The sequence below is a fragment of the Falsiroseomonas sp. genome, assembly GCF_051860665.1.
Taxonomy (GTDB): domain Bacteria; phylum Pseudomonadota; class Alphaproteobacteria; order Acetobacterales; family Acetobacteraceae; genus Falsiroseomonas.
In genome coordinates this window covers 1-52,757 of sequence record NZ_JBHYDM010000022.1, presented here as the reverse complement: position 1 = coordinate 52,757, position 52,757 = coordinate 1, and the positions used below count along the sequence as shown (strand labels likewise).

Genomic DNA, 52,757 nt, shown 5'->3' with positions numbered 1-52,757 from the left:
GCGGATGGGCACCTGCCAGCCCTGCCAGGACCGCGCATCCACGCCCACCGTCTGCAGCGCGATGGCCAGCAGCCCGATGGTCACCTGCTCACCGGTCGCCACCACCGTGTCGTATTCCCGCGCATCATGCAGCGGCGACAGTTCCTGGCACCATTTCACCAGCTGGTTGGTGACGCCGGACATGGCGGAGACCACCACGGCGACCTCATGGCCGGCCTCCACCTCGCGCTTCACGCGGCTGGCCACGTTGCGGATACGGTCGAGATCGGCGACGGAGGTGCCGCCGAACTTCATCACGATGCGGGCCATGCTCGGGTCCGGGGGGTGGGTCCAAGGGATCGGGCGAGGCAACCCCTGTTGCGCCTCGCCGGGGCGCGGACAGATAACGGGGGGACGGCCGGCGGGCAACCATGTCCGGGTCCAGGGCGGGGAATTGCAGCCATGAATGGCACGACGCTGGCGGCCGAGCGGGCCAAGTTCGACGCGCTGGCGGACCGCTGGTGGGACCCGGACGGCCCGATGAAGCCGCTGCACCGGATGAACCCGCTGCGCACGGGCTGGATCGCGGACCGCCTGGGCGGGCGCGACCTGACGGGCAAGACCATTCTGGATGTCGGCTGCGGCGCCGGCCTGGCTTCCGAGGCTTTTGCCCGGATGGGCGCCAAGGTGACGGGCCTGGATGCCGCCGGCGCCGCGCTGGCCGCCGCCCGCGCCCATGCCGAGGCCGGGGGGTTGGCCATCGCCTATCGCCAGGGCGGGCCCGAGGACCTGCTGGCCGAGGGCGCCCGCTTCGACGCGGTGGTGGCGCTGGAGGTGATCGAGCATGTCGAGGACCGCGCCCAGTTCCTCGGCGCCCTCGCCGCCCTGGCAAGACCCGGCGCGCCGATCTTCCTCTCCACGCTCAACCGCACGACGAAATCCTTCCTGATGGCCAAGCTCGGCGCCGAATACCTGCTGCGGCTGCTGCCCATCGGCACGCATGACTGGCGGATGTTCATCACGCCCGGCGAGCTGGGCGCCGCCCTGCGCCCGGCCGGCTACCGGATCACGGAGCTGGCGGGGATGGGCATGACCCCCACCGGCCAGTGGCGGGAAACGCGCGACCTCGGCGTCAACTACCTGGCGATGGCGCGGCCGGCGTAGCACCGGCGACCATATCCAGCGCCGCGGCGGGATCGATGCGGATCCCGCCGGTGATGCGCAGCATGGACCCCCGCTCCACCAGGCGCCGCCCGGTCACCGCGAAGCGCGGGCCGAGGCAGGCGCGCAGCGCCGCGGCCGCCGCCTCCACCGCCACATGGTCCGCCCCCTCCAGCACCAGCCGCACGCCCTGCTCGGGCGCCAGGCCGGGCAGGCCCTCCGGCACGGGCTCGGGGGCGGTCAGGGAAAAGGGCGGGGTGCGCGGCTTGCGGGGCATGGCCTCGCGATGCGCGGCAGGGCCGGGGCGGTCAAGTCGCGCTTATCCCCGGATGCGGTGGATGGATCTGTGGACAAGTCGAGGAATGTCCTGTGGGACCCCTGGCCGCACCGGCCACCGCAGGAGTGTTCTTCCAATGTTCACTTCAGGCGAGAAAATATAATCCGCCGCGCCGCTGTAGCCGTTCAGCCACAGCCTGAGTTTTCCACAATTGCGGGGGTAAACTTGTGGACAAAGCGGCCAGTAAGTTCCGCTTCGACCAGACGCGCGACGACTTGACTCACAAACCTTGCTGAATGGCCAAGGCGCGATCCGAGCAGTCCTATGCCCAGGCGCGGTGATATTTCGCATGGTGAATGGCAGCCACCCGACCGGCCACTCAGCCCGGCAGCCAGGGGGCGAAGCGGCGCTGCAGATCCGCCGCTTGGTCCGGCGTCAGTTCCGCCACATGCCGCGCCGGAACCGCCTTGTTGCGATAGGTGAAGGCAAAGCGCTGCACCCAGAGCCGCACCAGCCAGTTCGGGCAGGCGATGCCGAAATCGGCCTTGATCGCCTCCACCGCCGCCTCCGTCCGGAAGGCGCAGATGGCATAGTCCAGCGCCAGGGTGGCCGGCAGGCCGGCCCAGATCGCATGCTCGCCCAGGTAGCGCCCCACCCCCGCCACGGCGTCCTCCAGCGTCACGAATTCGGAGAAGGCCTGCTCGCCCCGGCTGCGGGCCAGCCGCCCGGCATCCAGCAGGGAGAGGCAGATATCGCGCGGGTCGCGCCAGTTCACATGCGCGGAGACGAGCCCCCGGGCCGCCAGCGCCCGATACTCCGCCACCCAGTCCGGCCCGGGGCAGGCATGGGTCTTCACCACCAGGATGCGCGAGCCGGCCGCCTCGGCCAGCCCGCGCAGCCCCGCCACCGTCAGATCCTGGGCGAAGTTCACCTTGTGGCCGCCGGGCAGCAGCGCCTCCGGCTGCTTGCGCTGGCGATGCCCGCCCAGGCGGGCCACCGCCTTGGCCAGTTCGAAGGCCAGCGTGCTGCCGGATTTGGGGATGCCGTAGCTGAAGACGAGCATCGCCGCGCCCTCTCTCAGCCGTCGGCGCGCGGCACCCAGGGCAGGCGGGCGATGTCGATGCCGTCCTCGGCCAGGGCCTCGGCCTCGGCCTCGGTCGCCTCGCCATAGATGCCGCGGGCCTCGGCCTCGCCATTGTGGATCTTGCGCGCTTCCTCGGCAAAACCCTCGCCGACATAGTCGCAGGACTTCTCCACCTCGGCCCGCATCCGCTGCAGCATGGCCAGCAGCTGGGCCGGGATCGGCCCGGCGGCGACGCGCTGGGACATGCCGCCGCCAGTCTCCGGCGGCGGGGCGACGGGGGGCTCGGCGGGCTTGGCCTCCGGGGCCACCTGCTCCACCGGCGCCGGCAGGGCCTTCTTGCGGGATTTGCGGACTGCCGGCGCCATCAGCGCGCGCGTCACCTGCGTGCCGCCGCAATGCGGGCATTCCACCAGGCCAGCGGCGGCCAGCTTCTCGAAGCCGGCGCTGTCCTGGAACCAGCCGTCGAATTCGTGCTGGGCGCTGCAGCGCAGCTGGTAGTGGATCATGCCGCCCCGCCGCGCATCAGCCCGCCAGCAGCGGGTCGAGCCCGCCCTTGCGGTCCAGCGCCATCAGATCGTCACAGCCGCCGATATGCTGGCCGTCGATGAAGATCTGCGGCACGGAGGTGCGGCCGCCGGAGCGTTCCATCGCCTCCCGCCGCGCATCGGAGCCGTTCGGGGCAAACTTCTCCTCGAAGGCCACCCCCTTGCGGGTCAGCAGCTGCAGCGCCCGGGCGCAATAGGGGCAGAAATCCTGGGTATAGATCTCGATCTTGGCCATTGTGCAGAAATCGGGCCGCGCGGGGCCGCGGTCAAGCCTCCCTGATATCTCAGCCTTCCGCCTGCAGGCGCGGGTCCGGCACCCGGGCGGCGGCCAGCACATCCACGGCACTGGCGCCGGCGGCCAGCACGGCCTGGGCGCAGGCCTCCGCGGTGGCGCCGCTGGTCATCACGTCATCCACCAGCAGCACCCGCCGCCCCGCCACAAGCCGCGCCCCGGCGGCGGTCAGCCGGAAAGCCCCGACCAGCAGCGCCGCGCGCTCCGCCTCCCCGCGATCGCCCAGCGGCGGGGTGGGCCGCGGACGGCGCAGCAGGTCCGGGATGCAGGGCCTTCCGGACAGCACCGAGAGCCGCCGGGCCAGCAGGGCGGCCTGGTTGTAGCGGCGTGCCAGCAGCCGGCGCCAATGCAGCGGCACGGGGGCCAGCAGATCGGCGCGGGCCAGCAGCTCCGCGCCCGATTGCGCCATCAGCGCGGCCAGGGCGGTGGCGAGTTCCGGCCGGTCGGCATGCTTGAAGGGCAGGATCAGCCGCTGCGCGCCGGCATCGTAGCGCAGCGCCGCGCGGGCGGCCGCGAAGGCCGGCAGCCGCGCCAGGCAGCCGGGGCAGAGCCCGCCGGGCCCCGCCTGGCCGGCATGGATGAAGGGCACGCCGCAGCGCGCGCAGAAGGGGGCGGTGACGCGGGTCAGCCCGCGAAAGCAGTCAGCGCATTGCGTGCCCTGGCGCTCGACGGGTTGCTCGCAGGTCAGGCAGCCGGGTGGCAGCAGCGCATCCAGCGCCGCCCCGCCCAGGCGCCGGAACAGGGCGCTACCAGGCGCCGAAGGGGGCGTCGCCATCGCGTTCCACCGCCTGCACCAGCTCGATCTCCCAGGCCAGATAGGCGCGCATCGCCGCCTCCACGCCGCTGTTGCGGTCATAGGGCCGCAGATGCGCATCGATGCAGGCCTCGTCCGGCGGGTCGGTGCGCCCTGCATCCAGCGGGAAGCCGGCCGCCTGCCAGGCCGCCGTGCCGCCCTCCAGCACCGCGACCTCCGCCAGGCCCAGCCCGCGCAGTTCCGCCGCCCCCAGCGCGGCGAGGTCGTCGGAGGGCGCCGCGACCGCCACCGGCCGCCCGGCCGGCAGGCGCGGCAGCACCTGCGCAAGCCGCGTCCGCACCCCCCAGATCGCGCCGGGGATATGGCCGGCCCGGAAGGCGAGCGACCGGGCGAGATCGACCACCGCCACCTGCCCGCCCCGCACCGCATCCGGCGCCACCCGTTGGAGGTCGGGCCGCAGCGCCTCCGGCAGGCGCGGCACCACCGGCCCGGTCTCCAGCGGCCCATGAAGGCCGCCGGTCAGCACAGACACCTCCCAGCCACCCAATTGGCGCAGCCAGCCGGCGGTCATGGCGGCGCGGGTGCCGGTATCGTCCACCAGCACCAGGCGGGCGCCGCGCACCGCGACAAAGCCATCGGTCGCCTGCACCAGCTGGCCGCCCGGCGCGCTGACCGAGCCCGGCAGGTGGCCGGCGGCGAATTCGGCGGGGTCGCGCACATCCAGCAGATAGGTGGTCCGCCCCCCCTCCGCCTGCATCGCGGCCAGCCCGGCGCGATCGGTCCAGCGCACGCCCGCCCCCTCGGCAAAGCTTTTCGCCCGCGCAAAACTCTCGGCCGCATCGGCGGGGGTGCCCTCGGCGTAGCGTTCCCCGCGGCCGCGATGGCAGGCGAAGCCTGCAAGCTCCCAGCCCATGGTGCCGTTGCGCAGCGCCACCACCCGGTTCGGCAGCCCGGCCCGGCGGAGGCTCTCCGCGCCGAGGATGGAGCGGGTGCGGCCGGCGCAGTTCACCACCACCGTGGTCCCGGGGCGCGCCAGCATGGACGGCACCCGATAGGCCAGCTCCGCCCCCGGCACATTGGTGGCGCCGGGGATCGACATGGCGCGGAATTCCACCAGCGGGCGGCTGTCCACCACCAGCAGATCCTCGCCCGCCGCCTGCATGGCGGCGAGTTCCGCTGCATCGACGGAGGGGGTCTCGTAGTGGTGCTCCACCCATTCGCCGAAGGCCTTGGAGGGCACGTTCACGCCGGAGAAGGTCTCGAACCCCGCCGCCGCCCAGGCCGGCGTGCCCCCCTCCAGCACCGCCACATCCGTGCAGCCCAGGCTTTGCAGGACGGCGGCCAGGCGATCCGACAGGCCCTCCCCGCCATCGATGCAGACCACGCGCACATCGCGCCGCGGCAGCAGGGCCGGCGCGCGCAGCTCGGCCTGGGACAAGGGGCAGGGCACAGCCCAGAACAGGTGCGCGGCGCCGAACTCGCCCTCCTCCCGCGCATCCAGGATGGCGAGTTCCCCTCCCTCCCGCAGCCAGGCCTTCAGGGTGGCGGGGGCGATGCGTGGCGTCATGCGTGGCGAGTCCTTGATCCCTGGCCGAAAGGCTAGACCCGCTTGCCGCCGGGGCGAAGCGGGCGCATCTGCGGGGGATGGATGCGATGCAGGTTTTCGACCGTCGGCTGGTCCGCCGCCGGCGCGACAGGGCGGCGGCGACGGTGGACCAGGTGGCGCCGATCCTGGCGGATTGCGCGGAACGGCTGCTGGACCGGCTGGACGATACGACGCGCCGCTTCAGCCGGGCGCTGGAGATCGGCGGCCGCGGCGTGGTGGCGCCGCTGCTGCGCGCGCGGGGCATTGCTTCAGTGATCTCCGCCGACCTCTCGCCCGCCATGGCGGCGAAGGCCGGCGGCCTGGCGGTGGCGGCGGATGAGGAATTCCTGCCCTTTGCCCCCGAAAGCTTCGACCTGATTGTCGCCTCCCTGTCGCTGCACTGGGTCAACGACCTGCCGGGGGCGCTGATCCAGATCCGGCGGGCGCTGGCGCCGGATGGGCTCTTCCTCGCCTCCCTACCCGGCCTCGGCACCTTGCAGCCGCTGCGCCAGGCCCTGGCGGAGGCGGAAAGCGCGCTGCGCGGCGGCCTTTCGCCCCGCATCTCCCCCTTCCCGGAGCTGCGGGACGCCGCCGGCTTGTTGCAGCGCGCCGGCTTCGCCCTGCCGGTGGCGGATATGGAGGAGGTGGCGATCGCCTATCGCACGCCGCTGGCCCTGCTGGCCGACCTCCGCGCGGCCGGGGAGGGCAATGCCGTGCTGGCGCGCGACCCGCGCACCCCGCCCCGCGCGCTTTTCCCCATGGCCGCCGCCGCCCTGCCCTCGGGGCCGGAGGGCCTCGCCCCCGGCCTGCGCCTGCTGATGCTGACCGGCTGGGCACCGCATGACAGCCAGCAGAAGCCCGCCCGCCCCGGCAGCGCCACGCATCGCCTGGCGGAGGCCCTGGGCACGGTGGAACGGAAGGCGGGCGAGCGGGCGAACTGACCCCGCCAGGCCGGCCGCGCCTTGCATCAGGGGGGGCCGCAGCGCACATTCGGGCCTTCCCTACAGCAGTTTCGGGCGGTCCAGAGCATCATGGAGCAGCAGGGCGGCGAGAGCCGCCGCATCACCATCCACAGCCCCGCGGATTTCGAGGGCATGCGCCGCGCCGGCCGCCTGGCGGCCGAGACCCTCGACATGATCACCCCGCATGTGCAGCCGGGAATCACCACCGAGGCGATCGACCGGCTGATCCACGACTTCATCCTGGCGCATGACGCGATCCCGGCCACGCTCGGCTATCGCGGCTATACCAAATCCTCCTGCACCTCGATCAACCACGTGGTCTGCCACGGCATCCCGGGCGAGCGGGTGCTGCTGGAGGGTGATATCGTGAATATCGACGTGACCGTCATCCTCGATGGCTGGCACGGCGATACCAGCCGCATGTATGTGGCCGGCGCGCCCTCGACCAAGGCGCGGCTGCTGATGGATGTCACCTACGAATCCATGATGCGCGGCATCGCCGCCATCAAGCCGGGTGCCACGCTCGGCGATATCGGCCATGCCATCCAGGCCTATGTGGAGCGCAACCGCTTCTCCGTGGTGCGGGACTTCTGCGGCCACGGCATCGGCCGGCGCTTCCACGAGCCGCCGAACGTGCTGCATTTCGGCCGCCCCGGCGAAGGCCCGGTGCTGAAGCCCGGCATGTTCTTCACGGTGGAGCCGATGGTGAATGCCGGCCGGCCGGAGGTGAAGGTGCTGGACGATGGCTGGACCGCGGTGACCCGCGACCGCAGCCTCTCGGCGCAATTCGAGCATATGGTCGGGGTGACGGAGGAGGGGGCGGAGATCTTCACCCTCTCCCCCATCGGGCTGCACCGCCCGCCCTACGCCTGATTTTCAAGGTTCCCCCGTCAGGCCGGATTTCCGGCTTGACGGGACTGGCTGCGGCCCTGTATGTGAATGTTTGTCACATTCACACAGAAGCCGTCATGACGCTCGCCCCGCTGCTCACCGCCCCTCCCGTCATCCAGTTGCATGCCTTCGCCGCCCTCGGCGCGCTGCTGCTGGGCGGCGTCCAGCTGCTGGCCCCCAAGGGGCGCGGCCGCCATCGCATCATGGGCTGGACCTGGGTGGTGCTGATGGCGGTGGTCGCCCTTTCCTCCTTCTGGATCGCCACGAAGGGGCATCTCTCCTGGATCCACCTGATCTCGGGCTGGGTGGTGGTCCTGCTGCCGATCGCGGTGCTGTCCGCCCGGCGCGGCCGCATCCGGGCGCATCACCGGGCCATGGCCTCGCTCTATCTCGGCGGGCTTATCATCGCCGGCGGCTTCACCCTGCTGCCGGGCCGCATCATGGGGGCCGTCGTCTTCGGCTGGTGAACGCCGCAGTTGAATATCCTATCCCTTCGTTGCACCATCGGTGCGGAAGCAGAGGGGACAGGATGGCCCGGAAGCCGCAATTCTCGGAGGCGAGCGCCAGCTTTGGCGGGCTGTTCAGCACCGCCCTGTCGACAGCACCGGAGGACGCCGCCCCACCCGGCCATCTCGGCCACCGCCAACGCATGCGCACGCGCCTGCTGACCGCCGGCCCCGACAGCCTGCTGGACCACGAGATGCTGGAAATGCTGCTGTTCCAGGCCCTGCCGCGGCGCGACACCAAGCCCATCGCCCGAGCCCTGCTGGCCCGCTTCGGCAGTTTTGCGAAGGCCATCGCCGCGCCGGTGCGCGAATTGACCGAGGTGGAGGGGATGGGGGAGGCCGGCGCCGCGGCCCTGAAGACCGTCCACGGCGCGGCGCTGCGGCTGATGCGGGCGGAAATCCTCGACCAGCCGGTGCTGAACAACTGGGATCGGCTGATCGGCTACCTGAACGCCGCCCTGGCCCGGGATCCCATCGAGCAGTTCCGCCTGCTTTTCCTCGATTCGAGGAACCGCCTGATCGCCGACGAGGCCCAGGCGCGGGGCACCGTGAACCATACCCCGGTCTATCCGCGCGAGGTTGTGAAGCGGGCGCTGGAGCTGGAGGCGACGGCGCTGATCCTGGTGCACAACCACCCCTCCGGCGATCCCACCCCCTCCCGCGCCGATATCGAGATGACGCAGGAAGTGAAGGCCGCGGCCGGCGTCCTGGGCATCACGGTGCATGACCACCTGATCGTCGGCAACGGCCGCCACCTGTCCTTCCGGCGCGAGGGGCTGCTGTAGCGCGACCCGGCCCCGCGATTGACCGCCGGGTGCGGGACTCGGCATGGTGGAAGAACATGCACCGCTCCCTCACGCTGCTCCCCGCCCTGCTGCTCGGCCTGCTGGCGGGCGGCGACGCCCTCGGCCAGGGCAAGCCCCCGCCGGCCGGCCAGCCCGGCGCCCGATCCGGCTTCCCGCCCCTGCCCACCACCAAGCCCCCCGCCTTGCCACCCGTGGGGGTTCCGGGCGGCGTGCCGGGACCGCAGGCGGGCAAGCCAGGCAGCCCACCCTCCGCCGGCTCCGGGCGCATGGTTTCCTCCGGCACCGGCTTCGTGGTGGCGCAGGGCCGGGCGCTCACCAACGCGCATGTCGTGGACCGCTGCCGCGCCGTCCGCGTCCGCACCGCATCGGGCCAGGATGTCAGCGCCCGGGTGCTGCGCTCGGACCGCGAGCGCGACCTCGCGCTGATCGAGGTGCCGCCCGATTCCGGCCCGCCCCTGGCCTTCCGCCGGGAGATGAACATCCGCCGGGGCGAGGGGGTGGTGACCTACGGCTTCCCGCTCGCCGGCATGCTCTCCTCCGGCCCCACCCTGACCACGGGGGAGGTCTCGGCCCTGGCCGGCCTGGCCGATGACCAGCGCCAGTTCCAGATCTCCGCCCCGGTGCAGCCCGGCAATTCGGGCGGGCCACTGCTGGACCTGTCCGGCCAGGTGGTGGGCGTCATCGTCTCCAAGCTGAACGCCGCCCGCGTGGCGCAGCGCACCGGCGATATCCCGCAGAACGTGAACTTCGCGGTGAAGGGCAACGAGGCGGTCGAATTCCTGCGCGCCGCCGGGGTCACGCCCAGCCTCGCCGCCGGCCCGCCACGCACCGCCGCCGAGGTGGGCGAGATCGCCCATCCCTCGACGCTGTTCATGCGCTGCATGGGCTAGGTTTTACGAAGCGCCCCCGCCACGACCGCGGCCAGCAGGACGGAAGCCACCCACCAGGGCTGCCAGACACCGAAGGAAAGCTGCCCCGTCACCACGGCCGAGACCGCCATGCCGAAGCCGGCCGGGCTGGCGCCGGCCGCCAGCAGCGCTGCCGCCCCCAGCGCCGCGCCCAGCAGCGCCCCCACCAGCCCCAGCTCCAGCCAGATCTGCAGGGCCGCGTTATGGGTATGCAGCGGCAGGCGCCGCGCCGAGGGCAGGCCGAACCAGTGCCGCGCCTCGGGCGAATTCAGCCCATAGCGGTCCAGGGTCTCCACGCCGAAAGTATCGCTGCCCCCCGGAATGGCGCGGCTGGATTCCATCCCCCAGCCGAGCAGCGGCTTTTCCGCGATGCGATCCACCACGAAATCCCAGATCAGCACCCGATGCGCGGCGGAGCGCGGGATCGGCTCCAGCGAGGGCGCCTGGGACAGGCCGAAGGCGAAGACCAGCGGCGCGGCCAGGCTGAAGGCGGCAAAGGCCAGCGCCGCCAGCCGCGGCGCCGCCCGCGGCAGCAAGGCCACCGCGCCGGCCGCCACCAGCCCCGCCACCGCCGCGATCTTGGCCGAATCCGCCGGCAGCCACAGCGCCACCGCCAGCCCCGCCGCCAGCAGCACCGCCCGCAGCGCCCAGGCCATGGGCACCGCGACCACCAGCGGCAGCAGCAACACCATCAGGGAAACCGCCGGCTTCAACCCGAAACTGATCGCCGGCATCTCCGGAAAGCCGCGCACCGCCAGCCGCAGCCAATTGCCCGTCGCATGATCCAGCGCCGCCAGCGCGAGCCCCAGCGCCAGACCCCCCGCCAGCGCGAAAGCCAGCCGGCGCCCGGCCGCCTCCTCAGCCAGGGCGCGCGCCGTCATCAGCGCCAGGCCCAGCAGCGCCGCCAGCCCGCCGATGGTCTGCAAGGCCCGAACCGGCTCCGGCGACCACAGCGCCGCCACACCGCACCAGCCCAGCAGCGCCACCGCCAGCCAGGCCACCGGGTTCATGCGCGGCCAGGGCCAAGCCCCCCGCGCCAGGCGATGCGTCACCACCGCCGCCAACAGCGCCAGCGTCACCGCCAGGGCCATGGTCCGGAACTGCAGCACGGCCATCGCCGGCGCCACGGCCAGCAGCACCGCCACCGGCGTCGCCGCACTCCGCCGCCAGGGCATCACCTCAGCCTTCATGAACGGCGCCCCCCATGCCGCTCCGGCTCCAGCCGCGCCTTCAGATAGGACAGCAGCGGAAAAGCGCCCGTGCAGAAGGCCAGCAGCACGCCCCAGCCCCCCTCCCGATATCCCTTTCGGCTCACATAGGACTTGAAGCCGCGCGAGACGAAACGCCGCAGATTGCCGGCCAGGGACCCGATATCCCCACTCGCCAAAAGATCCGCCGCCTTGGCCGAGGAATACTTGTCCAGCCGCCGCAGCATGTCCGAGACATCCCGGTCGACCAGATGCACCAGCGCCCCCTGCTCGATCCGCGGCCCCTCCTGCCCCACCCAGTCCAACCCCGGATGCACCCGCTGCGCCCGCCACCGCTTGGCCCCGCGCCGGAACAGCCGCGGCACGGACGTCGTGCCGAAACTGCCGGCCCAGCCATGCCGGATCAGCCGATCCCCCACATAATTATCGACCCGCACCTGATGCCAGGCGAAACCCGACTCGCCGATCACACGCCGAATGGCCACCGCCAGATCCGGACTGACCCGCTCATCCGCATCCACCTCCAGCACCCAGTCGCCCGTGCAGGCGCCGATGCCGAGATTCCGGCGCTCCCCCTCCAACTCCCAGGCACCCTCCAACACCACAGCCCCGGCCGCCCGCGCCAATTCCGCAGAGCCATCCGTGCTGCGATCCAGCACCACCACCACCTCATCCGCAAAGGCCACCGACGCCAGACACGCCGGCAATCGCTGCTCCTCATTCCGCGCCACAATCAGCGCAGACAGGCGGGGGTGGGACATCGGGGTGGCCTCGGAAGGGCGTGAAGGTGGGCGCGGGTGGTTGCAAGGAGGGCTCTGCCCTCCCTGCACCCTCCCGCGAAGGGGCAGTGGCCCCTTCGAACCCTCGCCTACCCCTGAATGGGTTTCCAAAGGGACCCCTGTCCCTTTGGCGGGGGTGCAGGGGGCAGCGCCCCCTGCAATCAACAGCGCCGACCTTCGGTGCCGTCTCAGGCCGTCCGATCCCCGCCCGTGCCGGTCAGGGCTGCCTGGGCCGCCGCGAGGCGGGCGACGGGGACGCGGTAGGGGGAGCAGGAGACGTAGTCGAGGCCGGTGGCGCCGCAGAAGTGGATGGAGGCGGGGTCGCCGCCGTGTTCGCCGCAGATGCCGAGTTTCAGGTCGGGTTTGGTCTTGCGGCCGCGTTCGGCGGCGATCTGCACCAGGGCGCCGACGCCATCGATGTCGATGGAGACGAAGGGGTCTTTCGGCAGGATGCCCTTCTCGACGTAGAAGGGCAGGAACTTGCCGGCGTCGTCGCGGGAGAGGCCGAAGACGGTCTGGGTCAGGTCGTTGGTGCCGAAGGAGAAGAAGTCCGCGGATTCGGCGATGCTGTCGGCGATCAGGGCGGCGCGCGGCAGTTCGATCATCGTGCCGACCTGGTAGAGGATGTGGAACTTGGTTTCCGCGAAGACTTCCTGGGCCACGCGGTCGACCAGGGCGCGCAGGATTTCGAGTTCGCGGCGCAGGGCGACGAGCGGGATCATGATTTCCGGCACGGGCGCCTTGCCGGTTTCCTGGGCGATGGCGATGGCCGCTTCGAAGATGGCGCGGACCTGCATCTCGTAGATTTCGGGATAGGTCAGGCCGAGGCGGCAGCCGCGGTGGCCGAGCATCGGATTGGCTTCGGACAGGTCGGCGGCGCGGCGCTGCATGGCCGCGACATCGGCGCCCAGGCTTTGCGCCACTTCGGCGATTTCGCTGTCCTTGTGCGGCAGGAATTCGTGCAGCGGCGGGTCGAGCAGCCGGATGGTGACGGGCAGCCCCGCCATGATCCGGAACAGCTTGAGGAAATCCTCGCGCTGGAAGGGCAGGAGGCGGGAGAGGGCGTCGCGGCGGCCGTCCTCGGTATCCGCCATGATCATCTGGCGGACGGCGCCGATGCGCTCCGGGTCGAAGAACATGTGCTCGGTGCGGCAGAGGCCGATGCCCTCGGCGCCGAATTTGCGGGCGGTTTCGGCGTCCAGCGGGGTTTCGGCATTGGCGCGCACCTTCATCTTGCGCACGCCATCGGCCCATTCCATCAGGGTGGCGAAGTCGCCGGAAAGCTGCGGCTCGATCATCGCCACGGTGCCCGCAAAAACCTCGCCGGTGGCGCCGTCCAGCGTGATGGTCTCGCCGGCCGCCAGGCGCTTGCCGCCGGCGGTCAGGGTCTGGCCGGCATAGTCCACGGTGACGGAGCCGGCGCCGGCGACGCAGGGCCGGCCCATGCCGCGGGCCACCACGGCGGCGTGGCTGGTCATGCCGCCGCGGGTGGTGAGGATGCCGCGGGCGGCGTGCATGCCGTGGATGTCCTCGGGCGAGGTCTCGATGCGGACCAGGATGACGGCCTCGCCCTTGGCGGCGCGGGCCTCGGCCTCATCCGCCGAGAAGACGATGACGCCGCAGGCCGCGCCGGGGCTCGCGGGCAGGCCCTTGGCGATGGCCTTGCGCGGCGCCTTGGGGTCCAGCGTCGGGTGCAGCAGCTGGTCCAGCGCCTTGGGGTCGACGCGCTTGATCGCCTCGGTGCGGTCGATCAGACCTTCGCGGGCCATGTCGACGGCGATCTTGAGGCTGGCGGCGGCGGTGCGCTTTCCGTTGCGGGTCTGCAGCATGTACAGCTTGTTCTGCTGCACCGTGAACTCGATGTCCTGCATATCCGCATAGTGCTTCTCGAGCTTTTCGCGGACGGCGACGAGCTCGGCATAGGCCTTCGGCATGGCGACTTCCATGCTGCGCTCACCGGGCTTGGCGCGGGATTCGGCCATGGGCTGCGGCGTGCGGATGCCGGCCACCACGTCCTCGCCCTGGGCGTTGATCAGGTATTCGCCGTAGAAGAAATTCTCGCCGGTGGAGGGGTCGCGGGTGAAGCAGACGCCGGTGGCGCAATCCTCGCCCATATTGCCGAAGACCATCGCCTGGACGTTCACGGCGGTGCCCCATTGCGCGGGGATGTCGTGCAGGCGGCGATAGGTATTGGCGCGCGGGTTCATCCAGCTGCCGAAGACGGCGCCGATCGCGGCCCAGAGCTGCGCATGCGGGTCCTGCGGGAAGGGCTTGCCCGTCACCTCCTCGACCATGTCCTTGTAGCCGGCGACCACGCGGTGCCAGTCCTGGGCGGTGAGGTCGGTATCCTCGGACACGCCGGCATCGAGCTTCACATGCTCGATGATTTCCTCGAAACGGTGATGGTCGACGTCGAGCACGACGGAGCCGAACATCTGGATGAAACGCCGGTAGCTGTCCCAGGCGAAGCGCGCATCGCCGGAGGCGGCGGCCAGGCCTTCCACGGTGGCATCGTTCAGGCCGAGGTTCAGCACCGTGTCCATCATGCCGGGCATGGAGACGCGGGCGCCGGAGCGGACGGAGACGAGCAGCGGCTTGTGGTGGTCGCCGAACTTCGCGCCGACCGCGGCTTCCACCCGGGCGAGGGCGGTGTCGACGGCGGCGCGCAGCTCCGGCGGGTAGGACTGGCCGTGATCGTAGTAGTAGGTGCAGACCTCGGTGGTGATGGTGAAGCCGGGGGGCACCGGCAGGCCGATGCTGGCCATCTCGGCCAGGTTCGCGCCCTTGCCGCCCAGGAGATTGCGCATATCCGCACGGCCTTCGTTATGGCCGGCGCCGAAGCTGTAGACCCATTGAGTCATTGGACGGCGTTCTCCTGTTTGGACTGTTACGGAGCCTCCCAGGGGAGTGGGAGGGGGGCGCCGTGGCTCAGCCTTCGATCCTGGAAAAGTCTGCGACCGTATCCATGCCGCCCCTGAGCCGTGCGAGCAAGCGCAGCCGGTTGGCGCGGGTTGCGGGCGCGGGGTCGTTGACGATGACCTTTTCGAAAAATGCGTCGAGCGGGGCGCGGAGCGCGGCCAGGGCGGACATGGCGGCGCCGAAGTTTTCGGCAAGCAAGGCCTGGGCGACCAGGGGCTCGGCCTGGTCGAGCGCCGCGGCCAGCGCCTGCTCCTCCGGCGCCACCAGCAGGGCCGGGTCGATGGGGCCGGCGTGGGGGCCGTCCTTCTTGTCCTCGATCCGCAGGATATTCGCCGCACGCTTGGCGGCGGCCAGAAGGTTGGGGCCGTCCGGGCCTTCCACCAGCGCCTTCAGCGCCTCGGCGCGGGCCAGCAGGCGCAACAGGTCGTCCTCCCCGCCCTGGCCGAAGGCGGCGGCCACCAGGTCGTGGCGCGCGCCCTCGGCGCGGAGCTGGACGCGGAGGCGTTCGGCGAGGAAGTCCAGCAGCCCGGCGGCGAAGGCGGCGACCATGGGCGGATGGGCACCGCGGGGGGCGGGCTGCCAGCCGGTCTTCAGCTTGTCCTGCGCGACGGCCATGCCGAATTCGGGGTTCGCGGTTTCGCCCAGCGCCTGCGGGAAGCCGAAGAAGGCCTCGGCCAGGGCGTCTTCCAGGCGCAGCCGCAGGCGGTTCTCGCGGATGATGCGGATGATGCCGAGGGCGGCGCGGCGCAGCGCAAAGGGGTCGCCGGAGCCGGTCGGACGTTCATCGACGGCGAAGAAGCCGGCGAGCATGTCGAGCTTGTCGGCCAGTGCCACGGCGATGGCGACGGGCTCGCTCGGCACCGCATCGCCCGGGCCGAGCGGCCGGTACTGCGTACCGATCGCCTCCGCCACCAACGGGTTCTCGCCCTGGTGCAGCGCGTAGTAGCGGCCGATGGTGCCCTGCAATTCGGGGAATTCGCCGACCAGGCCCGAGGCGAGATCCGCCTTGGCCAGTTTTGCGGCCCGCGCAGCCAGCGCCGGATCGGCGCCGACATGCGGCGCCAGCCAGCGCGCCAGCCGCTCCAGCCGCGCCACCCTTTGCCCCTGGGTGCCGAGCTTCGCATGGAAGACCACCGACTCCAGCTTCGGCAGGAAATCCTCCAACCGCTGCTTGCGGTCCTGGTCCCAGAAGAAGCGGGCGTCGGAGAGGCGGGCGCGCAGCACGCGCTCATTGCCCGCGATCAGCGTGGTGCCGCCATCGGTCGCGGCGATATTGGCGACCAGGCCGAAGAAGGGCGCGGCGCCGCCTTCCGGCTTCGTCATTGAAAAATAGCGCTGGTTCACGCGCATGGTGGTGCGCATCAGCTCCGGCGGCAGGTCCATGAAGGCGTCATCGATGCGACCCAGCAGCGGCACCGGCCATTCGACCAGCCCGGCCACCTCCTCCAGCAGCCCGCGATCCGGCACCACGGCGATGCCCTGTTCGGCGGCCAGTTTTGCCAGGCCCTGCTCGATCAGCGCCATGCGCGCGCCGGCATCCGGCTCGACGAAGCGGGCGCGGAGGCCGGCCTCATAGTCGGCCAGGCCCGTCACCGCAAAAACGCGGTTCTCGCTGGCCATGATGCGATGGCCTTCCGTCAGATTGCCGCTCGCCATGCCCGGCAGGGCCTCGATCGCGAAGGGCACCACGGCGCCGTCGAGCAGACACAGGATGCGGTGCAGCGGGCGGACCCAGGTGAAGGGGCCGTTCCAGCGCATGGATTTCGGCCAGCCGAAATTCTGCACCAGCCCCGGCAGCACCTGCGCCAGCAGCGCGGCGGCGGCGATGGTCTCGCCCGGCTTCTGGAGCACCCAGAAGCCGTTCTGCTCCACCAGCTGCTCCCGCGTTGCGCCATGCTTGCGCAGGAAGCCGTCCAGCGCCGCAGGCGGCGCGGCGGTGCGCGGCCCGCGCTCCTCCTTGCCCTCGGTGGTCACCTCGGCGCGCAGCGTGGCGGAGAGGCCAATGCGCCGCGGCCCGTAGAAGGGTTTCGGTGCGCCTTCCAGCAGCGGCGCCGCGGCGGTGGCGAAGACCTTGGCAAGGTCCTCGGCACCTCGCGCCTGCATGCGCGCCGGAATTTCCTCGCAAAAGAGTTCGAGCAGAAACTCCGGCATCAGATCGCGGCCTTCACATCGGTCTCGGAAAAATCGGTGCCCTTGAACAGCAGCGGCGCATTGCGCTCCCGCGCCAGGGCATAGGCGAAGCAGTCGCCGAAATTCAGGCCGGCCTTGTGGCGGCCCTTGCCGAAGCGGCGCCAGGCGTCCAGCGCCAGCCGCGCCTGGGCCTCGGTGAAGGGCACCACCTCCGCCTCCGCATCCACCAGGATCCGGTCGACGCGCGACCGGATCGCGGGGCCCGCCTTGCCCTCGGCCACCATGCCCAATTCCAGCAAGGTGGCGGCGGAGATCGCCACTTCCGGCGCCTCGGACAGCAGCGCGGTGAAGCGCTCGGCTTCCGGCTCCTGCTGCAGGATGGCCATGAAGGCGGAGGTATCGACGATCACCTGGGCAGGCCGTTCTCGTCGTAGAGGTCGCTGTGGTCGCTGCTGCTGCCCGGCGGGAACAGCCTGGCGGAGTCCCGCCCGGTCGCCATCAGCGCCTCGTACTTCCGGCGCACCTTGTCCTCCCGCGCCGCACGCTCCGCGGCCAGGCGGCCCTGCACCGCCTCGCGCAGCGCGGCGGTGGTGCTGGTGCCCAGCAACTCCGCCAGCGCCTTGGCATCGGCGATCAGCGCATCGTCCTTGATGTTCAACTGGCCCATGGCGCCCTCATGGTAGAATGGCGGTGCATCATGGTAGAAAGACCCGACAAAGTCACGCGGTCTCGCCCGCGACCCAGGCCTCGCAGCAGCCCTTCGCCAGGGCCCGGACGCGGCCGATATAGGCGGCGCGCTCTGTCACGCTGATCGCGCCGCGGGCGTCCAGCAGGTTGAAGCGGTGAGACGCCTTGATGCACTGGTCATAGGCCGGCAGCGCCAGCGGCGGGTCATAGGCCAGCAGCGACTGGCATTCCTTCTCCGCATCCGCAAAGTGCTGGAACAGCATCGCGGTATCGGCGCCGGTGAAATTGTGGTGGCTGTATTCGACCTCGGCGCGGCGAAACACCTCGCCGTACTTCACGCCGCGGCCGTTGAAATCCAGCTCGTAGACGTCGTCCACATCCTGGATGAACATCGCCAGGCGTTCCAGCCCGTAGGTCATCTCGAAGGAGGGCACCTCGCAGGTGATGCCGCCGACCTGCTGGAAATAGGTGAACTGGCCGACCTCCATCCCGTCGCACCAGATCTCCCAGCCCAGCCCCCAGGCGCCGAGCGTCGGGCTTTCCCAGTCATCCTCGACGAAGCGGAAGTCATGCTTCATCGGATCGAGGCCCAGGTCGCGATAGCTGGCCAGCAGCAGGTCCTGCGCATCGGCCGGGCTCGGCTTCATGATGACCTGGTACTGGTAGTAGTGCTGCAGCCGGTTCGGGTTCTCGCCGTAGCGGCCATCCGACGGCCGGCGGGAGGGCTGCACATAGGCGGCCGACCAGGGCTTCGTGCCCAGCGCCCGCAGCGTGGTGGCCGGGTGGAAGGTGCCGGCGCCGACTTCCATGTCATAGGGCTGCAGGATCAGGCAGCCCTGCGCGCTCCAGAAATTGTGGAGGCGCAGGATGATGTCCTGGAAGGAGGGTGGTTTTGCGGACATGCCGGGTGCGGGTCTTGCCGGGGAGGTTTCGACCGCTTCAATACCCCCCCGCCGGGTAAACCGGCAAGCAAGGGGCCCCGTGCATGACCGAGACCGAGCGCCTGATCCGCGCCTATTACGACGCCTTCAATGCCGGCGACCGCGCCGCCATGCTGGCCCTGCTGACCGAGGACGTGGTCCATGACCCGAACCAGGGCGCCCGCCGCACCGGCAAGCCGGCTTTTTCCCAGTTCATGGCGCAGATGGACGCCGCCTATGCCGAGACTCTCGCGGACCTGGTCGTGATGGTCGATGCCACCGGCACCCGCGCCGCCGCCGAATTCACCGTGCTCGGCCAGTATCTCCGCACCGAGGAAGGCCTGCCCGAGGCCAATGGCCAGCGCTACGCCCTGCCCGCCGGCGCCTTCCTGACGATCCGGGCGGGAAAAATCGCCCGCATCGCCACCCACTACAACCTGCCGGACTGGATCAGGCAGGTGTCGACTCAGCCGGGCCCGGCGTAAGCAGGTTCGCATCCCGCGCCAGCCGCCAGGCGCCATCCGGCCCACGGCGGAAAATGGAGAGCGTGCTGCCGGCCATGTGCTTCATGACCCCGCCATGCCAGGGGGTGACGGCGACATTCACCTGGCCGCGCACCCAGGCGAGGTTCCCCTGCACCTCCACCTCCTGCACCGTGCTGGCGCCCTCGATGCGGACGCCCTGCATGGATTGGGCGGCGGCCAGGAAGGCCTCGCGGCCGAAGGCCTCCTGGCCCGGGACCATGAAGACCACGTCCTCCGTCATCAGCCCGGCGACGGTCTCCAGGTCCCCGGCGCGGGTCGCGTCGAACCAGCGCTGGACCAGCTGGCGGATATCGGCTTCGTCCTGGGTCATCGGGCAGCCTTCTGGGGATGCGGCGCGCCTCTCTCGCCCCGGATCAGGCTTGGCGCAATGCTGGCCCGGTGAAATCGAGGATCAGCCGGGCGAGTTCCCCCGGCGCCTCGATGGGAATCATGTGGCCGCTGCCCTCGATGATGCGGAGCTGGGCGCCCGGGATGCCGGCCGCCAGTTCCTGCGACTCCGCCACGCTGCGCAGCGCATCCTGGGCGGCGGCCACCACCAGGGTCGGACAGGCGATTTCGCCCAGGCGCGTGTCGAAGGCGGGGCGGGGGAGCAGCGACTGCCGCCCGAAAACCTCCCCGCCCAGCCGGTCCCCCATGCCGCGCAGCCGGTCCACCAGCGCGGCATCCCCGGCGCGGTCCGGATGCAGGCCGCGGGCGATGGCGCTGCGGCTCATCCCGCGAAAAGCCCGGCCGGAGATCGCGCCGCGCCGCGCCTGCTGCGAAGCACTGTCGCCGCGCGCCGAGGTCGCGACCAGCACCAGGGCCTGCACGCGCCCGGGCGCCATCCGCGCCACCTCGCGCGCGACAAAACCGCCCATGGAGAAGCCGACCAGCACGAACTGGGCGGGCGCTCCGGCCAGCACACGCTCCGCCATTCCCTCCAGCGTGCCGTCCTGGAACAGGTCGCCATGATGGATGGGGCCGAGGGGGGCCAGCAGCGGCGCCATCTCGTCCCAGAGCCCGGCATCCAGCATGAAGCCGGGCAGCAGCACTACCGCCACGCGCTTGGCCTCCGCCGCCAGGGGACGCAGGATGCGGGGGAAAAGGAGACCATCATGCCCGAGATCATCATCTATGCCGTTGCCGGCCGCACCACCGAACAGAAGCGCGGCCTGGTCAAGGACATGACGGAGGCGATGGTGTAGAATTTCGGCGTGGCGGCCGAGGCGGTGACGATCCAGATCGTCGAGGCGGCAAAGGATTCGAAGGCGAAGGGCGGCGTCCTGTTCAGCGAGCGGTAGCGCCCCCCGCCTTCAACTTCCGGTGCCGGACTGCGGCAGGATGGCGGCCCGGAAGCCGAGCGTGCCCAGCCGCGCCCCGCCCTGTTCCCAGGCCATGCGCCGGGCCAGCGCCACCACCGGGGCGGTGGCATCCGCCATATGCGCGACGAAGAAGCGCTTCATCACCAGCCAGTCCCGCCCATCCGCCAGGCCCTGCACCGGTACCTGCGCGATCTGGCGCCGTTCCGTCATCGCCTGGCCCAAGGTGATGAAGCCGAGCGTGCCGGCCTCCCGCTCGATCGCCTCGCCATTGTTCTGCGCCGTGCGCGCGGTGCGCGGGCCGGGCCGCGCCAGCATTGCCTGCACCGCCGCCGCCATCTCGGGGGAGACGGAGGCCAGCTCGGCATTGTCGATCTCCGGCGCCGTGCGGCGGATGACGGTGACGGGCCGCCCATCCGGCCAGTTCGGCCGGCTGCCATCCATCAGCCCCATCAGGCTGGCGATCTCGATCGGTGCCGGCGGGGCGGGGCCGGCGCGGGTGGCGGCGACCAGCGGACTGTCGCCCAGATGCAGCGCCTGCATGCCGGCCGCGCGCTCCTCCGCATTGGGCGGGCGGGCGAAGAGGGCGAGCTGGATGGTGCCATCGCGCAGCGCCTGCAGCCCGCCGCGGGTGCCGAGGCTGTCCAGCACCTCCGCGCCCGGCTGGCCTTCCACCAGCAGCCGCGCTGCCGCGAGGACCGGGCCGCTGCCGCCGATGACGAGGGGCTCCGCCGCGCGGGCCCGGTGCGAAAGGGCCAGGGCCGGCAGGGCCAGCACCAGGCGACGGGGAAGGAGGTGCGCCATTTTGGTGGGCTCCCGCTGCGGAAGCCCCGAGACTGGCAGCAGATTTCTTTCCGGCCCGTAAACGGTCCGCGCTACAGCCCCAGCCGCGCCCAGGCCGCGCGGTCCTCCACCGCCGCCATGGCGCCTTCCGCCAGGGCGGCACCCGAGAGCAGCCGCAACGGCCAGGGTGGGCGGCGCGGGCCGATGGCCAAAAGCTGCGCCTTCTCGCCATGCCGGGCGCGGAGCTCCGCCGTCACCTCCCCCAGCCGGTCGGCCAGGCCCAGCTCCACGGCCCGCCGGCCGGACCAGAAGCGGCCGCTGAACAGCTCCGATTCGGGCGCCTTCAGCCGGGTGCCGCGCCGGCTGCGCACCCAGTCCCGGAAGGTCTCGTGCAACTCGGCCAGCAGCTGCTCCAGCCGCGCCACATCCTCCGGCCGCTCCGGGCCGAAGGGATCGAGAAAACTTTTCTCACTGCCGGCCGTGTGCATCCGGCGGCGCACACCGATCCGGCCGATGGCATCCTCCAGCCCGAAGCCGGCGCTGATCACGCCGATGGACCCCAAAATGCTGGCGGGGTCGGCCACGATCTCATCCGCCGCACAGGCGAGCCAATAGCCGCCGGAGGCCGCGGCATCCTCGACATAGGCGGTGACCTTCACCTTCTTCTGGTCGGCCAGCCGGCGGATGCGCTGCGCCACCAGGCTGGACTGCACCGGCGACCCGCCGGGCGAATTGATCACCAGCGCCAGCTCCGCCAGCCGCTTGATGCCAAAGGCGCGGTCGATCAGCGGGCCGGTGGCCTGGGCGCTGATGCCGGGGCCAGCGAAGGCACTCGCCCCGCGGGCGGCGATGACGCCGGACAGGCGCAGCACGGCGATGCGGGGCGGCTTGGACAGGAAGGGGAGGTTCATCCCCCTCAGATGCGCCGCGCCCGCGCCCAGACAAGCGGCCAGCCCCCTTTCCCGGAACCCGCCGAGGCGTCATTGTCCGGACAACACAGCCGAGTATGCCCATGGCCAAGCCCCTTCCCGTCCTCATCGCCGGTGCCGGCCCCGTCGGCATGGTTGCCGCCGCCTATCTGGCCGGAGAGGGTATTCCCGTGACCGTGGTGGAGCAGGCGAAGGACCTGCCGACGGATCTCCGCGCCTCCACCTTCCACCCGCCGACGCTCGACATGCTCGGCAAGTTCGGCGTGGTGGAGAGCCTGGTGGAACAGGGGCTGGTCTGCCCGAACTGGCAGTTCCGCGACCGCGCCACCGGCCCGATCGCCACCTTCGACATGGGCCTGCTCTCGGCCGATACGAACCATCCCTACCGGCTGCAATGCGAGCAGTGGAGGCTGACGCAGATGCTGCGCGACCGCATGGCGGCGAATCCGGACGTCACCTTCATCTACGATGCGCGCGCGGCCGATGCGGCGCAGGATGCCGATGGCGTGACGCTGACCATCGAGCGCGCGGATGGCAGCACGGAGAAGCTTTCGGGTTCCTACCTGATCGGCGCCGATGGCGCGCGCAGCGCCGTGCGCCGCGCGGTGGGCACCGAATTCCGCGGCCAGACGATCCCGGAGATCTTCCTGTCGCTGTCGACCACCTTCCCCTTCCATGAGGCGATCCCGGACCTCGCCGATATCTCCTACATCTCCGACCCCGAGGAATGGTTCGTGCTGCTGCGCACCGCCTCCCTCTGGCGCGTGCTCTTCCCGACAGATCCGACCGAGACGGAGGAGGCGATGACGGCGCCGGCGCGGATGAATGCGCGGCTGCAGGCGGTGGTGCCCAATCCGGCGGGCTACGAGGTGGTGCATCGCACCGGCTACCGGGTGCATGAGCGGGTGGTGGACGACTATGTCCATGGCCGCATCTTCCTCGCCGGCGACGCCGCCCATATCAACAACCCGCTCGGCGGCATGGGCATGAATGGCGGCATCCACGATGCCTTCAACCTGGCCGAGAAGCTGACCAAGGTCTGGCAGGGCGCGCCGCTGGAGAGCATGGGCCGCTACCAGCGCCAGCGCCGCAAGGTGGCGCTCGACGTCGTGCAGCAGCAGGCGCTGCGCAACCGGCAGATCCTGAACCAGCGCGACCCCGCGGTGCGCCAGGCCTATCACGACGAGCTGCGCGCAACCGTCGCCGATCCCGCGAAGCACCGCGCCTATCTGCTGCGCTCCTCGATGATCCAATCCCTGCGCGACCTGGAGAACGTGGCATGAGCGGACATCCCGAGGCCGAGATCTACCACCGCCAGGGCATGGGCCAGACCGCCGGCATGGGAAAGCGGCCGGCGCTGGTCATGGTCGATTTCGTCGTGGGTTTTGCCGATCCCGCGCATTTCGGCGGCGGCAATATCGGGCCGGCCATCGAAGAGACGGTGAAGCTGCTCGCCTTCGCGCGGGCCCACAAATGGCCGGTGGCGCATACCCGCGTGGTCTATGCGGATGACGGGTCCGATGCCGGCGTCTTCACGCTGAAGGCGCCGTCCCTGCTGAAGCTGACCGAGCATTCGCCGCTATCGCAGATCGTGCCGGAGCTAACCCCGGTGGCCGGCGAGCACATCGTCCGCAAGCAGGGCGCCAGCGGCTTCTTCGACACCAACCTCGCGAGCTGGCTGCGCTACCAGGGCGCCGATACGCTGGTGGTCACCGGCTGCACGACGTCCGGCTGCGTGCGCGCCACGGTGGTGGACAGCCTGCAGCACAATTTCCGGACCATCGTGGCGACCGATTGCGTCGGCGACCGCGCGATCGGGCCGCATGAGGCGAACCTCTTCGACATGGGCCAGAAATACGCGGATCTGATGACGCGGGCGGAGATCGAGGCGGCGGCGGGGTGAAGGGCATTCCGCGCGCCAAGCTGGAGGCTGGGCAGGTCGAGGCGTCCGACATCGACAGCGGCGCGCGCCTGGACGATGTAACGCCCGGGACCGTCCTGCGGGCCGAGTTCATGGACGGCTCGACCTCTCCGCCCTGCGGCTGGCGGGTGAGCTGGGGGTGCCGCCGAACCGCGTCACCGGCATCCTGAACGGCACCCGCACCATCACCGCCAAGACCGCGATCCTGCTGGGCCGGCGCTTCGGCAATACACCGCGCTTCTGGCTGAACCTGCAGCTGGACCACGACCTTGCGGCGGCGATGCGCGCCGCCGAGCGACAGGCGGCCTGAGAACCTACAGCGCCCCACCAAACAGCGCGGCATGCGCCGCCGTAAAGCGCATCTCGCGCTCCGACCAGTCGATCACCTCCTGGATCCTGGCCACCGGCGTCGGCGGCCCGTCGAACTGCGTCAGGCGGCTCTCCCACAGCGCCCTGTTCGCCGCCTGCCGCCGAAGGATCGCCGCGACCAGCGCCTGCCGCCCCGCCGCCTCCAGCCCATAGGCATCGACCAGGACCCGCAGCTGAAGCGCCTGGATTTCGGGCGGCCCGCGGTCGGGGCGGGAGGAGAGGCACCAGCTCCAGCCCATATAGGCCAGGTCCTCCAGCGGCTCGCCCGGCGCGGCATAGTCGAAATCGATGAAGGCGACCGGGCGACCGGCCTGGAACACCGTGTTGTTCGGCCCGGCATCGTGGTGGCAGACCACCGGGCTGGCGCCTGCCAGGGCGCTGCCGCGCGTGGCCTCGTGGAAGCCGCGGAGCAGCCGCGCGGCGGCCGCCACCTGCCCGTCCGCGAAGTGGCGGAACTTCGCGGGCACCTCTCCGGGAATGAAGCTGAACACCTCCCGCCCCGCCTCGTCCCGGCCCAGATGGCGCGGCACGCCCGCGAGGCCCGCCCGTTCCAGGTGGTGCAGCAGGTGCCGCACGAAATCGGAAGAAGCTTTGCGTGGGCGCCGCACCGTCGCGCCGATGCGCACCACGTCCCGCGTGTCGCGGCCGCCCGAAAGCGGCTCCTCCCGGGTCACGCCACCGGCGCGGGCAGCTTCATCCAGCCGGGCACGCGCGGCGTCAGCACCGCGCCGCCCGCGGTCAGCGCGCCGCCCGCCGCCAGCACATCCAGCCGCAGCAATGCCAGGCCGTGGCCATCGCGGGCCGAGCGCATCTCGCCCACCTCCACACCCTCCCGCAGCACCGGCGTGCCGCGCGGCGGCAGGCCGCCTTCCACCGTCACCGGCACGATGCGGCGCTTCAGCAGGCCGCGATACTTGGTCCGCGCCGTCAGCTCCTGGCCCATGTAGCAGCCCTTGGTCCAGGACACGCCACCGAGCTCATCGAAGCCGCCTTCCAGCAGCACGGATTTCTCCGGCTCCAGGTCGCGGGAGCCGTCGGGCAGGCCGAGGCGCAGGCGGTGCAGGTCCCAATCGGCCTCCTCCGCATCCGCGGCGGGAACCAGGGGGGACAGGCCGCGCCAGCCGGCCTCCGGCAGCCGCGGATCCGGCGCCGCCAGCAGGCCGGCCGGCGGCACGCTGTCGCCCCAGCCGGCCATCACGGCAAATTCGGTGGAGGCCTCGCGCAGCGTCACCTTGGCGCGCAGCCGGAAGCGCGTCAGGCGCTGAACCAGCATCGGCGCCTGCGCCGCCTCCACATCCAGCAGCAGGCGCTCGCCCTCCGCCATCACGAAGAAATCGGCCAGCCACTTGCCCTGCGGGGTCAGCAGCGCGGCCCAGACCGCGCGGCCGGGGCCGGCGGCGGCGACGTCGTTGGAGACAAGGCCCTGCAGGAAGGCGATGCGGTCGGGTCCCGCCACCTCCACAACGCCACGTCCGGTCAGATGGGCTATCGGCATGCAGCCGAGATGGGCCAGCCCCTGCGCCGATGCAATCTCCCCGATGGCCCCCGGTTGGGGCGATTCCGGCGGGTGTGCTATGCGCGGGCCCTGCATGCGCATCCTTTTCGTCACCGCCACCCGGATCGGCGATGCGGTCCTCTCCACCGGGCTGCTGGACCATCTGCTTCGCACCCATCCCGGGGCGCGGATCACGGTCGCCTGCGGCCCGGCGGCGGCCGGGATCTTCGCCCGCATGCCGGGGCTGGAGCGGCTGATCGTGCTCGCCAAGCGTCGGCTTTCGCTGCATTGGCTCGACCTCTGGCGCCAGGTGGCGACCACGCGCTGGGACCTGGTGGTGGATCTGCGCGCCTCGGCGCTGGCCTGGATGGTGCCGGCGCGGCGCCGGCTGACGGGCAAGGGCGGCCGGCGCGCAGGCCATCGGCTGGTCCATCTGGGCGCGCTGCTGAACCTTTCGCCGCCGCCGCTGCCCGTGGTCTGGACCGCGCCGGAGGATGAGGCCCGGGCCAAAATCCTCCTGCCCGGCGGTCCCTGGCTGGTGCTCGGGCCCACCGCCAATTGGTCCGAAAAGGTCTGGCCGGCGGATCGCTTCGTGCATGTGGCCAGGGCGCTGACGGCGCCAGGCGGCAGCCTGGCGGGGGCGCGCATCGCGGTCCTCGGCGCGCCCGGCGCGCTGGAGCGGGAGATGGCGGCGCCGGTGCTCGCCGCCTTCCCGGAGGCCGTGGACCTGGTCGGCCGGCTGAGCCTGCCCGAAGTGGCCGCGGTGCTGCGCCGCGCCGCGCTCTATCTCGGCAATGATTCCGGCCTGATGCATATGGCGGCCGCGGCCGGCGCGCCGACCCTGGGCCTGTTCGGCCGCAGCAGCGCCGCGGAATACGGCCCCTGCGGCCCGCGTGCCTTGGCGGTGGAGGCCGATGGCCCGCCATTCGAATCGCCGATGACCGACCTGCCCCAATCCCGCGTGCTGGCCGCGGCCAACCGCCTGCTCGCCGCATGAGGGTGGCGCATATCATGGCCGGCGCCGTGCAGGGCGGCGCCGAGGGGTTCTTCGAGCGCCTGGTCCTCGCCCAGCACCATGCCGGCCTGGACGTGCTGGCGGTGATCCGGCGCGAACCCGGCCGCGCCGCGCGGCTTGCGGCCGGGGGGCTGGCGCCGCTGCAGCTCGGCTTCGGCGGGCCGCTGGACTGGCTGACGGCGGGCCGGCTGCGGCGCGCGCTGCTCGGCTTCCGGCCGCAGGTGGTGGTGGCCTGGATGAACCGCGCCGCCGGCTTCGCCCGCGCGGCCAGCCGGCCCGGGGATGGCTGGGCCATGGCCGGGCGGCTGGGCGGCGCCTATGCGCTGCGGCACTACGGCGCCTGTGACCTGCTGGCCGCCAATACCCAGGGCCTGTGTGACTGGATCGCAGCGCAGGGCTGGCCGGCCGACCGCGTGCGGCTGGTGCCCAATTTCGCCGCGGACCTCGCCGGCGCACCCCCCGCCACCCTGCCCCTTCCGCCCGGCGCGGTGCCCCTGCTGGCCATGGGCCGCCTCCACCCCAACAAGGATTTTTCCACGCTGCTCCGCGCGCTGGCGCTGTTGCCGCCGTCAGTCCATCTCGCCTTGGCGGGCGAGGGGCCGGAGCGGACGGCGCTGGAAGGGCTGGCCGGGGAACTGGGCCTGGGTGGACGGGTGGCCTTCCTCGGCTGGCGCCAGGATGTCGGCGCGCTGCTCGCCGCCAGCCGCATGCTGGTGGTGCCGTCGCGCATCGAGCCGCTGGGCAATGTGGTGCTGGAAGGCTTTTCGGCCGCCCGCCCCGTGGTGGCGACCGCGGCGGATGGGCCGCGCGAGGTGATGCGGGACGGCGAGACGGGCCGGCTGGTGCCGATCGGCGACCACGCTGGCCTGGCGGAGGCGATTGCGGGCCTGCTGGACGACCCCGCGCGCGCGGGATCACTGGCTGCCGCCGGCCGTGCCGAATTCCTGGCGCGCCATGCGGAGGCGCCAGCCCTGGCCGCCTGGGCAAAATTCCTGGACGAAGCGGCGGCACGAAAGGACCGGGCCTAGATGTGCGGCATTGCCGGCCTGGCGCTGAAGCAGGGCCTGACGCCTGACCGGAAGATCCTGCACGCCATGCTCGCCGCGCTGGCGCATCGCGGGCCGGATGGGCAGGGCGTGCATGTCGCGGACAATGTCGGCCTGGCGCATAACCGCCTCGCCATCATCGACCTCGCCACCGGCGACCAGCCGCTGTTTGCCGGGCCCAGCACCCTCGTCGCCAATGGCGAGGTCTACAACTACATCGAGCTGCGCGAGGCGCATGCGCTGGTCTGCGCGACGGGGTCCGATTGCGAGCCGCCGCTGCACCTCTATCGCCGCGACGGCGTGGCGGCGATGGCGCAGGCGATGCGCGGTATGTACGCCATGGCGCTGCACGACCGCGCGACGCGCCGCCTGGTGCTGACGCGCGATCCCTTCGGCATCAAGCCGATGTACATCGCGGAAGTCGCCGGCGGCATCGCCTTCGCCTCCGAGCCCCAGGCGCTGCTGGCGGCCGGGCTGGTGCAGCCGGTGGTGCGGGCGGAGGCGCGGGACGAGCTGCTGCAACTGCAATTCACCACCGGCGCCGAGACCATCTTTGCCGGCATTTCTCGAATTCTTCCCGGCGAGACCGTGGTGATCGCCGATGGCGCGATCGTCGAGCGGCACCGTCGCGCCGCGCTGCCGGAGGGCGGGCCGGTGGCGGTGACGGAGGAGGAGGCGCTTTCGCGGCTGGACGCCGCCTTCGAGGACAGCGTGCGCCTGCACCAGCGCGCCGACGTGCCCTATGGCCTGTTCCTCTCGGGCGGCATCGATTCCGGGGCCGTGCTGGCGATGATGGCGCGCCTCAACAGCCAGCCCGTGCGCGCCTTCACCGCCAGCTTCGACGTGCCCGGCGCGGCCGATGAACGCGCCGCCGCGGAAGCCGCCGCCAAGGCGCATGGCGCGCGCCACACCACCATCACCGTGACCGAGGCCGAGGTCTGGCGCGAACTCCCGAAAATCGTGGCGGCGATGGATGATCCGGCGGCGGACTACGCCATCATCCCCACCTGGTTCCTGGCGCGTCGGGCGCGGCAGGATGTGAAGGTGGTGCTCTCGGGCGAGGGCGGCGACGAGCTGTTCGGCGGCTATGGCCGCTACCGCAGCGCCATGCGCCCCTGGTGGCTCTGGGGCCGCCGGCCGCGCGCCACCGGCGCCTTCGACCATGTGAAGGACGTGCTGCGCGACGCACCCCGCACCTGGCGGGACGGCATCACCGCTGCCGAGGCCGCCACCGCCCTGCCCGGCCGCACCCGCCTGCAGGCCGCGCAGGCCGCCGATATCGCCGACTGGCTGCCGAACGACCTTTTGGCCAAGCTGGACCGCTGCCTGATGGCGCATGCGCTGGAAGGCCGCACGCCCTTCCTCGACCCCGCCGTGGCGGAGGCCGCCTTCCGCCTGCCGGATTCGCTGAAGGTGCGCCGCCGCACCGGCAAATGGCTGTTGCGGGCCTGGATGGCGCGGCATGCGCCGGCTTCAAAACCCTTTGCGCCGAAGCAGGGTTTTACCGTGCCGGTCGCGGCCTGGATCGGCGGCGTGGGGGACCGCCTCGGCCCGCTGGTGGCGGCGCAGCCGGGGGTGGCGGAGGTGGCGAAGCCGGATCGCGTGGCCGCGCTGTTCCGGAATGCCGCCGGCGACAAGCACCGCGGCTTCGCCGCCTGGCACCTGCTGTTCTACGCGTTGTGGCACCGCGCGCATGTGGAGCGGCGGGATGTTTCGGGGGATGTCTGGCAGGTGCTGGGGGGGTGAGGCCGTCTCAGCCCGACGGCAGCCAGTCCTCGTCCAGCACCTGCCGGTCCGTCTCGTAGCGGCACCGCTCCTCCATCGCGGCGGCGTCGAGCGCCGTCAGCCGGTCCGGCGCCTCCTCCCGCAACTGGCGGCGGAGCTGGCGCAGGGCACGGGGCCAGACCACGTCCACGAATTCCTGCCGGCGCGCCCGCAGCGAGGGGCTGTCACGGAAGTCGATCTCCAGCTGCGCGCGGAAATTCGCCACCTCGCCAGCCCAATGCCCGCCGCGCGTGCTGCCGGCGGCCGGGTGAAATTCCAGTTTCAGCAGATGCAGCAGCAGCTGGTACAGCAGGGACTGCACCGCGCGCCGCTGCGACCCGCCCATATCCTCCACCTCCTCCGCCAGCTGCACGACATCGAGGCCGTTGGGGCGCAGCGCCTCCGGCCAGGCACGCAGCCGCGCGGCCTGGTCCTGGGTCCAGGCATACCAATCCTGTTCGTAGGGGATGGCTGTATCGGGCATGGCACCCGGATTATAGGAAGGCGGCATTGCCCGTCACAGAGGAAACCGCCGCCATGACCCAGACCTATGACCTCGTCCTGCGCGGCGGCACCGTGGTCCTGCCCTGGGGGATGGAGCAGGCGGATGTCGGCGTCCGCGCCGGCCGCATCGCCGCCATCGGCGACCTCCGCACCGCCGCCACCGCCGAGACCATCGACTGCACCGGCCTGCATGTGCTGCCCGGCCTGATCGACAGCCATGTCCACCTCCGCGAGCCCGGCGATGCGGCGGTGGAGACGATCGCCACCGGCACCAAGGCGGCCGTGCTCGGCGGCCTCACCACCGTCTTCGACATGCCGAACACCAACCCCTCGATCACGACGCGGGAGAAGCTGGACTGGAAGCGCGACTTGGTCGCCGGCCGCGCCTGGTGCGACATCGGCTTCTATGTCGGCGCCGCCAAGTCCAATATTCCCGAGCTTGCCGCGCTGGAAGCGGAGCCGAACGTCTGTGGCGTGAAGGTCTTCGCCGGCAGCTCCACCGGCGACCTGCTGGTGGAGGATGATGCCAGCCTCGAGGCCGTGATGCGCAGCGGGCGCCGCCGCATCAGCTACCACTCGGAGGACGAGTACCGCCTGCAGGCCCGCAAGCCCGCCTATACCAGCGGCATGCCGCACCGGATGCACGCCGAATGGCGCGACGTCGAATGCGCCTTCCTAGGCACGCGCCGCCTGATGGCACTCGCCCGCAAGACCGGCCGCCCCGCGCATATCCTGCACGTCTCCACCGCCGAGGAACTCGGCTACCTCAAGGACTTCCGGGACGTCTGCACGGTGGAGGTGCTGCTGAACCACCTGACCCAGACGGACGAGGCCTATGACCGCCTCGGCGGCTATGCCGTGATGAACCCGCCGATCCGCGACGCCCGCCACATGGCGGCCGCCTGGGCCGCGGTGGCCGATGGCACGGTGGACACGGTGGGCTCCGACCACGCGCCGCATAGCCGCGCGGCGAAGGAACGCCCCTGGCCGGATTGCGGCGCGGGGCTGACCGGCGTGCAGACCCTGGTGCCGTTGATGCTGGACCATGTGAATGCCGGGCGCCTGTCCCTGCCCCGCCTGGTGGACCTGCTGAATGCCGGCCCGGCGCGGGTCTATGGCCTTGTCGGCAAGGGCCGCATGGCCGCCGGCTACGATGCGGACTTCACCGTGGTCGACATGAAGAAGACCCGCACGATCGAGGAAAGCTGGATCGCCTCCCCCTGCGGCTGGACCCCCTTCGCGGGCCAGAGCTGCACCGGCTGGCCGGTGATGACCATCATCCGCGGCCAGGCGGTGATGCGGGAGGATGCGGTGCTCGGTGCCCCGCTCGGCACCCCGGCCCGCTTCGCGCCCTGACAGCACGCTCCATCAGCGGTTGAGACGGCCCGGCGCGGCTGGTAGAGCCGATCACGGGAAGCGGAGGCGGTGATGGCGCAGCAGGACGAACGAGTCGTGGATTGGGCGGCCCGGCTGCGGGCCTCCCTGGCGCCGAGCCAGGCCGGCACCCCGCCGACTCCACCCCCCCCAGCGGCGAAGCCGGAGCCGGCCGCGACCATCGAGGTGGCGGAGCCCCCCGCCGCCCGCACCACCCTCGCCGCGCTCAGCGCCGCGGCCGCGGCGGAGCCTCCGGATGCGCCGCCTCCGCCCGCGCTGCTGGCCGCGGCGCCACCCCCCGCGGCGGAGCCCGTGGCGCCCATCCCGCATGAACTCGGCCCGCTGGCCGCGCTGCTGACCCTGGCGCCGGAGGCCCCGCCCCTCGCCGTCCCGCCTGCGGAACCGGCCGCGCCGCCGGCCGGCGGGCTGCTCTCCTTCCTGGCGCAGCAGGCGCCCTCGCCGCCCGCGTCGCCGATCTGGGAGGGGCCGCTGCTCGGCGCCCTGGGCAAAGCGCCCCTGCCGCCGCCCGAAACCCCGCTGCCCGTCCCGGCGATGGCGAAGCAGGCGCCGGCTGGCGCGCAGGCGATCCTGGCCGCCAAGCCGGTGCTGCAGCCCGCCGCCCTGGCCCCGGCGCAGCCGGCCGGACCTGCGCCGGAACCCCCGGCCAAGCCTGCCAGGCCCCAGCCCGGCAAGACCCAGCCCGGCAAAACCCAGCCCGGCAAGCCCCAGCCCGGCAAGGCTGGCCTCGCCAAGGCCAGGCCCGGTGTGGAAGCGGAGGACCCGCTGGGCCCGCCGAGCCTCGCCGCCGCCTATCTGGCGGTGAACGGCACGCCCATGCCGGCCGAGGCAGCGACCGATGGCGCCGAATGGCTGGGCCTGGCGCGCAGCCTGGACCAGGCGAAGGACGGCTGGCGCGCCCTGTTCCTGGGCGCGGCGCAGACCGAACTGCCCCTGGCCGGCGCGCTGGCCGCCCGCAGCCGGGGCCTCGCCCCCGTGCTGCATGCGACCGAGGAGCATCCCGGCCATTTCGGCCGGCTGCTGGCGGCGCTGGAGGCGAAGGGGCTGGCGGAGGGCGAGACGCGGCTGCTGCAGGCGGCCGTCGCCGCCGATCCGGCCCGCCTGCCGCCGCGCGGCGCCCTGGCGCAGGAGCTGCTGGAGCGGCAGGCGGCCTGGGACTATGTCCGGCTCGGCGTGCCGCGGGTGATCATCGGGCTGCTCAGGCAGGCCCAGCCGCTGCTGGATGCGCGGGTGCGCTGGCTGCTGCTGCGGCCCGAGACGCGCGCCGAGGAAGCCGCCGCCATCAAGGCCCTGGGCGCCGCGAAATGGCGCCTGGTGGCGGAACGCCCGGCCCGGCTGCGGCTCGGCCGGCCCATCACCACGGCGCAGCCGGGCGTGCAGCTCTGGCGCGGCCCGCTGGCCTGAATCCCGTCACGGCGGATCGGCCACGCCGCGCTGGCCGGTCAGCGGCGGCACCGTCCAGCAATCGGTGGCGCCGAGGGAGCGGGTGCAGAAGGGCTGCGGCGGCGGCGGCGCGGCCTCCGGCGCGCACCAGCTCTCCCGCCGCTCCACCCGCACCAGGGAACAGTCCCGCCCGGTGACCAGGCTTGCGACATGATCGACCGGCGTCCGCCCAGTCAGGATCAGGGAGGCGCCGCTCGCCACCAGGACCGGCCCGGCGGTGGCGCCGACGGTGGGGCCGATCTGGCAGCCGCCCAGCAGCGGCAGGGCCAGCAGCAGCAGCCCTGCAGCCGCCCCCGGCGGCCAGCTTCGCGGCGGATTCGGGCGGGGGGCGAGGGGGCGCATGGGGGCAGGCTAAGCGTGCGGGCTTAACGTGGCCTGTATGGGCGGCTATGGTCCGCCCCCTTGCCGACCAAAGGATTGCCCGTGCCCGATATCTTCGACGAGATCGAAGAGGACCTCCGCGCCGATCGCACCCGCCGCCTGGCGAAGCGTTGGGGCGGGCTGGCCCTCGGCGTCGTGCTGGTGGCGGTGGCCGCGGTCGGCGGCCTGCAGGCCTGGCGCTGGAAGGAGGCGCGGGAGGCCGCAACCGCCGCCAATACCTACCTCGCGCTGCATCGCACGGCGGAGGCGCCCGGCGCCGACCTGCCCGCCGTCGCCGACGGTTTCAGCGCCCTGGCGCGGGAAGCCCCGGCCGGCTACCGCACCCTGGCCCGGCTGCGCGCGGCGGCGCTGAAGGCGGAGGCCGGCGACAGCGCCGCCGCCCTGGCGCTCTGGGACCAGCTGGCCGCCGATGCCCAGGCCGAGGCGCTGTACCGCGACCTGGCGAATCTCCTTTATGTCGGCCATGCGCTGGAGACCGGCGATGCCGCGCAGCTCGCCGCCCGCATCACGCCGCTGACCCAGGCGGGCAATGCCTGGCAGGCGCCGGCGCGCGAATTGGCGGCGCTGGTCGCGATCCGCCGTGGCGAGACGGCGGAGGCGCGGCAGCAATTGCAGGCGCTGGCCGCGGATGCGGCGGCAACACCCGGGCTGCGCGAACGCGCGCAGCGGCTGGCGGCGGGGCTCGGCTCATGATGAACAACTCTCTCTCCCGCCGCGCCGGCCTGCTGGGCGCGGCCGCCCTGCTCTCCGGCTGCTCCGCCCTCGACGGCATCTGGGGCACCCGCAAGGTGCCGCTGCCCGGGGAGCGGCGCAGCGTGCTGCGCGCCGATCCGCCGCTGGCCGCCGATACCGGGCTGGAGGGCAGCGTCAGCCTGCCGCCGCCCAGCCCGCTGGCGGACTGGCCGCAGGCGGGCGGCCCGCCGAGCCATGCGCCCGGACATGCCGCCTTCAGCGCGGAGCCGCGACAGGCCTGGCGCACCTCGATCGGCGGCGGCTCCGGCTACCGTTCCCAGCTCACGGCCGGGCCGGTGATCGCGGGCGATACGATCTATGCCGTGGATGCCTCCGGCCAGGTTTCCGCCTTCGCACTGTCGGATGGCAGCCGGCGCTGGCGGGTGGAGACGACGCCGGAGGATGAGAGCGCCGGCACCGTGGGCGGTGGCGCCGCCTTCGCCGATGGCGTGCTCTATGTCGCGACCGGCATGGCGGAGGTGCTGGCCCTGGCGCCGGAGGATGGCGCGGTGCGCTGGCGCGTCCGCACCCCGGCGCCCACCCGCGGCGCCCCCACCGTGGTGGGCGGCCGGATCTTCGTGGCGACGCTGGAGAACCACCTGGTGGCGCTGTCCACCGAGGATGGCCGCCGGCTCTGGACCCATCGGGCCGGCGCGCTGACCACCCTGCCGCTCGGCCTGCCCGCCCCGGCGGTGGAGGGCGAGGTGGTGGTGGCCGGCTTCGGCACCGGGGAGCTGACGGCGGTGCGCGCCACCGATGGCCGCGTGCTCTGGTCCGAGGGCCTGGGCACCACCGGCGCCACCAGCCTGGCCGATATCGTCGGCATCACCGGCCTGCCGGTGATCGACCGCGGCCGCGTCTTCGCCTCGGGCCTCGCCAATACCACCATCGCGGTGGACCTGCGCAGCGGCCGGCGGCTGTGGGAACGCACCTTCGGCGGTGGCACCGGCCCGGCGGCGACCGGCGACTGGGTCTTCGCCGTGACCCGCGCCGGGGAGGCCGCGGCGGTGGGGCGCGAGGATGGCCGCATCCGCTGGGTGGCGGAGCTCGACCCCTCCCCCGAAGGCGGGCGGCGGCGGGAGGATCCGGCCCGCTTCGGCCCGCCGATCCTGGCTGGCGGCTTCGTGCTGGTGCCCTCCAGCAAGCGGGAACTGCTGATGCTGTCGCCGGGCGACGGGACGATCGCGGGCCGCGTGCCGCTTTCGGCGGGCGTCACGCTGCCGGGCGCGCTGGCGCAGGGCACGCTGGTGCTGCTGGGCGATGACGGGACGCTGATGGGGCTGCGCTAGCCCAGGACCCGGCCATTCGCGGCCCGCGCGGGCAAAATGGCGCGCGGGGTGCTATGAGGGGACCGGCCGCGCGCACCGCGCGGCGCGGACCTTTGGAATATCATGCAGACCGTCGCCATCCTCGGCCGGCCCAATGTGGGCAAGTCCTCCCTGTTCAACCGCCTGGCCGGGCGGAAGATCGCGCTGGTGGACGACACCCCCGGCGTCACCCGCGACCGCAAGGAGGTGGAGGCCGAGATCGGTGGCGTGCCCATCCGGCTGATCGACACGGCGGGGCTGGAGGAGGCGGCGCCGGACAGCCTGGCGGGCCGCATGACCGCGAGCAGCGAGGGCGCGCTGCGCCAGGCGGATCTCGTGCTCTTCGTCGTCGATGTCCGCACCGGCCTGACGGAGGCCGACCGCGCCTTCGCGAGCTGGCTGCGAAAGGCGCCTTGCCCCGTCCTGCTGGTGGCGAACAAGGCCGAAGGGCGGCTCGGCATGCAGGCGGCCATGGAGGCCTATGAACTCGGCCTCGGCGATCCCATCCCGGTCTCCGCCGAGCATGGCGACGGCTTCGGCAATCTGCACGACGAAGTCCGCGACCGCCTGCAGGCGGAGCCGCGGCGCGGACGGGGAGAGGTGCGGGAGCGTCCGCTGCGGCTCGCCATCCTCGGCCGGCCCAATGCGGGCAAGTCCACGCTGATGAACGCGCTGCTGGGCGAGGAGCGGATGATCACCGGCCCCGAGCCCGGCCTGACGCGCGATGCCATCAGCGTCGAATTCCGCGACGCCGAGGGCCCGATCCGCATCGTCGACACCGCCGGCCTGCGCAAGAAGGCCCGCATCGAGAAGCACCTGGAGAAGATGTCGACGGAGGCCAGCATCGCCGCGCTGAAGGAGGCGGAGGTGGTGATCCTGGTGGTGGATGCGATCCAGGGCATGGACGAGCAGGACCTGCGCATCGGCCGGCTGGCGGAGCGCGAGGGCCGCGCCCTGGTGATCGCCTTCAACAAATGGGACGCGGTGGAGGACCGCACGGCGACGCGCCGTAAGCTCGAAGACACGCTGACCAGCAGCTTCGCGCAGATGAAGGGCATCTCCGTGGTGCCGATGTCCGCGGCCAACGGGCGTGGCCTGGAAAAGCTGATGCCGACGGTGCGCACGGTCTATGAGCTGTGGAACCGCCGCGTGCCGACCGGCGAGCTGAACCGCTGGTTCGAGACGATGAAGGAACGCCACCAGCCGCCGCTGGTCGAGGGCAAGCGCATCAAGCTGCGCTACGCCACCATGCCCAAGGCCCGCCCGCCCACCATCACCGTCTTCGGCACCCGCGCCGAACAACTGCCCGAGGACTACCGCCGCTACCTGGTGAACAGTTTTCGCGAGCAGTTCGACATGCCGGGCGTGCCGATCCGGCTGCATCTGCGGGGGACGGACAACCCCTACGCCGAGGAGGAGTAGGCCTGGCCGGGGCCGCACCCAGGAAGCGCAGCCTGTTCGAGCCATGGCCGGCCCATGCGCGACGCCGCCAGGTGGGCCGGCTCATGCTGGTCCTCTTCGTGCCCGTGCTGATCGCCACGCTGGTCTCGGCATTGCTGGATATCGGCTTGCGGCAGCAGCTGCGGCCCGGCGTCGTGGAGGTCGTCGGCACGCAGGCCTGCACCGGCAACCAAGCCGGTCTCACCAGCGCCATGGTCGCTCTCATCGGCCCGGAAGGGCAGCGCCTGGAGGCGGTCTGGCCCTGCTGGCGGGTCGTCCCGACGCCTGGCACCCGGCTCCGCGCACTGTATCGCTCGGACCCCGCGCATCTCGAGCCGGCGGGTACCAGACCCTTTTCGCCGCGGACCTTCGCGGGGTTCCTGTTCTCCGCCTTGCTGCTGGGCATGGCGGCGCTGGGCTCCCTGTCCAGCGGGCTGCACCGGCGCGCGCTGGCGCGGAAGGCAGCCCGCGCCCCGGACGCCTCAACCGCGTCGCCAAGGCCGGCCAGAACCCTCGACCCGATCAGCTTCTTCCGCAGCCTTGGAATCGTTGCCCTGACGATTGGCGGGCTCGCCATGCTCGCCGGGGCCTACGACGCCACCCGTACCTGGCAGTTGCTGTCCCATGGCGAGCCACAGGTGGCGGAGGTTCTATCCGCCTGGCCCAGCGGAGGGCGAGCGAACACATGGAAGACGACCTTCGCACTCACCGGGCCTGACGGCGGACGCACGACGGCCATCTGGGATAGCGAAACCTTCCTCCAGCCGGGCACGACAGTGGAGGTGCTGGTGGATCGCCGGCCAGCCGGGCAGGTCAGGCCAGCCGAGACACAGGCCCTCTGGGGCTTTGCCCGACGGATGGCCGTGGCTGGTGGGATCTATCTGCTCATCGGCCTGCACTTCCTGGCGCTGGGCAGCCTGATCCGCTGGGTTCTGCACAAACAGGCGCCGCGCCAGACCCCCCCCCCTGACGGGGAGAGGGCCTGCCGTCATCAGGCCGCGACGATCGCGGCCTCGATGTCCTTCAGGGAATGCCCCGTCAGATCCTTCGGGATCTCGCCCAGCAGCCTGGCCGACAGGGTCTTGTGGTAGTGCTTGCGCAGCTCGCCGAGGGTACGCGGCGCGGCGATGACGACCAGCGCCTCGACATGGCCGGCCATGACCTGCTTGTTCAGCATCTCGGCGACGCCGGCGGCAAACCCGTCCTCCTCCTGCTGGCTGTCGGAGGGGTTGGCGGCGCTGCTGGCATGGCGGCCGCCGGAGCCCTTGTTGTCGCGCTCGACCTCCGGTGCCTGCATGGCGGTGAGCTCCAGCGTGCCGGCCTCGCCCGTGTTCTTGAACAGGTTCAGCTTCTCGCCATCGGCGACGGCGACATAGGCATGGGTCGGAAGCTGCATGGGAACTCCTGCGCGGCGAAGGCCGCATCATGCGGAGCCAACGCGCCAGGACCCCCTCAGTTTGGCCGCAGGCCCTTCACCAGCAGGCGCAGGATCGCCTCCAGCCGCGCCGGGGCGGTGTCGTCCCCGGCCTGGTCACGGACATGGTGCGGGTGGTGGAAGCGCATGGTGGCTTCCATCAGCAGCACCGCCGTGCCCTCCGGGTCCTCCACCCGCCAATCCCCCGCCGCCTCGCCCTGGCGCAGGATGGTGGCGAGATGGCCGCGCAGCGTCGCGACATGCGCGGCAACCGCCTCCCGGTGCTCCTCGGCCAGCAGGTGGTAGGCGGCGAACAGCTCCGGATCGCCCAGCACCTTCTGGCGCTTCAGCCCGGCCAGGGTCCGGATGTAGCGCACCAGCCGCTCCGGCGCCGGGTCCTCGCCCGCCACGATGGGCTCCAGCGGTTCCACCACCGCATGCAGCCAGCGCGCCACCACCGCCTCCCGCAGCGCCGCCTTGCTGGGGAAGTGGCGGTAGACATTGCCATGGCTCATGCCCAGCGCGCGGGCGACATCCACCACCGTCGCCTTGGCCGGGCCATGCCGGCGGATCAGCGCCTCCGCCGCATCCAGCATGCGGAGCGCGGCGGGGTCGATTGTGGCGGAGTCGGTCATCGCGTCCTTTTCAGGCGGCCGGGCGTTCGCTGTCCAGCATCTGCATCTGATGCGCGTCGTAGCGGGTGCCGGCGACGGCCTCCGCCGGCACGGCGGCTTCCAGCGCGGCGAGGTCCTCGGGCGTCAGCCGCAGCGCCAGGGCGCCGAGGGCCTCCGCCAGCCGCGCGGGGGTGCGAGCGCCGACGAGGGGGATGACATGCGGCCCCTGCGCCAGCACCCAGGCGATGGCGAGCTGTGCCGAGGTGGCGCCGCGCTCCGCCGCGACGGCCGCCAGGGCCGTTGCGAGCTTCTGGTTGCGGACGAAATTCTCGCCCTGGAAGCGCGGCGAATGGCTGCGGAAATCGCCGCGGCCGCCGGGCGTCGTGCCGCCCAGCAAGCCGCGGGACAGCACGCCATAGGGGTTCAGCGCGATGCCGAGCTCGGTGAGCAGCGGCATGATCTCCGCCTCCGGCCCGCGCGACATCAGCGAATATTCGATCTGCAGCGCGGCGATGGGGTGGGTGGCATGCGCCCGGCGGATGGTGGCGGCGCCCATTTCCGAAAGGCCGATGTGGCGGACATAGCCGGCGGCCACCAGCTCCGCGATCGCGCCCACCGTCTCCTCGATCGGCACGGCGGGGTCGAGGCGGGCGGGCTGGTAGAGGTCGATATGGTCGGTGCCGAGGCGCTTCAGCGTATAGGCCAGCGCGGTCTTCACCGAGGACGGGCGGCCGTCGAAGCCGATGAAGGCGCCGGAGGGGTCGCGCTGGGCGCCGAACTTCACGGCGATAAAGGCGCGGTCGCGGCGGCCGCCCTTCAGCGCGTCGCGCAGCAGCAGCTCGTTATGGCCCATGCCGTAGAAATCGCCGGTGTCGAGCCAGGTGATCCCGGCCTCCTGCGCCGCATGGATGGTGGCGATGGAGGTCGCCTCGTCGGCCGGGCCATAGAAATCGGACATGCCCATGCAGCCGAGGCCGAGGGCGGAGATGCGCGGGCCGCTGGGGCCGAGATTGCGGAAGTCCATGGGAGGTCGCTCCGTCACTGGGTGTGACGGGCAGATAGACCTCGGCGTGACGAATGACAATAGACAGATTTTGTCATTTTCGATGAATGCTACCCGCTGGCGTAGCTCCGATAGATGCGCGCAGCCGTGCCATCCGCCGCCTGCAGCGCCGCGATGGGCAGGTCGCGCGGGTCGGGATGGGCGGCGAGCCAGGCGGCGATGGTCTGCAGGGCCGGCCCGGTGCGGATGCCGCCGGGGCGGCCGATGGCGGCGAATTGCTGGTGGATCTCAGGCTCCGTCGCATACCAGGCCGCGATGCGCCCCTCGGCGAGGGCCAGCGCCAGCTCGTGCCCGGTCTCCAGCACCACCAGGTTGTCGAGCCCCGCCTGGCGCAGGAAGACCTCCTGCAACCCGTTGCGCACCACGCCGATGCGGGGCACGGCGCGGGCGCCGTCCAGGTCCAGCACCGGCCGGTCGGCCAGCGTGCCCATGGCCTGCGGCACCTCCACCACCTGCGCGACCCAGCCAAACTGCGCCTCCCGCGCGGGCGTGCGGCCGATCGGGCAGAGCAGCGTGCCGGGGGTGCTACGGGTGCGGTCCACCCCTTCGCCAAAGGACAGGAAGGTGAAGCGCGGCGTGCGGCCGATGGCGGTGATGGCCTCGGCCAGGATATCGAGGGTGATGCCGCGCCGATCCGTGCCGGGAAAGGACAGCGGCCGGATGTCGGAGGTCAGCACCTCCAGCGGCTCGGCCGCCCGTACCAGGCCCGGGGCCGCCAGCGCGGCGGCGATCAGGCCGCGGCGGGTGAGCGGCCGGGCCTGCAGCTGCAGGTCAGTGCCGCGGCGAGGGTGTGAAGAGCACCCGCTCGCCGTTGCGCGTCTCGCTGGGCAGGCACAGCGCGGCCAGAGCCGGCGCCACCTCGGCCGGCTGGGTGAGCGTCGCCGGGTCCTCGCCCGGCATGGCCTGGGCACGCATCCTGGTGGCGACGACGTCCGGATCGAAGAGGTTCACCCGCAGCTTCGTGCTGGCCACTTCCTGCGCCCAGGTCTGCACCAGATGCTCCATCCCCGCCTTGGTGGCGCCGTAGAGGCCCCAATAGGCCTTGGGCCGCAGCACCCGCCCGGTGGTGACGAAGACGGCGCGGCCGGCCTCCGCCGCGCGCAGCGGCGGGTCGCAGGTGCGGATCAGGCGCCAGGCGGCGGTCAGGTTCACCCCCACCGTCTGCGCCCAGTCCTTCGGCTCGATATGCGCGACGGGCGTCAGCTTGTTCAGCACGCCGGCATTGTGCACCAGGATATCCAGCCGGCCGAAGCGCTCCATGATGGAGGGGCCGATCAGGTCCAGCTGCTTCTCCGCATCCTTGTGCAGGTCGAGCGGCAGCAGCGTGGCGCCGCGGCCGGAGACGGCGCGGATCGCGTCATCCGTCTCCTCCAGCCCGCCCTGGGTGCGGGCGATCAGCACCAGCTGCGCGCCCATCCGCGCCAGTTCCACGGCGAGTGCGGCGCCGATGCCGCGGGAGGCGCCGGTGACCAGGGCGACACGATTCTCAAGCGGAAGGCTCACGGCATCATCCTAGTCCAGAAGGCGCTGCATCAGCGCGACCTCGCGGCCGCGATCCTGCTCCACGCCCGCATGCTGCCAGCCGAGCTTCGCGTAGAGCCCGGCGGCGGCGGAGGTATAGAGCCAGAGGGTCGAGACCCCCGCCCGGCGCGCGAAATCCTCGACCTGCCGCACCATGCGGCCGGCCAGGCCGCGGCCGCGAAAGCCGGGCTGGACGATCACGCCGGCCAGCCAGGGGGTCAGGTCTGGGCGCGACTCCAGGTCGTCATGGCTCAGCGCGGCGGTCGCGGCCGGCACGCCCGCCTCGAAGAGCACGAAGGTCTCCTCCGGCCCCCGGCGCGGCGCCCGCAGCCGCGCCAGGCCATCCTCCAGCCGCCGGCCGGGATAGCCGAAGGCCTCCATGCGCCAGCCCGCCACCAGCGGCACCAGGTCCGGGCGTTCGGTGAGGGTGACGATCACCCCGGCCTACCGGTTGGCGACCTGCAGCAGCGGCAGCGGACGCTCGGAATTGTCCTGGGTATCGGTCAGCGGGATGGCGTAGTCGCCGGTGAAGCAGGCATCGCAATAGGCCGGCGCCTTGGGGTCCCGCCCTTCCCGCCCCAGCGCGCGATACAGCCCGTCCAGCGAGATGAAGGCCAGGCTGTCGGCGCCGATGATGCGGGCCATTTCCTCGATGTCGTGGTTCGCGGCCAGCAGTTTCGCACGTTCCGGCGTGTCGATGCCGTAGAAGCAGGAATGCGTGGTGGGGGGGGAGGAGATGCGCATATGCACCTCCGTCGCCCCGGCCTGGCGCACCATCTCCACGATCTTGCGGCTCGTCGTGCCGCGGACGATGGAATCATCCACCAGGACCACGCGCTTGCCCTCGATCATCGACCGGTTGGCGCTGTGCTTCAGCTTCACGCCGAGGTTGCGGATCTGGTCCGTGGGCTCGATGAAGGTGCGGCCGACATAGTGGTTGCGGATGATGCCGAGCTCGAAGGGGATGCCGGCTTCCGTCGCATAGCCCATGGCCGCCGGCACGCCGCTGTCCGGCACGGGCACGATGACATCCGCCGCGACGCCGGATTCGCGCGCGAGCTCCGCGCCGATGCGCTTGCGCGTGTCATAGACCGGCGTGCCTTCCACGATGGAATCGGGGCGGGCGAAGTAGATGTATTCGAAGATGCAGAAGCGCGGGCTTTCCGGCCGGGCGAAGGGGCGGATGGAACGCACGCCGGCATCGTCGATCAGCACGATCTCGCCCGGCTCCACGTCCCGCACGAAATCGGCGCCCACGATATCCAGCCCGCAGGTCTCGCTGGCCAGCACATGGCCGCCGGCGGGCAGCTTGCCCAGCACCAGCGGGCGCACGCCCAGCGGATCCCGCGCGCCGATCAGCGCGCCATTGTGCAGCGCGACCAGGCTATAGGCGCCCTGCACCTGCTTCAGCGCATCGATCAGCCGGTCGATCACCGTGGAGTAGAGGCTGATGGCGATCAGGTGGATGAAGACCTCGGAATCCGTGGTCGACTGGAACAGGCAGCCGCGGCGGACCAGGGCGCGCTTCAGCACATGCGCATTGGTCAGGTTGCCGTTATGCGCGACCGCGAAGCCGCCGAATTCGAAATCGGCGTAGAGCGGCTGGACGTTGCGCAGCGCCGTCTCGCCCGTGGTGGCGTAGCGGTTGTGGCCGACCGCGGCATGGCCCGGCAGCCGGGCGATGACGGCGGCATCGCCGAAATTGTCGCCGACCAGGCCGCGGCCCTTATGGGCGTGGAACTGCCCCTGGCCGCCGCTGCCATGCCCGGCGAGGGAGACGATGCCCGCTGCCTCCTGCCCCCGGTGCTGCAGCGCATGCAGGCCGAGGGCCGTGAGCGCCGCGGCATCCGCGCTGCCCCAGACACCGACGACGCCGCATTCCTCATGCGGATGGTCGTCGTCACCGATATCCCATTGGCTGGCCTGGGTCATGCGCGTCCTTCAGATCCGGCTGCGCGCGGGGGGGCGCAGCAGCTGGTCCATGCTGGGGTCCTGGCGGCCCGTGCCATCCGGCAGGCGCGGGCGGAATTCCTCGGGCAGATGCTCCACCACCCAGGCCGCCCCCTGGGCCGCAAGCGGCAGGGACCGGGCCTGGCGGACCGGGTCCGGCCAGCGATCGGTCGCGGGCAACACCAGGCCGGCCACGATATAGGCGATCACGATCACGAAAGCACCCCGCGCCAGTCCGAAGACCAGGCCAAGCACGCGGTCCACGCCACCCAGGGCTGAGCGCTGCACATGGCCAGCCAGCCAGGCGATCAGCAGCTTCAGGACGATCAGCACCAGCAGGAAGACCGCACCCACCGCGACGCCGGTGGCCAGCCAGGGGGGCTCGACATGCTGGGCGAGGAGGGGGGTGACGGCGGGTTCCGCCATCAGCGCAAGCACGATCGCGCCCGCCCAGGCGCCGATGCCCAGAACCTCGCGCACCAGGCCACGGAAATAGGCGAGTCCGGCCGAGAGCAGCAGCACGGCGAGGACGACGGCATCAACCCAGGTCATCGCGCGAGCCTATAGCGGTCGGGGGGGCGGGTGTCATGGTGGCGTGGAAGGGACGGCTGCGATAGGTGTTGTGCGTAGTGGCGAATGTAGCTACAATTCGACTGCCGCGACATCGAACAAAGCGGTCTGCCAAAGGAGCTCCCATGCATCGCCACACCTCAGCCAACGGCATTTTGCTGGTGGCGTCCCGATGCGGAGCTCCCTGTGATGTTCGAATGGGACGAGACAAAGCGTGAGAAAAACCTCGCCGCGCACGGCCTGGATTTTCTGGATTGCAGCCTGCTGTTCGAAGGCGACCACTGCATCGCCGAAACCCGCCCCGGCAACGATGCCGTGCGCTTCCTGGCGATCGGGCTGATCGAAGGCCGCTATTGCGTGGCCATCTACACGCCGCGGGGCGACGCCCTGCGGATCATCTCCCTGAGGAGGGCCCGTGATGGGGAACGACGCCGACACCAGGCGCTATTCGGCTGAGGAGCTTCGCGCCCGGCGTGCGCGCGGCGAAAGCCGCAGCGACTGGGCCCGGGTCGATTCGGCCAGTGAGGCCGATCTCGCCCGCGCCACCGCGCAGGACCCCGACTGGAAGGATGTGCCCGCCGATTGGCACGAGGCCGCCAGGCCGGCGGCGCCCGTTGCGAAAAAGCTGCTGTCGCTGCGGATCGACGCCGATATCGTGGACTACTTCCGCAGCCATGGCCCCGGCTACCAGACCTGGATGAACGCCGTGCTGCGCGCCTATGTTACCGCACGCGGGCAGGACCCGAAGGGCTGACCCTCACACCCCGTGCCAGTCGCGGAACCAGGCGACGAACTTCGGGATCCCCTCCGCCAGGGTCGTGGTCGGCGCGAAGCCGGCGAGCGCCTGGATGGCGGAGATATCCGCGAAGGTCTCCTCCACATCCGCCACCGGGCGCGGCGCATCGCGGATGATGGCGCGGCGGCCCAGGCCTTCCTCCAGCAGCCGCACCATGGTGATGACCTGCTCCGCCCGGTTGTTGCCGATATTCAGCAGCCGCGCCCGCTCCCCCGGCGCCGGCGGATGGCCGAGGCAGCCGATCACCCCCTGCACGATATCGTCGATATAGGTGAAGTCCCGCTTCAGCGCGCCGCCCTCGTAAAGGGTGATCGGCTCCCCCGCCGCGATCGCGCGAGCAAAACTGTAATAGGCCATGTCCGGCCGGCCCCAGGGGCCATAGACGGTGAAGAAGCGCAGCCCGGTCTGCGGCAGGCCGTAGATATGGCTATAGGCCTGGCCGATCAGCTCATCCGCCCGCTTGGTCGCGGCATAGAGGGAGACCGGCAGCTCCACCGGATCCGTCTCCCGGAAGGGCAGCCGCGTATTGCCGCCATAGACCGAGGAGGAGGAGGCATAGACCAGGTGCCGCAGCGCCGGCATGCGCCGCGCCGCCTCCAGCATCACCACATGGCCCATGACGTTGGAGGCCACATAGGCATAGGGGTCGATCATGGAATGCCGCACCCCGGCTTGGGCGGCCAGGTGGATGATCTCCGTGATGCCGGCCAGTTCCGGCGCCAGGCCGGAGAAGACGGCGTCACGCTCCGCCAGGTCCAGGCGCAGGAAGGTGAAGCCGGGCTGCGGCTTCAGCCGCGCCAGCCGCGCCTCCTTCAGCGTCACGTCGTAGTAGCTGTTGACGTTGTCGAGTCCGATCACCCGCTCGCCCCGCGCCAGCAGCGCGGCGGCGACATGCGATCCGACAAAACCCGCAACCCCCGTGACGAGGATCGTCATCCGGTCCCGATTCCCTCCGAAAGGCGCAGTACCGCCGTCAGCCGGGTCTTCCCGTCAAGCCTTGGGTGTGGCGGGGGCGCCGGCCGCCGGGGCGCGCTTCACCGTCCGGGCGGCGAAAACGGCTACCAGATCGGCCAGATGTCCGGTCTCGGACAGCGCCAGGCCGGGCAGCGCCGCGGGGGCGCCACTGCCGCGGGCCACGCGGCGCGGCAGGGTGGCGGCGGTGAAGCCGAGCTTCTGGGCCTCCCGCAGCCGGGTCTCCGCCTGGCTGACCTGCCGCACCTCGCCCGAGAGCCCGACCTCGCCGAAATAGACCGCGCCGGGGTCGGTCGGCCGGTCGGTGGCGGCCGAGATCAGCGCCGCCGCCACCGCGAGATCCGCCGCCGGCTCCGCGATGCGCAAGCCGCCGGCGACGTTCAGATAGACGTCGTTCATGCCGACGCCGAGGCCGCAGCGCGTCTCCAGCACCGCCAGGAGCATGGCGAGCCGCCCGGAATCCCAGCCTACCACCTGCCGGCGCGGGCTGCCGCCGGCGCTGGGCGAGAGCAGGCACTGCACCTCCACCAGCACCGGCCGCGTGCCCTCGATGCCCGCGAAGACCGCGCTGCCGGAGACATTGCCACGGCGTTCCGCGAGAAACAGGGCGGAGGGATTGGCGACTTCCACCAGCCCGCGCTCGGTCATCTCGAAGACGCCGATCTCGTCCGTGGCGCCGTATCGGTTCTTCACAGCGCGCAGAATGCGGAACTGGTGGCCGCGGTCGCCTTCGAAATAGAGGGTGGCGTCGACCATGTGTTCCAGCACCCGCGGCCCGGCCAGCGTCCCTTCCTTGGTCACATGGCCGACCAGCACGATGGCGAAGCCGCGCGCCTTGGCGAGGCGGATCAATTCCGCGGCACAGGCCCGCACCTGGCTCACCGTGCCGGGGGCGGAGTCCAGCGCATCGAGCCAGACGGTCTGGATCGAGTCGATGATGACCAGCGCGACATCGCCCTCCCCCTCCAGGCTGGCGACGATGTCGCGCAGGCTGGTGGCGGCGGCGAGGCCCATGGGGGAATCGGTCAGCCCGAGGCGGGCGGCGCGCAGCCGCACCTGCTCCACCGCCTCCTCACCGGAGATGTACAGGCTGCGCCGGCCGGAGCTGGCGATGCGGGCGGCGGCCTGCAGCAGGATGGTGGACTTGCCGATGCCGGGATCGCCGCCGACCAGCACGGCGGAGGCCGGCACCAGCCCGCCACCGAGCACGCGGTCCAGCTCCGCAATGCCGGTCAGGATGCGGGCCGGCGGGGCGGATTTTCCCTTGAGGCCGACGAACTCCACCCGCCGCCCGCCCGCCGCCTTGGCCGCCGGGCCGGGGCCGCGCTGTTCGGCGACTTCTTCCTGGAGGGTGTTCCATTCGCCGCAGGCGTCGCAACGGCCCTGCCATTTCGGGTGCGGCGCGCCGCAGGCTTGGCAGACGTAGCGGGCGGTGGGCTTGGCCATGCGGCACGACTAGCACGAAACAGGAACAGAGTTAAAGGGGGGCGGATGAGGCATTGTGCACGCCTCCGAACCCCAGCGAATATAACGCCGCTCATTGGGAGGCTCACCGCGCGGGCTTTGGATCGTACATTATATTATACCTGGTGTTATCCGTTATTTTTTGCCTCTATCGCCATCGGACCAAAAATGTATCGATGCCCTTTGTAAAATTTTTGCTGGCACCGTCCGCCTCCGGAATAGAGATTTTCAGCATCACAATCGAGGATGATCGGGATCTGGAAACGGTGGCTCAGACGCGGAGACGGTTGCTCATTCTGATGTTCGTACTCATGATCGGTTTTGTCGTCAACGATATGACGTTCCGCTGATTCTCGCGCCATTCAGATGACAGCTTGCCGGGCTTATGGCTCTTCAGACGACCTTCCGATGGGGTTGCCGTGATGATGATCAAGATACTGCTCACGTTCGCAACCGCCCTGATTTTGGTCTACACCGTTATGTTATTTGTATGCAGAACCATCTATTTGAAGGACGGACGGAAAGAAAAATATGATTTCCTGACCTTCTATTCCGAATCGATTAATTATTCCAGCATTCTCAAGCCCATGACCAAGGCCCAGAGCATTGACCCTTACTCAGGCGATCCCACTATCATGAAGGCGCGGAACATTTACCGCAATTTGCTTTGGTTGATGATGGTATTGATTGCCATGGCGCTAATGTGGCGCGGTAATTAACGGCTGAACTCGCTGTCAGCATTGCGGCGGCGGCGTCGGATAGCAGGCGCGCCGCCTTACCGGACTCACGCTGCCGCGTGCCGCAGCTTTGCCACCGGATAGGAAAGTGGCCGGCTCGCCAGACGGTGCCCCTACTTCCGCAGCTCCATCTGGATCGGCCCCTCCCGCTCCCCGCGCGCGAACTGATCCACCATGGCGTTCCCGGTCTCGCCCAGGCTGCGCGCCTCGCCCCGCCAGATGATCTGGCCGCGATGGATCATCGCGGCGTCGTCGCCGATGCGGCGGGCGCTGGCCATGTCATGGGTGATGGACACGGCGGTGGCACCGAGCCGCTTCACCACATCCACGATCAGCCCATCGATCACCGCGCCCATGATCGGGTCCAGCCCCGTGGTCGGCTCGTCGAAGAAGATGATGTCCGGCTCCGCCGCGATGGCGCGCGCCAGTCCGACGCGCTTCTGCATGCCGCCCGAAAGCTCGGAGGGCGAGAGGTCGCCCACACTGGCGGCCAGGCCCACCTGGGCCAGCACCTCCGCCGCCTTGTCCCGGGCGGCGCGGCGGCTGATGCGGCGCTGGGCCAGCAGCTTGAAACACACGTTCTCCCAGACCGGCAGGCTGTCGAACAGCGCGCCGTTCTGGAACAGCATGCCGATGCGGTCGTTCACCGCCTCCCGCTCCGCGCGGGACAGTTTCGACACATCCCGCCCGTCGATCTCGATCAGCCCGGCATCGGGCGTGATCAGCCCCAGGATGCATTTCAGCGTGACCGACTTGCCGGAGCCCGAGCCGCCCAGGATCACCATGGAATGGCCGGCGCGGATATCGAGGTCGACGCCGTCCAGCACCTGCTTCGACCCGAAGGCCTTGCGGAGCCCCTGCAGCCGGATCTTGGGGACATCCGTCATCGGCTGAACAGCACCGCGGTCAGGATATAGTCCAGCGCCAGGATCAGGATGGAGGAGGCGACCACGGCCGAGGTGGTGGCCCGCCCCACGCCCTGCGCCCCGCCGCCCGAATGATAGCCCGCCCAGCAGCCCATCAGCGTGATGACGAAACCGAAGACCGCGGCCTTGATGAGGCCGGAGACCACGTCCCAGAGCTGCAGGAAGTCGAAGGTCGATTTGAGATAGGCGCCCGATCCGAAGCCCAGCTGCTGCGTCCCGATCAGCCAGCCGCCCATCACCCCCAGCGTATCCGCCACCACCACCAGCAGCGGCATGGCCAGGGTTCCGGCCAGCAGCCTGGGCGCCACCAGGTATTTCATCGGGTTGGTGGACAGCGTGGACAGCGCGTCGATCTGGTCCGTCACCCGCATGGTGCCGATCTCGGCGGCAAAGGCGGCGCCGATCCGCCCGGCCACCATCAGCCCGGCCAGCACCGGGCCCAGCTCACGCGTGATGGACAGGACCACCACATTGGCCACCGCCCCTTCCGCATTGAAGCGGGCAAAGCCGGTATAGGATTGCAGCGCCAGCACCATGCCGGTGAACAGCGCCGTCAGCGCCACGACCGGCAGGCTGAACCAGGCGATCTCGACAAAGGCCTTCAGGAACAGCCGGCCATAGAAAGGCGGCCGCACCAGGTGGCTGATCGCCTCCAGGGCAAACAGCGCGATGGCGCCGATGCCGCGCAGCAGGCCGATCGCGCTGCGGCCGAGCGCCGCGACAGGGTCCAGCAGGCGGTCCGAGAGGGTGCGCTCCAAGATCTCAGACGCCGCCAAGATAGCGGCGCTGGTAGCGAGACCCGAGCGAGGTCAGCACCTCATAGCCGATCGTGCCGCAGCGGGCGGCGATATCGTCCGGCGTATTCCCCGCCCCGCCCACCAGCATCAGCCGGCAGCCGGGCTGCAGATCGGGGAAATCGCTCGCATCGAATGTCGTCAAATCCATCGAGATCCGGCCCATGAGCGGCACGGCGCGGCCCTGGAACAGCGCCAGGGACCGGCCGGACAGGCTTCGTAAGTAGCCATCGGCATAGCCCGCCGCAACGGTGGCGACCCGCACGTTGCGCTCAGCCGTGTAACCGGCGCCATAGCCGACCGTCTCGCCAGGCCCGATCTGCCGCACCTGCAGCACCGGCACCTCCAGCGTCACCACCTGGCGCATCGGGTTCGGCGCGCCGGGCGTCGGGTTGATGCCATAGAGCGCGCAGCCCGGCCGGGCGAGGTCGGAGCGGAAGGCTGCGCCCAGGAAGAGGCCGGAGGAATTGGCGAAGCTGCGCGGCACCCCCGGCGCGATCGCCGCCGCCGCCGCCGCGAAGCGCGCGGCCTGGCTGGCATTCAGCGGATGCGAAGGGTCATCCGCACAGGCCAGGTGGGTCATCACGAAACGCAGGTCGAGCCCCGCGAACCGCCCGGGATCCGCGGCCAGCACCGCCTGCTCCTGCCGATCCAGGCCAAGGCGCGACATGCCGGTATCGAGATGCAGTAGCGCCGGCCGCGGCACGCCGCCCCCCTGCCCCGCCGCCGCATGGGCCGCGACGTCGCCCAGGCTGTTCAGCACCGGCCAGAGCCCCGCCCCCGCATCCGCCCCCGGTGCGAAGCCGTTCAGCACGATGATTCCAGGCCCGGCGCCCAGGGCCTCGCGCAGCGCCAGCCCCTCCGTCAGATGCGCCACGAAGAAGGTCCGGCAGCCCGCCGCCAGCAGCGCGCGCGCCACCGGCACCGCGCCCAGCCCATAGCCATCCGCCTTCACCACCCCCGCGCAGGCCGCGCCATGCCGGGCCTGCAGGTCCCGCCAATTGGCGACGATCGCCGCCAGATCGACCGTCAGCACCCCCTGGCCGGCCGCGTGTCCGGTCACAGATCGTGCCGGTAGACGATGAAGCCGGATTTGCGGGCCACCTGGTCATAGAGCCGCATGGCCGCGTGGTTGGTCTCATGCGTGTTCCAATAGACCCGCCCGGCGCCGGCCTCCCGCGCCCGTGCATAGACCGCTTCGATCAGCGCCCGGCCGATGCCGCGGCCGCGCAGCTCCGGCGCGGCGAAGAGATCCTGCAGGTAGCAGCTGGCGCCCGGCAGGCTGGTGTTGCGGTGGAAGATGATATGGGCCAGCCCGACCAGCCGCCCCTCCGCCTCCGCCACCAGCGCCTCCATCGGTTCCAGGGCCTGGAAGAAGCGCGACCAGGTCAGCGCGGTCTGCGCCTCGGCCGGGGCGGTGTCGCCCGACCTGCCGTAGAAGGCATTGTAGCCGAGCCAGAGGGGCAGCCAGCCGTCATGATCCTCCGGCTGCACCGGGCGGATCGTCAGCCTCGTCGTGGGTTCAGTCGCCATAGCCACCATCATGATGCGTATCGAGGTCCCCGAAGCGGGTGAACTCGGCCTCGAAGAACAGGCGGATGGTGCCGGTCGGGCCGTGCCGCTGCTTGGCGACGATCAGCTCCGCCTTGTTGTGCGCATCCTCCATGTCCTTCTGCCACTTCTCCACCGCTTCGGTGAATTTCTGCGGATTGTCGAAGCTCAGCTCCTTCGGCTGGCGGGCCTGGAGGTAGTATTCGTCACGGTAGATGAACATCACCACGTCGGCATCCTGCTCGATCGAGCCGGATTCGCGCAGGTCCGCCAGCTGCGGCCGCTTGTCCTCCCGCTGCTCCACCGCGCGCGAAAGCTGGGACAGCGCAATCACCGGCACGGACAATTCCTTGGCGATGGCCTTCAGCCCCTGGGTGATCTGGCTGATCTCCTGCACCCGGTTCTCCGGCTTGCTGCCGGCCGCCGGGCGCATCAGCTGCAGGTAGTCGACGATGATCAGGTTCAGGCCCTTGGTCCGCTGCAGCCGCCGGCAGCGCGTCCGCAAGGCCGAAATCGTGATGGCCGGCGTATCGTCGATGAACAGCGGCAGCTGCTGCAACTCCCGGCTCACCTCCAGGAACTTGTCGAAATCGCGCTGGCTGATCTCGCCGCGGCGGATGCGGTCGCCCGAGATCCGGCTCTCCTCCGACAGAAGACGCGTCGCCAGCTGGTCGCAGCTCATTTCCAGGGAGAAGATCGCCACCCCACCCCGCGGCACGCCATGCGGGTCCTTCTCCTTCGCCTCCCGCAGGATCGCCCGCGCGCCGCCGAAGGCCACCTTCACGGCGAGCGCCGTCTTACCCATGCCGGGACGCCCCGCCATGATCAGCAGGTCCGAGGGATGCAGGCCGCCCAGCTTCGCATCCAGGTCGCGCAGACCCGTGGAAAGCCCCGCCACGCCCCCAGGATTGGAAAAGGCCTTCTCCGCATGCTGCACGGCGGTGGCCAGCGCCCGCTCGAAGCTGACAAAGCCGCCACCGGATTCGCCCGCTCGCGACAGGTCGAACAGCGCCTGCTCGGCGCTTTCCATCTGCAGCTTGCCATCCAGCTCCGGCTCCGCCCCGAAGGCGCGGTTCACCATCACCTCGCCCAGATCCAGCAACTGGCGGCGCAGCCAGGCATCGTGGATCACTCGGCCATACTCGCCGGCATTGATCACGCCGACCATCGCCGTCAGCAATTGGCCGAGATAGGCGGGGCCACCCACCTCATCCAACAGGCCGGAATGCTCGAATTCCGCCCGCAAGGTCACGGCATCCGCCAGATGCCCCGCCTCGATCCGCCGCTGGATCGCCGCATAGATCCGGCCATGCACGACATCGGCGAAATGATCGGCCGCCAGGAACTCCGACACCCGCTCATAAGCCTTGTTGTTGGCGAGCAGGGCCCCCAACAACGCCTGCTCCGCCTCGAGATTGGCCGGCGGCAAACGCTGCGACAGGCCCAACAGCCCATCACCCCCCCCTAAGCCAGACACGGAAGACGCGGAAGCAGAGCCGAAAGTGTTCATCCCCCCATCCTACCCCACCCCCCGAGTCGCGGCGCCCCACCCAGCCTGTGGATCACTGTGGATAACGGGGGTGGATTTCGGATCGGGGTATGCACGGGTGGTTCGCAGGAGGGGCCCT

At 71.2% G+C, this 52,757-nt stretch carries 60 protein-coding genes (1 of these 60 running past the window's edge); 23 read left to right on the top strand and 37 right to left on the bottom strand.

Annotated features, from left to right (window positions below):
• Window positions 1–309, bottom strand: partial view of an aspartate kinase gene (locus ACTIF1_RS19275; protein ID WP_439598085.1) — the start only. 933 nt of this gene lie to the left of the window's left edge; the window shows 309 of its 1,242 coding nt (coding positions 1–309); its start codon is at window positions 307–309; its stop codon lies beyond the left edge, outside the window.
• A 132-nt stretch (window positions 310–441) separates the two neighbouring features.
• Between ACTIF1_RS19275 and ubiG the strand changes: the two genes are divergently transcribed.
• Complete coding sequence (gene ubiG / locus ACTIF1_RS19270) at window positions 442–1,143, top strand: bifunctional 2-polyprenyl-6-hydroxyphenol methylase/3-demethylubiquinol 3-O-methyltransferase UbiG (RefSeq protein WP_439598084.1); 702 nt, start codon at window positions 442–444, stop codon at window positions 1,141–1,143.
• Here ubiG and ACTIF1_RS19265 read toward each other — a convergent pair.
• The 6 genes from ACTIF1_RS19265 to ACTIF1_RS19240 all read right to left on the bottom strand — a co-directional run bounded on the left by ACTIF1_RS19265 (window position 1,112) and on the right by ACTIF1_RS19240 (window position 5,659).
• Complete coding sequence (locus ACTIF1_RS19265; RefSeq protein WP_439598083.1) at window positions 1,112–1,417, bottom strand: hypothetical protein; 306 nt, start codon at window positions 1,415–1,417, stop codon at window positions 1,112–1,114. The two genes, ubiG and ACTIF1_RS19265, sit on opposite strands and share 32 nt — an antisense overlap.
• Before the next feature lie 379 nt (window positions 1,418–1,796).
• On the bottom strand, window positions 1,797–2,480 hold the full coding sequence (locus tag ACTIF1_RS19260; RefSeq protein WP_439598082.1) for a hypothetical protein: 684 nt from the start codon (window positions 2,478–2,480) through the stop codon (window positions 1,797–1,799).
• 14 nt (window positions 2,481–2,494) lie between these two features.
• Window positions 2,495–3,007, bottom strand: a complete 513-nt coding sequence (locus ACTIF1_RS19255; protein WP_439598081.1) for a DUF1178 family protein — start codon at window positions 3,005–3,007, stop codon at window positions 2,495–2,497.
• Window positions 3,008–3,023: 16 nt separating this feature from the next.
• On the bottom strand, window positions 3,024–3,281 hold the full coding sequence (gene grxC / locus ACTIF1_RS19250; protein WP_439598080.1) for a glutaredoxin 3: 258 nt from the start codon (window positions 3,279–3,281) through the stop codon (window positions 3,024–3,026).
• A 49-nt stretch (window positions 3,282–3,330) separates the two neighbouring features.
• Complete coding sequence (locus ACTIF1_RS19245) at window positions 3,331–4,113, bottom strand: double zinc ribbon domain-containing protein (RefSeq protein WP_439598079.1); 783 nt, start codon at window positions 4,111–4,113, stop codon at window positions 3,331–3,333.
• The gene (locus ACTIF1_RS19240) at window positions 4,085–5,659 is read right to left on the bottom strand and encodes a rhodanese-like domain-containing protein (RefSeq protein ID WP_439598078.1); all 1,575 of its coding nucleotides are present in this window, start codon (window positions 5,657–5,659) and stop codon (window positions 4,085–4,087) included. The genes ACTIF1_RS19245 and ACTIF1_RS19240 overlap by 29 nt, the downstream gene beginning before the upstream one ends.
• An 86-nt stretch (window positions 5,660–5,745) precedes the next feature.
• Here ACTIF1_RS19240 and ACTIF1_RS19235 point away from each other — a divergent pair, with 86 nt between their 5' ends.
• From ACTIF1_RS19235 to ACTIF1_RS19215, 5 genes are all read left to right on the top strand, one after another.
• A complete protein-coding gene (locus ACTIF1_RS19235) occupies window positions 5,746–6,618 on the top strand; it encodes a methyltransferase domain-containing protein (RefSeq protein ID WP_439598077.1) in 873 nt (290 codons plus the stop codon).
• A 90-nt stretch (window positions 6,619–6,708) separates the two neighbouring features.
• The gene (map, locus tag ACTIF1_RS19230; protein WP_439598076.1) at window positions 6,709–7,512 is read left to right on the top strand and encodes a type I methionyl aminopeptidase; all 804 of its coding nucleotides are present in this window, start codon (window positions 6,709–6,711) and stop codon (window positions 7,510–7,512) included.
• 95 nt (window positions 7,513–7,607) lie between these two features.
• Window positions 7,608–7,997 (top strand): DUF2306 domain-containing protein, encoded by a 390-nt coding sequence (locus ACTIF1_RS19225; protein ID WP_439598075.1) that lies wholly within the window; start codon window positions 7,608–7,610, stop codon window positions 7,995–7,997.
• A gap of 62 nt (window positions 7,998–8,059) precedes the next feature.
• Entirely contained in the window at window positions 8,060–8,821 is a 762-nt protein-coding gene (gene radC / locus ACTIF1_RS19220) for a RadC family protein (RefSeq protein WP_439598074.1), read from the top strand.
• A gap of 56 nt (window positions 8,822–8,877) precedes the next feature.
• Window positions 8,878–9,732, top strand: coding sequence for a S1C family serine protease (locus ACTIF1_RS19215; RefSeq protein WP_439598073.1), 855 nt, complete (start codon window positions 8,878–8,880; stop codon window positions 9,730–9,732).
• On the opposite strand, the gene ACTIF1_RS19210 is transcribed toward ACTIF1_RS19215, so the two are convergent.
• The 7 genes from ACTIF1_RS19210 to ACTIF1_RS19180 form a co-directional block, all read right to left on the bottom strand.
• Window positions 9,729–10,940 carry an O-antigen ligase family protein gene (locus tag ACTIF1_RS19210; protein WP_439598072.1) on the bottom strand — a complete coding sequence of 404 codons (1,212 nt, stop codon included), beginning with the start codon at window positions 10,938–10,940 and terminating at the stop codon, window positions 9,729–9,731. The two genes, ACTIF1_RS19215 and ACTIF1_RS19210, sit on opposite strands and share 4 nt — an antisense overlap.
• A complete protein-coding gene (locus ACTIF1_RS19205; RefSeq protein ID WP_439598071.1) occupies window positions 10,937–11,719 on the bottom strand; it encodes a glycosyltransferase family 2 protein in 783 nt (260 codons plus the stop codon). Before ACTIF1_RS19205 ends, ACTIF1_RS19210 begins: the two co-directional genes overlap by 4 nt.
• 206 nt (window positions 11,720–11,925) lie before the next feature.
• On the bottom strand, window positions 11,926–14,598 hold the full coding sequence (gene ppdK / locus ACTIF1_RS19200; RefSeq protein ID WP_439598070.1) for a pyruvate, phosphate dikinase: 2,673 nt from the start codon (window positions 14,596–14,598) through the stop codon (window positions 11,926–11,928).
• 67 nt (window positions 14,599–14,665) lie between these two features.
• A complete protein-coding gene (glyS, locus tag ACTIF1_RS19195) occupies window positions 14,666–16,807 on the bottom strand; it encodes a glycine--tRNA ligase subunit beta (RefSeq protein ID WP_439598069.1) in 2,142 nt (713 codons plus the stop codon).
• Window positions 16,807–17,196, bottom strand: coding sequence for a type II toxin-antitoxin system VapC family toxin (locus ACTIF1_RS19190; protein ID WP_439598068.1), 390 nt, complete (start codon window positions 17,194–17,196; stop codon window positions 16,807–16,809). Before ACTIF1_RS19190 ends, glyS begins: the two co-directional genes overlap by 1 nt.
• Entirely contained in the window at window positions 17,193–17,453 is a 261-nt protein-coding gene (locus ACTIF1_RS19185) for a type II toxin-antitoxin system VapB family antitoxin (RefSeq protein ID WP_439598067.1), read from the bottom strand. The genes ACTIF1_RS19190 and ACTIF1_RS19185 overlap by 4 nt, the downstream gene beginning before the upstream one ends.
• A 52-nt stretch (window positions 17,454–17,505) precedes the next feature.
• On the bottom strand, window positions 17,506–18,375 hold the full coding sequence (locus ACTIF1_RS19180) for a glycine--tRNA ligase subunit alpha (protein WP_439598066.1): 870 nt from the start codon (window positions 18,373–18,375) through the stop codon (window positions 17,506–17,508).
• A gap of 83 nt (window positions 18,376–18,458) precedes the next feature.
• On the opposite strand from ACTIF1_RS19180, the gene ACTIF1_RS19175 reads away from it, so the two are divergent.
• A complete protein-coding gene (locus ACTIF1_RS19175; protein ID WP_439598065.1) occupies window positions 18,459–18,878 on the top strand; it encodes a ketosteroid isomerase-related protein in 420 nt (139 codons plus the stop codon).
• Here ACTIF1_RS19175 and ACTIF1_RS19170 read toward each other — a convergent pair.
• Window positions 18,844–19,248, bottom strand: a complete 405-nt coding sequence (locus tag ACTIF1_RS19170; protein ID WP_439598064.1) for a YybH family protein — start codon at window positions 19,246–19,248, stop codon at window positions 18,844–18,846. The two genes, ACTIF1_RS19175 and ACTIF1_RS19170, sit on opposite strands and share 35 nt — an antisense overlap.
• A 43-nt stretch (window positions 19,249–19,291) precedes the next feature.
• Window positions 19,292–19,978: an alpha/beta fold hydrolase gene (locus ACTIF1_RS19165; protein ID WP_439598063.1), complete on the bottom strand. Its 687-nt coding sequence runs from the start codon at window positions 19,976–19,978 to the stop codon at window positions 19,292–19,294.
• Window positions 19,979–20,032: 54 nt separating this feature from the next.
• Here ACTIF1_RS19165 and ACTIF1_RS19160 point away from each other — a divergent pair, with 54 nt between their 5' ends.
• Window positions 20,033–20,122: a tautomerase family protein gene (locus tag ACTIF1_RS19160; protein WP_439598062.1), complete on the top strand. Its 90-nt coding sequence runs from the start codon at window positions 20,033–20,035 to the stop codon at window positions 20,120–20,122.
• Between the two features lie 108 nt (window positions 20,123–20,230).
• Here the strand turns inward: ACTIF1_RS19160 and ACTIF1_RS19155 are convergent, their stop codons facing one another.
• Together ACTIF1_RS19155 and ACTIF1_RS19150 are read right to left on the bottom strand one after the other, a co-directional pair.
• Window positions 20,231–21,040 carry a substrate-binding domain-containing protein gene (locus ACTIF1_RS19155; RefSeq protein ID WP_439598061.1) on the bottom strand — a complete coding sequence of 270 codons (810 nt, stop codon included), beginning with the start codon at window positions 21,038–21,040 and terminating at the stop codon, window positions 20,231–20,233.
• Between the two features lie 71 nt (window positions 21,041–21,111).
• The gene (locus tag ACTIF1_RS19150) at window positions 21,112–21,930 is read right to left on the bottom strand and encodes a S49 family peptidase (RefSeq protein ID WP_439598060.1); all 819 of its coding nucleotides are present in this window, start codon (window positions 21,928–21,930) and stop codon (window positions 21,112–21,114) included.
• A 101-nt stretch (window positions 21,931–22,031) separates the two neighbouring features.
• Here ACTIF1_RS19150 and ACTIF1_RS19145 point away from each other — a divergent pair, with 101 nt between their 5' ends.
• From ACTIF1_RS19145 to ACTIF1_RS19135, 3 genes are all read left to right on the top strand, one after another.
• The gene (locus ACTIF1_RS19145) at window positions 22,032–23,231 is read left to right on the top strand and encodes an FAD-dependent oxidoreductase (protein WP_439598059.1); all 1,200 of its coding nucleotides are present in this window, start codon (window positions 22,032–22,034) and stop codon (window positions 23,229–23,231) included.
• A complete protein-coding gene (locus tag ACTIF1_RS19140) occupies window positions 23,228–23,851 on the top strand; it encodes an isochorismatase family protein (RefSeq protein WP_439598058.1) in 624 nt (207 codons plus the stop codon). Before ACTIF1_RS19145 ends, ACTIF1_RS19140 begins: the two co-directional genes overlap by 4 nt.
• Before the next feature lie 157 nt (window positions 23,852–24,008).
• Window positions 24,009–24,179 (top strand): HigA family addiction module antitoxin, encoded by a 171-nt coding sequence (locus tag ACTIF1_RS19135; RefSeq protein ID WP_439598057.1) that lies wholly within the window; start codon window positions 24,009–24,011, stop codon window positions 24,177–24,179.
• A gap of 4 nt (window positions 24,180–24,183) precedes the next feature.
• Here the strand turns inward: ACTIF1_RS19135 and ACTIF1_RS19130 are convergent, their stop codons facing one another.
• Both ACTIF1_RS19130 and ygfZ read right to left on the bottom strand, forming a co-directional pair.
• Window positions 24,184–24,912: a phosphotransferase gene (locus ACTIF1_RS19130; RefSeq protein WP_439598056.1), complete on the bottom strand. Its 729-nt coding sequence runs from the start codon at window positions 24,910–24,912 to the stop codon at window positions 24,184–24,186.
• On the bottom strand, window positions 24,909–25,733 hold the full coding sequence (gene ygfZ, locus ACTIF1_RS19125; protein WP_439598055.1) for a CAF17-like 4Fe-4S cluster assembly/insertion protein YgfZ: 825 nt from the start codon (window positions 25,731–25,733) through the stop codon (window positions 24,909–24,911). Before ygfZ ends, ACTIF1_RS19130 begins: the two co-directional genes overlap by 4 nt.
• 94 nt (window positions 25,734–25,827) lie before the next feature.
• On the opposite strand from ygfZ, the gene ACTIF1_RS19120 reads away from it, so the two are divergent.
• The 3 genes from ACTIF1_RS19120 to asnB are packed head-to-tail and all read left to right on the top strand — an operon-like array spanning window position 25,828 to window position 29,540.
• On the top strand, window positions 25,828–26,730 hold the full coding sequence (locus ACTIF1_RS19120; RefSeq protein ID WP_439598054.1) for a glycosyltransferase family 9 protein: 903 nt from the start codon (window positions 25,828–25,830) through the stop codon (window positions 26,728–26,730).
• Complete coding sequence (locus tag ACTIF1_RS19115) at window positions 26,727–27,776, top strand: glycosyltransferase (protein ID WP_439598053.1); 1,050 nt, start codon at window positions 26,727–26,729, stop codon at window positions 27,774–27,776. The genes ACTIF1_RS19120 and ACTIF1_RS19115 overlap by 4 nt, the downstream gene beginning before the upstream one ends.
• Window positions 27,777–29,540, top strand: a complete 1,764-nt coding sequence (gene asnB / locus ACTIF1_RS19110; RefSeq protein ID WP_439598052.1) for an asparagine synthase (glutamine-hydrolyzing) — start codon at window positions 27,777–27,779, stop codon at window positions 29,538–29,540.
• A 7-nt stretch (window positions 29,541–29,547) separates the two neighbouring features.
• Here the strand turns inward: asnB and ACTIF1_RS19105 are convergent, their stop codons facing one another.
• Window positions 29,548–30,042 carry a DUF29 domain-containing protein gene (locus ACTIF1_RS19105; protein WP_439598051.1) on the bottom strand — a complete coding sequence of 165 codons (495 nt, stop codon included), beginning with the start codon at window positions 30,040–30,042 and terminating at the stop codon, window positions 29,548–29,550.
• Window positions 30,043–30,095: 53 nt separating this feature from the next.
• On the opposite strand from ACTIF1_RS19105, the gene ACTIF1_RS19100 reads away from it, so the two are divergent.
• A complete protein-coding gene (locus ACTIF1_RS19100) occupies window positions 30,096–31,418 on the top strand; it encodes a dihydroorotase (protein ID WP_439598050.1) in 1,323 nt (440 codons plus the stop codon).
• A 72-nt stretch (window positions 31,419–31,490) separates the two neighbouring features.
• Window positions 31,491–32,858 carry a hypothetical protein gene (locus ACTIF1_RS19095; RefSeq protein WP_439598049.1) on the top strand — a complete coding sequence of 456 codons (1,368 nt, stop codon included), beginning with the start codon at window positions 31,491–31,493 and terminating at the stop codon, window positions 32,856–32,858.
• A 6-nt stretch (window positions 32,859–32,864) separates the two neighbouring features.
• On the opposite strand, the gene ACTIF1_RS19090 is transcribed toward ACTIF1_RS19095, so the two are convergent.
• Complete coding sequence (locus ACTIF1_RS19090; protein WP_439598048.1) at window positions 32,865–33,239, bottom strand: hypothetical protein; 375 nt, start codon at window positions 33,237–33,239, stop codon at window positions 32,865–32,867.
• 81 nt (window positions 33,240–33,320) lie between these two features.
• On the opposite strand from ACTIF1_RS19090, the gene ACTIF1_RS19085 reads away from it, so the two are divergent.
• The 4 genes from ACTIF1_RS19085 (at window position 33,321) to ACTIF1_RS19070 (ending at window position 37,848) form a co-directional block, all read left to right on the top strand.
• Window positions 33,321–33,971 (top strand): tetratricopeptide repeat protein, encoded by a 651-nt coding sequence (locus tag ACTIF1_RS19085; RefSeq protein ID WP_439598047.1) that lies wholly within the window; start codon window positions 33,321–33,323, stop codon window positions 33,969–33,971.
• Window positions 33,968–35,299, top strand: coding sequence for an outer membrane protein assembly factor BamB family protein (locus ACTIF1_RS19080; protein ID WP_439598046.1), 1,332 nt, complete (start codon window positions 33,968–33,970; stop codon window positions 35,297–35,299). The genes ACTIF1_RS19085 and ACTIF1_RS19080 overlap by 4 nt, the downstream gene beginning before the upstream one ends.
• A 102-nt stretch (window positions 35,300–35,401) precedes the next feature.
• Window positions 35,402–36,739, top strand: a complete 1,338-nt coding sequence (der, locus tag ACTIF1_RS19075; protein ID WP_439598045.1) for a ribosome biogenesis GTPase Der — start codon at window positions 35,402–35,404, stop codon at window positions 36,737–36,739.
• An 83-nt stretch (window positions 36,740–36,822) separates the two neighbouring features.
• Window positions 36,823–37,848, top strand: coding sequence for a hypothetical protein (locus ACTIF1_RS19070; protein WP_439598044.1), 1,026 nt, complete (start codon window positions 36,823–36,825; stop codon window positions 37,846–37,848).
• Here the strand turns inward: ACTIF1_RS19070 and ACTIF1_RS19065 are convergent.
• The 8 genes from ACTIF1_RS19065 to ACTIF1_RS19030 all read right to left on the bottom strand — a co-directional run bounded on the left by ACTIF1_RS19065 (window position 37,749) and on the right by ACTIF1_RS19030 (window position 43,871).
• The gene (locus ACTIF1_RS19065; protein WP_439598043.1) at window positions 37,749–38,153 is read right to left on the bottom strand and encodes a host attachment family protein; all 405 of its coding nucleotides are present in this window, start codon (window positions 38,151–38,153) and stop codon (window positions 37,749–37,751) included. The two genes, ACTIF1_RS19070 and ACTIF1_RS19065, sit on opposite strands and share 100 nt — an antisense overlap.
• Window positions 38,154–38,209: 56 nt before the next feature.
• Complete coding sequence (locus ACTIF1_RS19060; protein WP_439598042.1) at window positions 38,210–38,806, bottom strand: TetR family transcriptional regulator; 597 nt, start codon at window positions 38,804–38,806, stop codon at window positions 38,210–38,212.
• A 10-nt stretch (window positions 38,807–38,816) separates the two neighbouring features.
• Window positions 38,817–39,809: an aldo/keto reductase gene (locus ACTIF1_RS19055; RefSeq protein ID WP_439598041.1), complete on the bottom strand. Its 993-nt coding sequence runs from the start codon at window positions 39,807–39,809 to the stop codon at window positions 38,817–38,819.
• Window positions 39,810–39,898: 89 nt separating this feature from the next.
• On the bottom strand, window positions 39,899–40,525 hold the full coding sequence (locus tag ACTIF1_RS19050) for a substrate-binding periplasmic protein (protein ID WP_439598040.1): 627 nt from the start codon (window positions 40,523–40,525) through the stop codon (window positions 39,899–39,901).
• 94 nt (window positions 40,526–40,619) lie between these two features.
• Window positions 40,620–41,351: an SDR family NAD(P)-dependent oxidoreductase gene (locus ACTIF1_RS19045; protein ID WP_439598039.1), complete on the bottom strand. Its 732-nt coding sequence runs from the start codon at window positions 41,349–41,351 to the stop codon at window positions 40,620–40,622.
• Between the two features lie 9 nt (window positions 41,352–41,360).
• The gene (locus ACTIF1_RS19040; RefSeq protein ID WP_439598038.1) at window positions 41,361–41,807 is read right to left on the bottom strand and encodes a GNAT family N-acetyltransferase; all 447 of its coding nucleotides are present in this window, start codon (window positions 41,805–41,807) and stop codon (window positions 41,361–41,363) included.
• Window positions 41,808–41,813: 6 nt separating this feature from the next.
• Window positions 41,814–43,301, bottom strand: a complete 1,488-nt coding sequence (purF, locus tag ACTIF1_RS19035; protein ID WP_439598037.1) for an amidophosphoribosyltransferase — start codon at window positions 43,299–43,301, stop codon at window positions 41,814–41,816.
• A gap of 9 nt (window positions 43,302–43,310) precedes the next feature.
• Entirely contained in the window at window positions 43,311–43,871 is a 561-nt protein-coding gene (locus ACTIF1_RS19030; protein WP_439598036.1) for a CvpA family protein, read from the bottom strand.
• A 207-nt stretch (window positions 43,872–44,078) separates the two neighbouring features.
• Here ACTIF1_RS19030 and ACTIF1_RS19025 point away from each other — a divergent pair, with 207 nt between their 5' ends.
• Both ACTIF1_RS19025 and ACTIF1_RS19020 read left to right on the top strand, forming a co-directional pair.
• A complete protein-coding gene (locus tag ACTIF1_RS19025; protein ID WP_439598035.1) occupies window positions 44,079–44,345 on the top strand; it encodes a BrnT family toxin in 267 nt (88 codons plus the stop codon).
• Window positions 44,308–44,643, top strand: coding sequence for a BrnA antitoxin family protein (locus ACTIF1_RS19020; protein ID WP_439598034.1), 336 nt, complete (start codon window positions 44,308–44,310; stop codon window positions 44,641–44,643). Before ACTIF1_RS19025 ends, ACTIF1_RS19020 begins: the two co-directional genes overlap by 38 nt.
• Window positions 44,644–44,646: 3 nt before the next feature.
• Here ACTIF1_RS19020 and ACTIF1_RS19015 read toward each other — a convergent pair whose 3' ends face one another.
• Window positions 44,647–45,621, bottom strand: coding sequence for an NAD-dependent epimerase/dehydratase family protein (locus ACTIF1_RS19015; protein WP_439598033.1), 975 nt, complete (start codon window positions 45,619–45,621; stop codon window positions 44,647–44,649).
• Between the two features lie 54 nt (window positions 45,622–45,675).
• Window positions 45,676–47,103 (bottom strand): DNA repair protein RadA, encoded by a 1,428-nt coding sequence (gene radA, locus ACTIF1_RS19010; protein WP_439598032.1) that lies wholly within the window; start codon window positions 47,101–47,103, stop codon window positions 45,676–45,678.
• A 437-nt stretch (window positions 47,104–47,540) separates the two neighbouring features.
• Here radA and ACTIF1_RS19005 point away from each other — a divergent pair, with 437 nt between their 5' ends.
• The gene (locus tag ACTIF1_RS19005) at window positions 47,541–47,840 is read left to right on the top strand and encodes a hypothetical protein (protein ID WP_439598031.1); all 300 of its coding nucleotides are present in this window, start codon (window positions 47,541–47,543) and stop codon (window positions 47,838–47,840) included.
• A 131-nt stretch (window positions 47,841–47,971) separates the two neighbouring features.
• Here ACTIF1_RS19005 and ACTIF1_RS19000 read toward each other — a convergent pair whose 3' ends face one another.
• From ACTIF1_RS19000 to ACTIF1_RS18980, 5 genes are read right to left on the bottom strand one after another with little or no spacing between them, the layout of a single operon-like run.
• Window positions 47,972–48,745, bottom strand: a complete 774-nt coding sequence (locus tag ACTIF1_RS19000) for an ABC transporter ATP-binding protein (RefSeq protein WP_439598030.1) — start codon at window positions 48,743–48,745, stop codon at window positions 47,972–47,974.
• On the bottom strand, window positions 48,742–49,542 hold the full coding sequence (locus tag ACTIF1_RS18995) for an MlaE family ABC transporter permease (RefSeq protein WP_439598029.1): 801 nt from the start codon (window positions 49,540–49,542) through the stop codon (window positions 48,742–48,744). The genes ACTIF1_RS19000 and ACTIF1_RS18995 overlap by 4 nt, the downstream gene beginning before the upstream one ends.
• 4 nt (window positions 49,543–49,546) lie before the next feature.
• Entirely contained in the window at window positions 49,547–50,641 is a 1,095-nt protein-coding gene (gene alr, locus ACTIF1_RS18990) for an alanine racemase (RefSeq protein ID WP_439598028.1), read from the bottom strand.
• Entirely contained in the window at window positions 50,638–51,111 is a 474-nt protein-coding gene (locus ACTIF1_RS18985) for a GNAT family N-acetyltransferase (RefSeq protein WP_439598027.1), read from the bottom strand. Before ACTIF1_RS18985 ends, alr begins: the two co-directional genes overlap by 4 nt.
• Window positions 51,101–52,639: a replicative DNA helicase gene (locus ACTIF1_RS18980; protein ID WP_439598026.1), complete on the bottom strand. Its 1,539-nt coding sequence runs from the start codon at window positions 52,637–52,639 to the stop codon at window positions 51,101–51,103. The genes ACTIF1_RS18985 and ACTIF1_RS18980 overlap by 11 nt, the downstream gene beginning before the upstream one ends.
• Between the last annotated feature and the right edge of the window lie 118 nt (window positions 52,640–52,757).

Bases quoted from the DNA above. Each gene is read 5' to 3' on its own strand.
- ygfZ (WP_439598055.1), bottom strand. From the start codon at position 25,733: ATGCCGATAGCCCATCTGACCGGACGTGGCGTTGTGGAGGTGGCGGGA.
- ACTIF1_RS19185 (WP_439598067.1), bottom strand. From the start codon at position 17,453: ATGGGCCAGTTGAACATCAAGGACGATGCGCTGATCGCCGATGCCAAG.
- asnB (WP_439598052.1), top strand. From the start codon at position 27,777: ATGTGCGGCATTGCCGGCCTGGCGCTGAAGCAGGGCCTGACGCCTGAC.
- ACTIF1_RS19260 (WP_439598082.1), bottom strand. From the start codon at position 2,480: ATGCTCGTCTTCAGCTACGGCATCCCCAAATCCGGCAGCACGCTGGCC.
- ACTIF1_RS18985 (WP_439598027.1), bottom strand. From the start codon at position 51,111: ATGGCGACTGAACCCACGACGAGGCTGACGATCCGCCCGGTGCAGCCG.
- ppdK (WP_439598070.1), bottom strand. From the start codon at position 14,598: ATGACTCAATGGGTCTACAGCTTCGGCGCCGGCCATAACGAAGGCCGT.
- ACTIF1_RS19160 (WP_439598062.1), top strand. From the start codon at position 20,033: ATGCCCGAGATCATCATCTATGCCGTTGCCGGCCGCACCACCGAACAG.
- ACTIF1_RS19030 (WP_439598036.1), bottom strand. From the start codon at position 43,871: ATGACCTGGGTTGATGCCGTCGTCCTCGCCGTGCTGCTGCTCTCGGCC.
- ACTIF1_RS19170 (WP_439598064.1), bottom strand. From the start codon at position 19,248: ATGACCCAGGACGAAGCCGATATCCGCCAGCTGGTCCAGCGCTGGTTC.
- ACTIF1_RS19000 (WP_439598030.1), bottom strand. From the start codon at position 48,745: ATGACGGATGTCCCCAAGATCCGGCTGCAGGGGCTCCGCAAGGCCTTC.
- ACTIF1_RS19225 (WP_439598075.1), top strand. From the start codon at position 7,608: ATGACGCTCGCCCCGCTGCTCACCGCCCCTCCCGTCATCCAGTTGCAT.
- ACTIF1_RS18980 (WP_439598026.1), bottom strand. From the start codon at position 52,639: ATGAACACTTTCGGCTCTGCTTCCGCGTCTTCCGTGTCTGGCTTAGGG.
- ACTIF1_RS19265 (WP_439598083.1), bottom strand. From the start codon at position 1,417: ATGCCCCGCAAGCCGCGCACCCCGCCCTTTTCCCTGACCGCCCCCGAG.
- grxC (WP_439598080.1), bottom strand. From the start codon at position 3,281: ATGGCCAAGATCGAGATCTATACCCAGGATTTCTGCCCCTATTGCGCC.
- ACTIF1_RS19140 (WP_439598058.1), top strand. From the start codon at position 23,228: ATGAGCGGACATCCCGAGGCCGAGATCTACCACCGCCAGGGCATGGGC.
- ACTIF1_RS19025 (WP_439598035.1), top strand. From the start codon at position 44,079: ATGTTCGAATGGGACGAGACAAAGCGTGAGAAAAACCTCGCCGCGCAC.
- ACTIF1_RS19210 (WP_439598072.1), bottom strand. From the start codon at position 10,940: ATGAAGGCTGAGGTGATGCCCTGGCGGCGGAGTGCGGCGACGCCGGTG.
- ACTIF1_RS19080 (WP_439598046.1), top strand. From the start codon at position 33,968: ATGATGAACAACTCTCTCTCCCGCCGCGCCGGCCTGCTGGGCGCGGCC.
- der (WP_439598045.1), top strand. From the start codon at position 35,402: ATGCAGACCGTCGCCATCCTCGGCCGGCCCAATGTGGGCAAGTCCTCC.
- ACTIF1_RS19245 (WP_439598079.1), bottom strand. From the start codon at position 4,113: ATGGCGACGCCCCCTTCGGCGCCTGGTAGCGCCCTGTTCCGGCGCCTG.
- ACTIF1_RS19070 (WP_439598044.1), top strand. From the start codon at position 36,823: ATGCTGGTCCTCTTCGTGCCCGTGCTGATCGCCACGCTGGTCTCGGCA.
- ACTIF1_RS19145 (WP_439598059.1), top strand. From the start codon at position 22,032: ATGGCCAAGCCCCTTCCCGTCCTCATCGCCGGTGCCGGCCCCGTCGGC.
- ACTIF1_RS19095 (WP_439598049.1), top strand. From the start codon at position 31,491: ATGGCGCAGCAGGACGAACGAGTCGTGGATTGGGCGGCCCGGCTGCGG.
- ACTIF1_RS19065 (WP_439598043.1), bottom strand. From the start codon at position 38,153: ATGCAGCTTCCGACCCATGCCTATGTCGCCGTCGCCGATGGCGAGAAG.
- ACTIF1_RS19120 (WP_439598054.1), top strand. From the start codon at position 25,828: ATGCGCATCCTTTTCGTCACCGCCACCCGGATCGGCGATGCGGTCCTC.
- ACTIF1_RS19175 (WP_439598065.1), top strand. From the start codon at position 18,459: ATGACCGAGACCGAGCGCCTGATCCGCGCCTATTACGACGCCTTCAAT.
- map (WP_439598076.1), top strand. From the start codon at position 6,709: ATGGAGCAGCAGGGCGGCGAGAGCCGCCGCATCACCATCCACAGCCCC.
- ACTIF1_RS19235 (WP_439598077.1), top strand. From the start codon at position 5,746: ATGCAGGTTTTCGACCGTCGGCTGGTCCGCCGCCGGCGCGACAGGGCG.
- ubiG (WP_439598084.1), top strand. From the start codon at position 442: ATGAATGGCACGACGCTGGCGGCCGAGCGGGCCAAGTTCGACGCGCTG.
- ACTIF1_RS19055 (WP_439598041.1), bottom strand. From the start codon at position 39,809: ATGGACTTCCGCAATCTCGGCCCCAGCGGCCCGCGCATCTCCGCCCTC.
- ACTIF1_RS19060 (WP_439598042.1), bottom strand. From the start codon at position 38,806: ATGACCGACTCCGCCACAATCGACCCCGCCGCGCTCCGCATGCTGGAT.
- ACTIF1_RS19180 (WP_439598066.1), bottom strand. From the start codon at position 18,375: ATGTCCGCAAAACCACCCTCCTTCCAGGACATCATCCTGCGCCTCCAC.
- ACTIF1_RS19205 (WP_439598071.1), bottom strand. From the start codon at position 11,719: ATGTCCCACCCCCGCCTGTCTGCGCTGATTGTGGCGCGGAATGAGGAG.
- ACTIF1_RS19155 (WP_439598061.1), bottom strand. From the start codon at position 21,040: ATGGCGCACCTCCTTCCCCGTCGCCTGGTGCTGGCCCTGCCGGCCCTG.
- ACTIF1_RS19105 (WP_439598051.1), bottom strand. From the start codon at position 30,042: ATGCCCGATACAGCCATCCCCTACGAACAGGATTGGTATGCCTGGACC.
- ACTIF1_RS19090 (WP_439598048.1), bottom strand. From the start codon at position 33,239: ATGCGCCCCCTCGCCCCCCGCCCGAATCCGCCGCGAAGCTGGCCGCCG.
- ACTIF1_RS19255 (WP_439598081.1), bottom strand. From the start codon at position 3,007: ATGATCCACTACCAGCTGCGCTGCAGCGCCCAGCACGAATTCGACGGC.
- purF (WP_439598037.1), bottom strand. From the start codon at position 43,301: ATGACCCAGGCCAGCCAATGGGATATCGGTGACGACGACCATCCGCAT.
- ACTIF1_RS19240 (WP_439598078.1), bottom strand. From the start codon at position 5,659: ATGACGCCACGCATCGCCCCCGCCACCCTGAAGGCCTGGCTGCGGGAG.
- ACTIF1_RS19015 (WP_439598033.1), bottom strand. From the start codon at position 45,621: ATGACGATCCTCGTCACGGGGGTTGCGGGTTTTGTCGGATCGCATGTC.
- ACTIF1_RS19100 (WP_439598050.1), top strand. From the start codon at position 30,096: ATGACCCAGACCTATGACCTCGTCCTGCGCGGCGGCACCGTGGTCCTG.
- ACTIF1_RS19020 (WP_439598034.1), top strand. From the start codon at position 44,308: ATGGGGAACGACGCCGACACCAGGCGCTATTCGGCTGAGGAGCTTCGC.
- ACTIF1_RS19150 (WP_439598060.1), bottom strand. From the start codon at position 21,930: ATGAACCTCCCCTTCCTGTCCAAGCCGCCCCGCATCGCCGTGCTGCGC.
- radC (WP_439598074.1), top strand. From the start codon at position 8,060: ATGGCCCGGAAGCCGCAATTCTCGGAGGCGAGCGCCAGCTTTGGCGGG.
- ACTIF1_RS19215 (WP_439598073.1), top strand. From the start codon at position 8,878: ATGCACCGCTCCCTCACGCTGCTCCCCGCCCTGCTGCTCGGCCTGCTG.
- ACTIF1_RS19115 (WP_439598053.1), top strand. From the start codon at position 26,727: ATGAGGGTGGCGCATATCATGGCCGGCGCCGTGCAGGGCGGCGCCGAG.
- glyS (WP_439598069.1), bottom strand. From the start codon at position 16,807: ATGCCGGAGTTTCTGCTCGAACTCTTTTGCGAGGAAATTCCGGCGCGC.
- radA (WP_439598032.1), bottom strand. From the start codon at position 47,103: ATGGCCAAGCCCACCGCCCGCTACGTCTGCCAAGCCTGCGGCGCGCCG.